Source organism: Amycolatopsis sp. NPDC049868 (genome assembly GCF_044461365.1).
Classification (GTDB): Bacteria; Actinomycetota; Actinomycetes; order Mycobacteriales; family Pseudonocardiaceae; genus Amycolatopsis.
In genome coordinates this window covers 1-55517 of record NZ_JBITKV010000021.1, presented here as the reverse complement: position 1 = coordinate 55517, position 55517 = coordinate 1, and the positions used below count along the sequence as shown (strand labels likewise).

At 69.1% G+C, this 55517-nt stretch carries 52 protein-coding genes (1 of these 52 running past the window's edge); 27 read left to right on the top strand and 25 right to left on the bottom strand.

The genetic code is table 11. The features are described from left to right. A protein-coding gene (locus ACIBTM_RS43950) for an ABC transporter ATP-binding protein (protein ID WP_395883063.1) crosses the window boundary here: on the bottom strand, positions 1–813 show its 5' portion. The gene continues 93 nt to the left of window position 1, outside the view; the window shows 813 of its 906 coding nt (coding positions 1–813); its start codon is at positions 811–813; the stop codon falls past the left edge of the window. A 156-nt stretch (positions 814–969) separates the two neighbouring features. On the opposite strand from ACIBTM_RS43950, the gene ACIBTM_RS43945 reads away from it, so the two are divergent. Continuing rightward, positions 970–1428, top strand: coding sequence for a hypothetical protein (locus tag ACIBTM_RS43945; RefSeq protein WP_395883062.1), 459 nt, complete (start codon positions 970–972; stop codon positions 1426–1428). A 12-nt stretch (positions 1429–1440) separates the two neighbouring features. On the opposite strand, the gene ACIBTM_RS43940 is transcribed toward ACIBTM_RS43945, so the two are convergent. Together ACIBTM_RS43940 and ACIBTM_RS43935 are read right to left on the bottom strand one after the other, a co-directional pair. Next, a complete protein-coding gene (locus ACIBTM_RS43940) occupies positions 1441–1773 on the bottom strand; it encodes a hypothetical protein (protein ID WP_395883061.1) in 333 nt (110 codons plus the stop codon). Next, on the bottom strand, positions 1727–2323 hold the full coding sequence (locus ACIBTM_RS43935) for a hypothetical protein (RefSeq protein ID WP_395883060.1): 597 nt from the start codon (positions 2321–2323) through the stop codon (positions 1727–1729). The genes ACIBTM_RS43940 and ACIBTM_RS43935 overlap by 47 nt, the downstream gene beginning before the upstream one ends. Positions 2324–2953: 630 nt before the next feature. On the opposite strand from ACIBTM_RS43935, the gene ACIBTM_RS43930 reads away from it, so the two are divergent. From ACIBTM_RS43930 to ACIBTM_RS43915, 4 genes are all read left to right on the top strand, one after another. Beyond that, on the top strand, positions 2954–5566 hold the full coding sequence (locus ACIBTM_RS43930; RefSeq protein ID WP_395883059.1) for a CHAT domain-containing protein: 2613 nt from the start codon (positions 2954–2956) through the stop codon (positions 5564–5566). Positions 5567–5803: 237 nt separating this feature from the next. Continuing rightward, positions 5804–6319, top strand: coding sequence for a lytic polysaccharide monooxygenase auxiliary activity family 9 protein (locus ACIBTM_RS43925; RefSeq protein ID WP_360097590.1), 516 nt, complete (start codon positions 5804–5806; stop codon positions 6317–6319). Between the two features lie 76 nt (positions 6320–6395). After that, positions 6396–7337 carry a DNA polymerase domain-containing protein gene (locus ACIBTM_RS43920; protein WP_395883058.1) on the top strand — a complete coding sequence of 314 codons (942 nt, stop codon included), beginning with the start codon at positions 6396–6398 and terminating at the stop codon, positions 7335–7337. Between the two features lie 72 nt (positions 7338–7409). After that, entirely contained in the window at positions 7410–8564 is a 1155-nt protein-coding gene (locus ACIBTM_RS43915; protein ID WP_395883057.1) for a 4-hydroxybenzoate 3-monooxygenase, read from the top strand. A 147-nt stretch (positions 8565–8711) separates the two neighbouring features. On the opposite strand, the gene ACIBTM_RS43910 is transcribed toward ACIBTM_RS43915, so the two are convergent. The 3 genes from ACIBTM_RS43910 to ACIBTM_RS43900 form a co-directional block, all read right to left on the bottom strand. Further along, positions 8712–9338, bottom strand: a complete 627-nt coding sequence (locus ACIBTM_RS43910; RefSeq protein WP_395883056.1) for an AAA family ATPase — start codon at positions 9336–9338, stop codon at positions 8712–8714. A 55-nt stretch (positions 9339–9393) separates the two neighbouring features. Continuing rightward, positions 9394–10059: a DUF998 domain-containing protein gene (locus ACIBTM_RS43905; RefSeq protein ID WP_395883055.1), complete on the bottom strand. Its 666-nt coding sequence runs from the start codon at positions 10057–10059 to the stop codon at positions 9394–9396. A 108-nt stretch (positions 10060–10167) separates the two neighbouring features. After that, positions 10168–11319, bottom strand: coding sequence for a beta-ketoacyl synthase N-terminal-like domain-containing protein (locus tag ACIBTM_RS43900; protein ID WP_395883054.1), 1152 nt, complete (start codon positions 11317–11319; stop codon positions 10168–10170). Positions 11320–11708: 389 nt separating this feature from the next. Here ACIBTM_RS43900 and ACIBTM_RS43895 point away from each other — a divergent pair, with 389 nt between their 5' ends. The 4 genes from ACIBTM_RS43895 (at position 11709) to ACIBTM_RS43880 (ending at position 16010) form a co-directional block, all read left to right on the top strand. Continuing rightward, positions 11709–14030, top strand: a complete 2322-nt coding sequence (locus tag ACIBTM_RS43895) for an EAL domain-containing protein (RefSeq protein ID WP_395883053.1) — start codon at positions 11709–11711, stop codon at positions 14028–14030. Between the two features lie 110 nt (positions 14031–14140). Continuing rightward, entirely contained in the window at positions 14141–14722 is a 582-nt protein-coding gene (locus ACIBTM_RS43890; RefSeq protein WP_395883052.1) for a hypothetical protein, read from the top strand. Positions 14723–15082: 360 nt separating this feature from the next. Continuing rightward, a complete protein-coding gene (locus tag ACIBTM_RS43885; protein WP_395883051.1) occupies positions 15083–15646 on the top strand; it encodes a TetR/AcrR family transcriptional regulator in 564 nt (187 codons plus the stop codon). Position 15647: 1 nt separating this feature from the next. Then, the gene (locus tag ACIBTM_RS43880) at positions 15648–16010 is read left to right on the top strand and encodes a tautomerase family protein (RefSeq protein WP_395883050.1); all 363 of its coding nucleotides are present in this window, start codon (positions 15648–15650) and stop codon (positions 16008–16010) included. Here the strand turns inward: ACIBTM_RS43880 and ACIBTM_RS43875 are convergent, their stop codons facing one another. Next, positions 16011–16706 (bottom strand): CDP-alcohol phosphatidyltransferase family protein, encoded by a 696-nt coding sequence (locus tag ACIBTM_RS43875; protein ID WP_395883049.1) that lies wholly within the window; start codon positions 16704–16706, stop codon positions 16011–16013. A 60-nt stretch (positions 16707–16766) separates the two neighbouring features. On the opposite strand from ACIBTM_RS43875, the gene ACIBTM_RS43870 reads away from it, so the two are divergent. From ACIBTM_RS43870 to ribA, 5 genes are read left to right on the top strand one after another with little or no spacing between them, the layout of a single operon-like run. Then, on the top strand, positions 16767–17747 hold the full coding sequence (locus tag ACIBTM_RS43870) for a zinc-binding alcohol dehydrogenase (RefSeq protein ID WP_395883048.1): 981 nt from the start codon (positions 16767–16769) through the stop codon (positions 17745–17747). A 21-nt stretch (positions 17748–17768) separates the two neighbouring features. Then, positions 17769–18167, top strand: coding sequence for a 6-carboxytetrahydropterin synthase (locus ACIBTM_RS43865; RefSeq protein ID WP_038518637.1), 399 nt, complete (start codon positions 17769–17771; stop codon positions 18165–18167). Continuing rightward, on the top strand, positions 18164–19231 hold the full coding sequence (locus ACIBTM_RS43860) for a glycosyltransferase family 4 protein (RefSeq protein WP_395883047.1): 1068 nt from the start codon (positions 18164–18166) through the stop codon (positions 19229–19231). The genes ACIBTM_RS43865 and ACIBTM_RS43860 overlap by 4 nt, the downstream gene beginning before the upstream one ends. After that, positions 19228–20046 carry a methyltransferase domain-containing protein gene (locus tag ACIBTM_RS43855; protein ID WP_395883046.1) on the top strand — a complete coding sequence of 273 codons (819 nt, stop codon included), beginning with the start codon at positions 19228–19230 and terminating at the stop codon, positions 20044–20046. Before ACIBTM_RS43860 ends, ACIBTM_RS43855 begins: the two co-directional genes overlap by 4 nt. Next, the gene (ribA, locus tag ACIBTM_RS43850; protein ID WP_395883045.1) at positions 20043–21635 is read left to right on the top strand and encodes a GTP cyclohydrolase II; all 1593 of its coding nucleotides are present in this window, start codon (positions 20043–20045) and stop codon (positions 21633–21635) included. Before ACIBTM_RS43855 ends, ribA begins: the two co-directional genes overlap by 4 nt. On the opposite strand, the gene ACIBTM_RS43845 is transcribed toward ribA, so the two are convergent. Continuing rightward, positions 21591–22286 (bottom strand): creatininase family protein, encoded by a 696-nt coding sequence (locus tag ACIBTM_RS43845; RefSeq protein WP_395883044.1) that lies wholly within the window; start codon positions 22284–22286, stop codon positions 21591–21593. The genes ribA and ACIBTM_RS43845 overlap by 45 nt on opposite strands. An 18-nt stretch (positions 22287–22304) precedes the next feature. Between ACIBTM_RS43845 and ACIBTM_RS43840 the strand changes: the two genes are divergently transcribed. The 3 genes from ACIBTM_RS43840 (at position 22305) to ACIBTM_RS43830 (ending at position 25059) form a co-directional block, all read left to right on the top strand. Further along, positions 22305–23093 carry an inositol monophosphatase family protein gene (locus ACIBTM_RS43840; protein WP_395883043.1) on the top strand — a complete coding sequence of 263 codons (789 nt, stop codon included), beginning with the start codon at positions 22305–22307 and terminating at the stop codon, positions 23091–23093. Positions 23094–23171: 78 nt separating this feature from the next. Then, a complete protein-coding gene (locus ACIBTM_RS43835) occupies positions 23172–24266 on the top strand; it encodes a glycosyltransferase family 4 protein (RefSeq protein ID WP_395883042.1) in 1095 nt (364 codons plus the stop codon). 55 nt (positions 24267–24321) lie between these two features. Beyond that, entirely contained in the window at positions 24322–25059 is a 738-nt protein-coding gene (locus tag ACIBTM_RS43830) for a GNAT family N-acetyltransferase (protein ID WP_395883041.1), read from the top strand. A 5-nt stretch (positions 25060–25064) separates the two neighbouring features. On the opposite strand, the gene ACIBTM_RS43825 is transcribed toward ACIBTM_RS43830, so the two are convergent. After that, entirely contained in the window at positions 25065–25358 is a 294-nt protein-coding gene (locus ACIBTM_RS43825; protein ID WP_395883040.1) for a hypothetical protein, read from the bottom strand. Between ACIBTM_RS43825 and ACIBTM_RS43820 the strand changes: the two genes are divergently transcribed. Then, on the top strand, positions 25336–26418 hold the full coding sequence (locus tag ACIBTM_RS43820) for an NAD(P)-dependent oxidoreductase (protein WP_395883039.1): 1083 nt from the start codon (positions 25336–25338) through the stop codon (positions 26416–26418). The two genes, ACIBTM_RS43825 and ACIBTM_RS43820, sit on opposite strands and share 23 nt — an antisense overlap. Here the strand turns inward: ACIBTM_RS43820 and ACIBTM_RS43815 are convergent. The 10 genes from ACIBTM_RS43815 to ACIBTM_RS43770 form a co-directional block, all read right to left on the bottom strand. Continuing rightward, entirely contained in the window at positions 26336–27298 is a 963-nt protein-coding gene (locus ACIBTM_RS43815; protein WP_395883038.1) for an LLM class flavin-dependent oxidoreductase, read from the bottom strand. The two genes, ACIBTM_RS43820 and ACIBTM_RS43815, sit on opposite strands and share 83 nt — an antisense overlap. 16 nt (positions 27299–27314) lie before the next feature. Further along, positions 27315–29225, bottom strand: coding sequence for a GTP-binding protein (locus ACIBTM_RS43810; RefSeq protein ID WP_395883037.1), 1911 nt, complete (start codon positions 29223–29225; stop codon positions 27315–27317). A gap of 193 nt (positions 29226–29418) precedes the next feature. After that, a complete protein-coding gene (locus ACIBTM_RS43805; RefSeq protein ID WP_395883036.1) occupies positions 29419–30861 on the bottom strand; it encodes a glycoside hydrolase family 3 protein in 1443 nt (480 codons plus the stop codon). A 3-nt stretch (positions 30862–30864) separates the two neighbouring features. Further along, on the bottom strand, positions 30865–31695 hold the full coding sequence (locus ACIBTM_RS43800) for a carbohydrate ABC transporter permease (protein ID WP_016331724.1): 831 nt from the start codon (positions 31693–31695) through the stop codon (positions 30865–30867). Further along, the gene (locus tag ACIBTM_RS43795) at positions 31692–32678 is read right to left on the bottom strand and encodes a carbohydrate ABC transporter permease (RefSeq protein WP_395883035.1); all 987 of its coding nucleotides are present in this window, start codon (positions 32676–32678) and stop codon (positions 31692–31694) included. Before ACIBTM_RS43795 ends, ACIBTM_RS43800 begins: the two co-directional genes overlap by 4 nt. After that, the gene (locus ACIBTM_RS43790) at positions 32675–33967 is read right to left on the bottom strand and encodes an extracellular solute-binding protein (RefSeq protein WP_395883034.1); all 1293 of its coding nucleotides are present in this window, start codon (positions 33965–33967) and stop codon (positions 32675–32677) included. The genes ACIBTM_RS43795 and ACIBTM_RS43790 overlap by 4 nt, the downstream gene beginning before the upstream one ends. Before the next feature lie 299 nt (positions 33968–34266). Continuing rightward, positions 34267–34689, bottom strand: a complete 423-nt coding sequence (locus ACIBTM_RS43785) for a DoxX family protein (RefSeq protein ID WP_395883033.1) — start codon at positions 34687–34689, stop codon at positions 34267–34269. Between the two features lie 148 nt (positions 34690–34837). Continuing rightward, positions 34838–36034, bottom strand: coding sequence for a ricin-type beta-trefoil lectin domain protein (locus tag ACIBTM_RS43780; protein WP_395883032.1), 1197 nt, complete (start codon positions 36032–36034; stop codon positions 34838–34840). A gap of 116 nt (positions 36035–36150) precedes the next feature. Beyond that, positions 36151–38214 (bottom strand): hypothetical protein, encoded by a 2064-nt coding sequence (locus ACIBTM_RS43775; protein ID WP_395883031.1) that lies wholly within the window; start codon positions 38212–38214, stop codon positions 36151–36153. 78 nt (positions 38215–38292) lie between these two features. Beyond that, positions 38293–39093: a thioesterase family protein gene (locus tag ACIBTM_RS43770; protein WP_395883030.1), complete on the bottom strand. Its 801-nt coding sequence runs from the start codon at positions 39091–39093 to the stop codon at positions 38293–38295. A gap of 58 nt (positions 39094–39151) precedes the next feature. Here ACIBTM_RS43770 and ACIBTM_RS43765 point away from each other — a divergent pair, with 58 nt between their 5' ends. Then, entirely contained in the window at positions 39152–39847 is a 696-nt protein-coding gene (locus tag ACIBTM_RS43765) for a TetR/AcrR family transcriptional regulator (protein ID WP_395883029.1), read from the top strand. Between the two features lie 10 nt (positions 39848–39857). Continuing rightward, entirely contained in the window at positions 39858–41063 is a 1206-nt protein-coding gene (locus tag ACIBTM_RS43760; protein ID WP_395883028.1) for a PP2C family protein-serine/threonine phosphatase, read from the top strand. A gap of 1 nt (position 41064) precedes the next feature. Here the strand turns inward: ACIBTM_RS43760 and ACIBTM_RS43755 are convergent, their stop codons facing one another. After that, positions 41065–41634, bottom strand: coding sequence for a YdeI family protein (locus tag ACIBTM_RS43755; RefSeq protein ID WP_395883027.1), 570 nt, complete (start codon positions 41632–41634; stop codon positions 41065–41067). A gap of 90 nt (positions 41635–41724) precedes the next feature. Between ACIBTM_RS43755 and ACIBTM_RS43750 the strand changes: the two genes are divergently transcribed. Next, positions 41725–42084, top strand: coding sequence for an arsenate reductase family protein (locus ACIBTM_RS43750; protein ID WP_395883026.1), 360 nt, complete (start codon positions 41725–41727; stop codon positions 42082–42084). Positions 42085–42145: 61 nt separating this feature from the next. Here the strand turns inward: ACIBTM_RS43750 and ACIBTM_RS43745 are convergent, their stop codons facing one another. Next, complete coding sequence (locus ACIBTM_RS43745) at positions 42146–43324, bottom strand: MFS transporter (RefSeq protein ID WP_395883025.1); 1179 nt, start codon at positions 43322–43324, stop codon at positions 42146–42148. Between the two features lie 75 nt (positions 43325–43399). Here ACIBTM_RS43745 and ACIBTM_RS43740 point away from each other — a divergent pair, with 75 nt between their 5' ends. Further along, positions 43400–43942: an ArsR/SmtB family transcription factor gene (locus ACIBTM_RS43740; RefSeq protein WP_395883024.1), complete on the top strand. Its 543-nt coding sequence runs from the start codon at positions 43400–43402 to the stop codon at positions 43940–43942. A gap of 4 nt (positions 43943–43946) precedes the next feature. On the opposite strand, the gene ACIBTM_RS43735 is transcribed toward ACIBTM_RS43740, so the two are convergent. Continuing rightward, on the bottom strand, positions 43947–45296 hold the full coding sequence (locus ACIBTM_RS43735) for a PLP-dependent aminotransferase family protein (protein ID WP_395883023.1): 1350 nt from the start codon (positions 45294–45296) through the stop codon (positions 43947–43949). Between the two features lie 47 nt (positions 45297–45343). Between ACIBTM_RS43735 and ACIBTM_RS43730 the strand changes: the two genes are divergently transcribed. Continuing rightward, entirely contained in the window at positions 45344–46348 is a 1005-nt protein-coding gene (locus ACIBTM_RS43730) for an aldo/keto reductase (protein ID WP_395883022.1), read from the top strand. 49 nt (positions 46349–46397) lie between these two features. Here the strand turns inward: ACIBTM_RS43730 and ACIBTM_RS43725 are convergent, their stop codons facing one another. Next, positions 46398–47555 (bottom strand): epoxide hydrolase family protein, encoded by a 1158-nt coding sequence (locus ACIBTM_RS43725; RefSeq protein ID WP_395883021.1) that lies wholly within the window; start codon positions 47553–47555, stop codon positions 46398–46400. A 61-nt stretch (positions 47556–47616) separates the two neighbouring features. Between ACIBTM_RS43725 and ACIBTM_RS43720 the strand changes: the two genes are divergently transcribed. After that, a complete protein-coding gene (locus tag ACIBTM_RS43720; protein WP_395883020.1) occupies positions 47617–48576 on the top strand; it encodes a helix-turn-helix transcriptional regulator in 960 nt (319 codons plus the stop codon). Between the two features lie 17 nt (positions 48577–48593). Here the strand turns inward: ACIBTM_RS43720 and ACIBTM_RS43715 are convergent, their stop codons facing one another. Further along, complete coding sequence (locus ACIBTM_RS43715; protein WP_395883019.1) at positions 48594–50255, bottom strand: sulfatase; 1662 nt, start codon at positions 50253–50255, stop codon at positions 48594–48596. Positions 50256–50317: 62 nt separating this feature from the next. Further along, a complete protein-coding gene (locus tag ACIBTM_RS43710) occupies positions 50318–51457 on the bottom strand; it encodes a PucR family transcriptional regulator (RefSeq protein WP_395883018.1) in 1140 nt (379 codons plus the stop codon). Positions 51458–51601: 144 nt separating this feature from the next. On the opposite strand from ACIBTM_RS43710, the gene ACIBTM_RS43705 reads away from it, so the two are divergent. From ACIBTM_RS43705 to htpG, 3 genes are read left to right on the top strand one after another with little or no spacing between them, the layout of a single operon-like run. Continuing rightward, positions 51602–52837, top strand: coding sequence for a YncE family protein (locus ACIBTM_RS43705; protein ID WP_395883017.1), 1236 nt, complete (start codon positions 51602–51604; stop codon positions 52835–52837). A gap of 10 nt (positions 52838–52847) precedes the next feature. After that, positions 52848–53375 (top strand): GNAT family N-acetyltransferase, encoded by a 528-nt coding sequence (locus ACIBTM_RS43700; protein ID WP_395883016.1) that lies wholly within the window; start codon positions 52848–52850, stop codon positions 53373–53375. Between the two features lie 31 nt (positions 53376–53406). Then, entirely contained in the window at positions 53407–55272 is a 1866-nt protein-coding gene (gene htpG, locus ACIBTM_RS43695) for a molecular chaperone HtpG (RefSeq protein WP_395883015.1), read from the top strand. Positions 55273–55517: the final 245 nt, after the last annotated feature.

The window sequence follows — 55517 nt, the reverse complement described above, 5'->3', positions numbered from 1 at the left end:
TTCCGTGACGAGTTCGCGGTTCAGCCACGAGGCGCGTTCCGGGTCGACGGTCAGATCGAGCCCGGTCCCGCTCTCGCGCACGTTCTCCGCGCCGATCCAGCGCCGCACCAGGCCGGCGGCGCGCGCGATCTCGTCGGATTCGATGTGCAGCACCGTGCCGCCGCGGAGTTCGGCCACCGTGTTCTCCGCGACCAGCCGCCCGTGCGAGACGACGCCGACGCGGTCGCAGATCTGCTGGACCTCGCCGAGCAGATGGCTCGACAGCAGCACGGTGCAGCCCTCCGCGCCGAGCCTCCGGATCAGCACGCGCATATCGGCCATCCCGGCCGGGTCGAGCCCGTTCGTCGGCTCGTCGAGGATCAGCAGCCGCGGGTCCTTCAGCAGCGCCGCCGCGACACCGAGCCGCTGCTTCATGCCGAGGGAATAGGTGGAGTAGCGGTCCTTGCCACGGTCGGCGAGGTCGACCATCGCGAGCACCTCGCCGACGCGGAGCGGATCCGTTCCGCTGTAGCGGGCCAGTATCTTGAGATTGTCCGAGCCGGACAGGTACGGGTAGAACCCCGGCGATTCGATCAGCGCGCCGACCCCGTCGAGGTCACCGCGGTCGCCGGGCGGCCTGCCGAACAACCGGACGCTGCCGGAAGTCGGCCGGACGAGGCCCAGCAGCATCCGCAACGTCGTCGTCTTGCCCGCGCCGTTCGGGCCGAGGAAACCGTAGATCTCGCCGGGCAGCACGGTCAGTTTCATCCGGTCGACGGCGAGCTGCTCGCCGTACCGTTTCGTGAGTTCGTCTGTGTCCACGGGAAGGTTCATGGTGACGAATGGTGTCCCGGGAGAGGCCTTCACCACATCCGTTCACGAGCGGCACTACGCGTACGTCGTCGGACGTAGCCGGATGGCCGGAATCCTGCGATATCCGTCGAAAACACCGGTACCGGACACCGCGGTGACGATCATAGGCTCGGTGGCGTGTCGAAAATCCTCTTGATCCTCCACGTACTCGCCGCCGTCATCGCGGTCGGCCCGGTCACCGTCGCGGCGAGCATGTTCCCCGCCGCGGCACGGAAGGCCTTCGCCGAACCGGGCTCCGGCCTGTCCGTGCCGCGCGCGCTCAACCGGATCTGCCACGTCTACGCGATCTTCGGTATCGCGGTGCCGTTCTTCGGGCTGGCGACGGCGGGGAGCATGCGAGTTTTCGGTGACGCGTGGGTGATCGTGTCGATCGTGCTCACCGCCGCGGCCGCCGGTGTGCTGGCGTTGCTGGTGCTACCGGGGCAGAACGCGATCCTCGCCGCGCTGGCCGCGGAGCCGCCGTCGGCGCCGGTCACCGCCGGCCGGGTGGCGATGTACACCGGGATGTTCAATCTGCTGTGGGCCGTGGTGACGGTGCTGATGATCGTGCGGCCCGGATCGACCACCGGTGCCTGAAAGCCTCGTGAGTCACGCGCTCAGCAACTGGTCGAAGAACGACCGGTAGCGGCGAAAGGCGATCCGGAGGTCCTCGGTGGCCGGTTCGCCTTGGCTCCAGGCGGATTCCAGTTCCTTCTTGTGGTCCGCGAAGGTCGTGGCCAGGTTCTGGATCACCATCGCGACGAGCTCGTCGGCCTCCTCGACCGCCCGCCGCGGATCGTCCACAAAGGCCGTCTGGATACCTTGCCAGCTGTCGCGGAACCTTGCGGCGTCGACGTTTCCGAACAACGTCCGCGCCTCGGCTTCGGTTCCGCCGTCAGTGGTCCGATCCTCGTCGAGCCGTTCCGTTCCCTCGGTTTCCATGGCTTTCCGCTCCTTCGCCGGCATCGGTCAACAGATCTTCGAACACTTCGCGGTAGTGCTTCATCGCTTCCCGCATGTCCTCTGTGGACATTTCGGATTCCCGGTGGCGCACCAGCGTGTCGTGCCCGGCGCGGTAGTGCCGTAACGCGTTCGCGTGCCGGACGGACAGATCGGCGAGCTGCTGGTCGTACCCTTCGGTCGGGTAGCCGCGTTCGGCCATCAACGAGACCAGTACCCGGTCCGCCTCGACGACGGCGCCGGACGGGCGGTCGACGAACTGTTCCTGGATCAGCGCCCATTCCTGCGCGTACCGGTCCTTTGTGGTCTCCGGCAACGGCCGGATGTCGAGATCCGAATGTCGTTTCACTCGCGACGAAAGCTCACGTTCGGCTTCTCGCGGACTTTCGTGTTCCTTGACGGCCTGGTCGTATTCGGGCCCGAACGTCTCTCGCAATCGCCGCCTGCGCCGGCCTTCGATGACGAACCAAGCGGCCGCTCCCGCCGCCAGGATCGCGGCGATGACGATGATGATGACCAACCATGTGGGCATCGTTATCTCCTCCGGATATTCGCCGGTCAACCCCCGACAGGCGGCGAGTTCCCCGCCTTTTCGGCCGGAAACCCTTGTGCCGCAAGAAGTTTTGGATCTTAGGCTGGATGGCGCAGTGAAATGATCTTTCCTGGGCCGCTTCACGGACGTCGATACGACCATTGAGTGGAGATCGTGAGGTTTGCTAACCAGGCGTCGCCCTTTTGGGTGCCGCCGATAACTCAGTGTAGGTAAAAGCTCCCGATCACTGCTCCGTTGTGGCACTATTACCCCGTTCGCAGGAAGAGGGCCTGTGAACAGAGGGGGCGGCCGTAATGGGGCTGCCTGATACGACAAAAAAGATCATCAGGGGAGGAGATCGTCAAATGTCGACGCCTACGGACGTCAAGGACCCCATCGGCGAGGAGGAGCCGACCGACCCGGCTCAGCCCATGCCCGACCAGGGAGAACACCGGCACAGTCCCGATTGTGAGCACCAGAACGAACGGGTCCGGGACTGCCCTGGTGGATGCGCTCAAACACCGCCGCCCACTCCCTGAGCAATGCTCCTGGCTGAAGAAGTTCGCCCGTCACCCGGTTTCGAACCGGTGGCGGGCGACTCTCGGCTACGGAGTGTGCTGTCATAGATCAGTGGCGGTAACACAGCTCGATCAAATCGAGGTCATTCGCAAGGCGCGCGAACTCCAGCGCGCCGGTATCGATGCCGCGTGTTCGGCCCGTCAGCGCGAAGGAATCCTCCTGCTCCGCCGGGGTATGGCGTTGCTCGATTCCATCCATCCGGTCGCCGAACAGATGCGGCACGACTGGCTCGCCACCCGGATCCGGCTGGCTTCCAGTATCGCGACCGTGGGGTCGGAGACCAGCGGGGGCGTCGCTTCCGGTCTCGCCGGTCTGGACGACGTACGACTTTTGCTGAAAGCGGTGGACGAGCCCCGGCTCTACGCGGAATTACGCGGCCAGCTCGACCACAATTACGGACTCCTGCTCATGGCGGTCGGGCGGAACGAGGAAAGCACGGCGTATTTCGACTCGTCCCTGGCGCACAAAGAGGCCGCGCTCGCCATGGCGAAGGATCCCTCGACCTCGCTCGACCCTTACCTGGGCACGTTGACCACCCGGGGGCTCGCCTACACCAGGCTCGGCGACGTTCGCCGGGCGAGGCGAGATCTCGTCAGCGCCGTGGAACTCGCGGAACGGAACGGCCTGCGGGCGCAGGCCGCGGACGTCCGCCGCCCGCTGGGCACGCTCGAACTCCGGGTCGGGAACGTGCCCGCCGCGCTGCGGCTCTACGAGGAAAGCGAGCGGATCTATCGCTCGCTCGAGCTGGACATCCCGCCCCTGCTGAGGTGGGAGCGGGCCGAAGCGTTGTTGACCGCGGGCCTGGCCGAAGAGGCCGGAGCCCATCTCGACGAGATCCTGCCGGTGATGCTGGAACAGCGGAGTATCACCAGGGATCTGGGCGGGGTGGAGTTGTTCCGCGCGTCCGCGGCGCTGATGACCGATGATCTGGAGCTCGCGCGAACGTACGCCGCTTCGGCCCGGCGTCGTACGCTGCGCTGGGGCTGCCAGACCTGTGTCGCCAACGCGACCATCGTCGGCCTCCGAGCCGACGTGCAGGAAGCCTTGCGCACCAACGAAATCCCGTCCACCCTGACGTCGCGTGCGCTGCGCGCGGCGAACGGGATGCCGATGCCGCGGCTCGCCGATCAGGCCGCGCTGGCGCGGATGCTGGCCATCCGGGTCGAGCTGCGGAAGGGTAAACGCAAGCGCGCCGCCGAGCTGCTCACGCGGATTCCGCAGCCAGGGCGGTTGACTTCCGTCGATTATCGGATGTTGCGCAGGCTTTGCCGCGCGGAACTCGCGGTGGCCGAGGGGAACAAGACCAAGGCGCTGGCGGAGATCCGGGCCGGGCTCACCGAACTCGACCGCGTCCGCGACCGGATGGGCGGCATCGAGCTGGTGTCCGGCACGGCGCTGCACGGCAGGGAGCTGGCGGATCTGGCCGTCAAAATCGTGCTGGAGCGGGCTGACGCGGCCCGGTTGTTCGGCTGGACGGAGCGGACCCGGGCGCAAAGTTACCGGTACGAACCAGTTGTCGCGGCCGATCCGGAGCTCGCCGAGCGGGTCGGGGAGGTCCGAGGGCTCGATCAGGCGATCCACCAGGCGCAGCACGAGGGACATTCGACGGCGGCCTTGCGGGCGAAGCACGCCGAGCGGTTGCGCGAGGCGCATCGGCTCGGGTGGCATACGGGTCGCTGGGGCAGGCCACGGCCGGTCGCGCGGCTCGCGGAGGTCGCCGAAGAGCTGGGCGAACGCGCGCTGGTGAGTTTCGCGTCGTCGGGGGACGACCTGGTGGCGATGGTCGTCGTCGACGGGCGGTGCGAGCTGGTGCGGCTCGGTTCGGCCGCACGGGCGGCGGAGTCCGCGCGGATGCTGAACGTCGACCTCGACGCGCTCGCCCCGGATCAGCTGCCGGCGCCCCTGGTCCAATCGGTGCTCGGTTCGGCGCGGAAACAGGCCGAACGGCTGGACGCCCAGCTGATCCGGCCGCTCGAAGCGCTGCTCGGGGATCGTGGCCTGATCGTCGTGCCGACCGGCCCGTTGTTCGCGGTCCCGTGGGGAGTGCTGCCGGCGCTGCGGTCGCGGCCGATCGTCGTCGCCCCGTCGGCGACGGCCTGGCTGGGGGCGGCGCGGTCGACGGTGTCCTCCGCGCGGAAGGTCGTTCTCGTCCGTGGCCCCGGCCTCGTCGGGACCCGCGGCGAGCTGGACAAACTCGCCGTGCACTACCGGACCGCGCATACGCTGGCCGGCGCCGAGGCGACCGTGTCGTCGGTTTTGCGGGCGCTGGACGGGGCGAAGCTCGCGCATATCGCCGCGCACGGCGCGCACGAGCCCGAGAACGCCTTGTTCTCCCGGCTGGAATTGGCCGACGGCGCGCTTTTCGCGCACGAGATGGCCGGGCTGGCGCAGCCGCCGTCACAGGTCGTCTTCGCGGCGTGCGAACTGGCGCTGAACCGGATCCGGCCCGGGGACGAGGTACTCGGTTTCGCCAGCGCGTTGCTCGCGAGCGGTTCGCGCACGGTGATCGCGCCGTTGAGCCGAGTCGGTGACGAGGCCGCGGCGGCCGCGATGGACGATTACCACCGCGGACTCGCGGGCGGAGCCGGACCGGCGACCGCCTTGGCGGACACCATCGCCGTTGATCCGTTCCGGCGACCGTTCGTCTGTTTGGGTGCGGGCTGATCGTCCGGCTTGACAACCCCTGTTCGATCTTCACGACTCCAAGTGCCCGGTTGGTTACTCTTGACCGAGTCGTCTGAACCAATTATGGTCTAGACCACATTCGCCCGCTCGGCGCTTCGGCGGATGAGTCCCAACCTTCAGTGGTTTTCGCCCGCCACGACCCAGGAACCCCTCGACTCGACGGACGGGTTCGCCGATCGGGCCGTCGGCGGGTGCAGAGATGGGAAAGGGGTAGGCATGAGCTTCAAACGACGGCTTTTGACCCTGGCGGCCGGTGCGGCCATGGTGCCGGCGGCCCTGGTCGCGATCCCGGCGGGCACGGCCAGCGCGCACGGCTACGTTTCCTCGCCCGCGAGCAGGCAGGCGCAATGCGCCCAGAACACCGTTTCCTGTGGCTCCATCAAATGGGAGCCGCAAAGTGTCGAAGGCCCCAAGGGTCTCATGAGCTGCAACGGCGGTGTCGGCCGTTTCGCGGACCTCAACGATGACAGCAAGGGCTGGAAGGTGCATTCCCTCGGCCGTACCACCACGTTCCGGTGGACGCTGACGGCTCGCCACCGCACCAGCACTTGGGAGTACTTCGTCGATGGCGCCAAGGTCGCCAGCTTCAACGACGGCGGCGCGCAGCCGGGCGCCACGGTCACCCACAGCGTCAACCTGCAGCAGAGCGGGCGGCACAAGATCCTCGCCCGCTGGAACGTTTACGACACGGCGAACGCGTTCTACGCCTGCATCGACGCCAACATCGGTTAATGGCCGGGCTCGTGAGTGGTAATGACGGTTCCCGCGGTCATTACCACTCACGAGGCTTTTGTGTCAGGCTCGTCCCATGTGCGAACGGGACGGCGTCAAGCTGACCAATCTCGACCAGCCCTTGTTCGAGGGCGCGACCAAACGCGATCTGGTGGACTATCTGGACGCCGTCGCGGACCGTTTCGTACCGGTGCTGGCGAACAGGCCGCTTTCGGTGATCCGCATCCTGCGCGGCCAAGACCCGTTCATGCAGAAGAATCTGCCCAAGTACACGCCCGACTGGGTGAAGCGATACGGCATCTGGGCGGAGACGTCGAAGCGGCAGGTGTCGTACGCGCTCTGCGACGACCGGCGCACGCTGCTGTGGTTCGCGAACCAGCGCGCCGTCGAATATCACCCGACGTTGATGACCACGGACGCCGACGCGGGGCCGACCCATCTCGTGCTGGATCTGGATCCGCCCGCCGGCGACGATTTCGCGCATGTCGTGAAGGCCGCGGTGCTGGTGCGCCAGGCGCTCGCCGAGTCCGGGCTCGCCGGGACGGTGAAGACCAGCGGTTCCAAGGGAGTGCACATCTTCGTCCCGCTGGTGCCGGGACAAGGCTTCGAAGACGTCGCGGCGGCGACCCGCGCGCTCGCCGCCCGCGCGGAGCGGCTCGATCCGTCGGTCGCGACCACCGCGTACATCGTGGAAGACCGCGAGGGCAGGGTGTACCTCGATTCGACGCGGGCGGGCGGCAACACGGTCGCGGCGGCGTACAGCCCGCGGCTGCGGCCGGGGCTGACGGTGTCCTTCCCCGTGGCCTGGGACGACCTCGAAAACGTGGTTCCGGCCGATTTCACCGTGTACACGGCGCCCGATCTGCTGGGCGGCAAGGATCCGTGGGCCGACTCGATGCCGGAGCCGCAGACCTTGCCTGCCGACCTCGTCGAACAGGGGCACACGATCCCGATCGCGCGGGTCGTGGCGATGCACGAAGGGAAACGCCGGGCGAGGGCGCGCGACCGGAAGGACTGAACGCCCACGGCGTCACGGCGTTTTGTGTACCTTGGACCGCGCTGGGGGCGGGCGAAGGTACTGGGGGCTTTCGTGGGAAAGATCGATGCCGACGTGGTGATCGTGGGGGCCGGTCCGGCGGGGCTCGTGCTGGGGAACCTGTTGCGGGCCGCCGGGATCGACTGCTTGATCCTCGAACGGCAAAGCCGTGAGCATGTCGAAAACCGGGCGAGGGCGGGTTTTCTCGCCGCGAACAGTGTCCGCGTGCTCACCGAGAACGGGCTCGCCGCCGGGTTGATCGAGAAGGGCGCGAGGCACGACACCTGCGCCTTCCGCAATGATCAGGCCGAATTCGAGCTCGACTACAGCGAACTCGGGAACGGTGAAGTGCACACCGTTTACCCGCAACAATTCCTGGTCACCGACCTGATCGCGGAATTCCTCGCCCGCGGCGGGGAGATCAGGTTCGGCACCGAGGTCTCGTCGGTGTCGGGGATGGACGCGACGGTCATCGCCGATGATCTTCTGTTGCGTGCCAAGTACATCGCCGGCTGCGACGGCAGGCGCGGGGTGTCACTGAGATCCGTCCCCGCGCGGGTCTTCCGGCGGGACCACGACATCTCGTGGCTCGCGATCCTCGCCGAGGCGCCACCGAGCATGTCCGCGATCGGCTACGCGATCCACGAACGGGGATTCGCCGGGCATATGGCGAGAACGCCGACGGTGACGCGCTATTACCTCGAAGTCCCGCGGGGTGAGGATCCGGAGAGCTGGGGAGACGACCGGATCTGGGACGAACTGCACGTGCGGATGCGCTCCGACCGCTACGGCGAACTCAAACGCGGCGCCATCATCGAGCGCCGGATCGTGGACATGGCCTCGCGCGTGATGGACACGATCCAGCGGGGGAATCTGTACCTCGCGGGCGACGCGGCGAGCCTCATCAGTCCCGCCGCGGCGAAGGGCGCGAATCTCGCGCTGATGGAGGCCGAGATCCTCGCGCACGCGTTGATCGAAGCCCATACCGAGAGCGACACGACGGCGCTCGATCGCTACTCCGCCGACTGCCTGCCGCGGATCTGGCGTGCGCAGGAATTCTCGCTCTGGATGATCAATCTTCTGCACGGCCCGGCCGGATACGACGACGAGGCCGTCTTCCAGCGGGCGCTGCGGGACGCGCGGCTGGAGAGCCTGCGGGTTTCCCGTGCGCACCAAGACTTCTTCGCCGAAAACTACGTGGGTATCTGAACCGGATGCTCGTCGCTTCCGTATTCCGATGGAGAGGACTTCGCGGAGTGGAAAGGACGAACGACGATGCCGGTACGCATCCGCTGGACGCCGTTGAACCCGCACCCGAACCGTCCCGGCCCCGCGGACGAACCCGAGCCGGAACCGCTAGCCCGCGCGGACTGTGTGTGTTGCGGGGCGCTCGACGCGGAGGAGCCGGACGTCGCCTGAGCGGTGTCTCCCCGGCTCCTCCTCGGTGACGAAACGCAGCGCCCCGGTGACCTCGCGGGTCACCATCCGCGCGCTGTGCCAGCCCGCCGGGACCCAGCCTTCACGCAGGGCACGGCGTACCTTCTCGGCCCTTTTGACGTGGCGGGCGAACGAATGCCGCCGGATGACACGCCCGCGCGCGACTTGGCCCGCGCGGGCGTCCTCCGGGGTCGCGTCGAGCCACAGCAACCGGACCGGGCGGCGGCTGAGCAGGCCGAGCAGGGCCAGCAGGCCGCGGGTCGTGGCCCGGGTCGACGGTTCGTGCACGACGAGCGGGCCGCCGTCCGCCAGCGCGGACCGGACGACCCGCGCGCGATGCCATCCGTGGACCAGCGGCCGGTAGAACCGGTACGGCAGCGCGGGCGGCAGCCGTTCACGCAGCCGCGCACGGACCTGGTCGGAATCGAGCACCGGTAGCGCGCCGGTCGCCGCCCGGGACAGCAGGGTGGTCTTGCCCGCCCCGGGAATCCCCGCCACCACCAGCAGGTCGCGGTGGCCGAGCCGAAATGCGATGCGATCGGTCATACGGCCTCAACGACCCGGCCGATGACAAAGGTTCCTTTACCTTGATCGGCACAGGTCAGGCCGTCACACGCGTTCCCGGCAGCGCGGTCTTGTCCGGCAGGAGCGTCCCGCCCTTGGTGAGCCATGCGACACCGAACGCGAGGATCGCGATCGACTCCAGCCACAGCGCCGGATACAGGTCCTTGGTCAGGTCGTCGAACACCAGGCCGCAGAGCACGATCAACGCCAGGCAGACCAGCATGAGCACGCCCGACGCGACGTACAGGCGGTTCCGTTCGGGTTTGCGGGCGCCGGGGATCTCCTTGTCCGACTTGGTGAACAGCACGATGCAGAAGAACGCCAAGGTGAGGAAGAAGACCGCGGCGAAGCCGAGGTGCAGCAGCCCGATGATCTCGTCCGCGCGGTCGCCGTTCGCCGGGGTCGTGGGGAAGAGCGCCACCCCGACGGCGGCCACCGCCGCGATATTCCCGGCGATGTCGTCGACCCGGCCGTAACCCCGATAGGACAACAGGAAGACGCCGATGGCGCACATCACGCCGACCCAGACGTCACGCATTCCCGAGTAGTAGTAACCGCTGATCGAGTTGAGCAGGCCGCCACCGTCGACGACCATCTTCCCGAAGACCAGCACGAAGGGCAGTCCGATCCCGAGAAAACCGATGGCGCGCCGCAAGAACAGGTAGTTGTGGACGAGATTGTCGGATGCCGTTCGCGGGCTCATGGTCGCCTCCGTGCTCAGTGCTTTCCGCTACTGGGAAGTATCGACCATCCGAGCACGGGAAATGACAGCTCGTGACGACGTTGAGACCGTGTGTTATCGAATTGCTCGCTAGGCGGTTTCCAGCACGACAGCCGCGACGTAACCGCCCATCCCGATCGACGTCTTGACGGTGAGCCCGCCTTCCGGCCGGGACGGTCCGTCCATCAGCTGCGGATGCCCGTCCGCCACCGGTTTCGGCGCCGGGACCAGATCCCGCTCGGCCGCGAGGCAGATCGTCGCGATCTCGGTCAGCGCGCTGCCCGACTGGCTGTGCCCGGTCAGCGGTTTGATCGAGTAGATCTCGGTCTCCCGCGGGAAGACCGCTTCGAGGATCTGGGATTCCGTGCGGTGGCAGAGTTTCGTGCCCGTCCCGTGCGCGTTGAGGTAGCGGACGTCCGGCGGTGTGGCGGCCGCGTTCTCCAGTGCGCTGGTCACCGCCTCCATCGCGTTCGTCGAATCGGGGTCGAGCGCCATCGCGTTGTGCGCTTCGTGCGTCATCGCGCCGCCTCGCAGCGTCGCGTACGAGTCGGTCTTCCGCTGGGTCAGCACCACCGCGACCGCGGCCTCGGAGAAGGTGAAACCCTTTGTGCCCTCTTGGAAAGGACGGCAGGCCTCAAGCGGGGGCACGTCGGTGATCGCCACCCCGCAGTGCACGAAGTTGCGCACCATCGGCCTGGTCGCGGACAGGTCGGTGGTGACCACGACGACGTCGTCGGCCATGTCCGCGTCCAGCCACATCTTCGCGGTGAGCACGGCGGCGCTGCCGGTCGCGCACATCGCGGACGTGGCCATCGAGGGGCCGTGGAAGCCGAACTCCGACATCAGCGTGGCGATCGGGGTCGAGGGCATCATGCCGATGAACTCGCGCCGGTACATGAGCTGCTCGCCGAGTTCGGTGAGCCGGTCCCAGGTGCGCAGGTCCTCGCGGACGCCGCCGGAGATGACCCCGACCCGGCGTCCCGGCGTCCAGCCCCGCGCGCCGGCGTCTTCGATCGCCTCCCGTGCCGCGGCGAGCAGGGCGCGGGCGTGCAGGCTGCCGTCCCTCGCGCTGCCGCCCTCGGGGACGTGCGCGACCCAGCCGGGCAGATCCGGGGTCTCGCCGAAGCCTTCGGTGAATTGGGCGCAGGGGACGCCGCTCGCCAGGCCCTGCCACAGTGATTCGCGCCCCCAGCCGTAGGCGGTTACGGCGCCGATGCCGCAGATGTCTGTTTTGCTCCGCACGTGTTTCCCTTCAACTACATTCAGTCAACGCTGGGGTGGAATAGCCGCACCGATCAGCTGTCCGGGGAGGACGGCTACGTCGATTTAGTGATCTAATCGGAAGCTACATCAGTCGAGTAGGGGGTTTGGATCAGATGGATCCTGACGATCTCGACGGTGGGACTCCCGACACCCACCGGCCCTCGGATCAGGATTCCTCGCCAGCGAACGGCACCGCGACCCGCACGGTGGGAAAACCCGACCGGCACGCGTCGCTCGTCCGTCTGTTGACCGAGTTGTCCACCGAGAGGGATCGGCGCGGCGAACCCGCGCTCGCCTTTCTCGGTCAGGGGTACCGCCTTTTGGAGCAACATTCCGACAGCGGGACTTTGGGAACGCAATATCTCACGATGGTGGAGGCGAGTCCGTACGGGATCTGCGTCCATCAGCGGGGCAAAGTCGTGTTCGTGAACTCGGCCACCATGCGGTTCGTCGGCGCGAAGGTGTCGACCGAGATCATCGGGATGCACATCACGGATCTGGTCGACGAGGGCTCGCAGGACGCGCTGCTGGCGCGGATCGGTTCGCTGGACTCGCCCGGCTCGTTCAGTGAACCGACCGAGATGACCCTGCGGACCCTCCAGGGCCGCGGTGTCGCCGTCGAATCCCAGGCGGTGCTCACCACCTGGGAGGGCAAACCCGCGTACCAGGTGATCATGCGCGACCTGACCACGCAGAAGGCGGCCGAGGCGGGCCTGCGGTTCCAGGCGGCGCTGGTCGGCCACGCGAGCGACGCGATCATCGCGACCTCGCCCGACGGGCTGGTGACGAGCTGGAACCCGGCGGCCGAGGCGGTCTACGGGCACGACCTCGACCACGTCATCGGCGCCCCGGTGGCCGAGGTCGTCGGCGCGCCGATGAGCCCGCGGCAGGTCGTCGCGGCGGGCGGTGTCGTGCAGGCGACGCATTACAGCGCCGACGGCACGGCGCTGGCGGTGCGGGTCTCCGCGGCCGAGATGTTCGACGGGTACGTGCTGCTGTGCGCCGACGAGACCGCGCAACGCCGGGCCGAGGCCGAATTCGCCACCGTCGTCGAGACGCTCGACGAAGGAGTTCTGCTGGTCGGCCCCAGTGGACGGATCGAGCTGGCGAACTCCGCGGCGCACCGGATCGCCGGGGTGCCTCCGGGTTCCCTGGTCGGCCTGGAGAGCCGGACGATGCGGCTGCACGACGAGCAAGGCGTCCCGATACCCGTCGACGATCTGCCCTCCGCGCGCGTGCGCCGGTCCGGGAAGGTCGAGACCGGGCGGGTCGTGCAGGTGCGGCGGCGCGACGGCGCGCACCGGTGGCTTTCGCTGACCTCCGGTCCGCTGATGGCGCCCGGCCAGAGCGTGCCCTCGGTGCTGACGTCCTTCGCCGACATCACCGAACGCCGGGCGATCAGCGAGCGGCTGGCCTACGAGGCCACCCACGATCCGCTGACCAGGCTCGCGAACCGCACGTACGCGCTGAACCACCTGCGCCGGACGATCGCCGACCCGGCGCGGACGGCCACCGTGATGTTCATCGACCTCGACAAGTTCAAGATCATCAACGATTCGCTCGGTCATACCGTCGGTGACCAGGTGCTGCGCATCATCGGCGACCGGCTGCGGGCCGCCGCCGGGCCTTCGGACCTGGTCGGACGGCTCGGCGGGGACGAGTTCCTGGTCATCACCACCGGTTATACCGAAGCCGCCGAGGTACGCGCGCTGGCCGACCATCTCCAGCGCCGGCTCGCCGAATCGCTCACCGTGCACGGCCGAGAACTGCATATCAATACGAGCATTGGAATAGTGATCGCCGAACCGGGCGATACGCGCGTTGCCGACGAATTGCTGGAAGACGCCGATTTGGCGATGTATCAGGCGAAAACGTTCGGCCCCGGCCGTTACGCGTTCTATGCGCCGATCATGCGGAAACGCGTGCGGGACCGTTTCGCGCTGGAACAGGATCTGCGGAACGCCGTCGCGGAAGGGCTGGTCAAGACCGTTTATCAGCCCGTCGTCGATTTGCGGACCGGCGACATGGTCGCGGTGAAGGCGAAGTCCTGTTGGGACCATCCCGTCCGTGGGCCGATCGATCCGGCGGAATTGGCCGAGCTCGCCGACGACGGCGATCTTTTGACGGTCATCGGGGCGGAGGTTCTCGCCAAGGCCGCCCGCGAGATCTCTCGATGGCGTGCCGATCATGGTGTGCACTGTAATGTGAATGTGAGCCTTTCGGTCCGCCAACTGGGCGATCCCACGTTGCTGCAAGTGGTTCAGACAACGCTGGAGGGAGCGGGCCTCGGGCCGCAGGATCTGAGCCTCGACGTCGACGAGACGGCGCTGAAGGACGCGGCCGACGCCGTCGACGCGCTGCGGAAGACCGGGGTGCGGGTGACCGCGGAACGATTCGGCGCCGGGTACTCCTCGCTCGCCCAGCTGTGCAGGCTCGATCTGAACGTGATCGAGATCGACCGGTCGTTCGTGGCCGACCTCGGGAAGTCGAGCGACGCCGAACCGATCGTCGCCGGGATCATGGCGATGGCGCACGCCGTCGACCTCGTGGTCGTCGCGGAAGGGGTCGAGACCGCGCGGCAGCTGGAGGTCCTCCACGACCTCGGCTGCGATTGGGCGAAGGGGCCGTTGGTGGCGCCTCCGGGCCGGGTCGAAGACCTGAAGTCCGCATACGAACACGTTGTGCGGTGAACCGGGCGCTCGCCGCGTACGTGGTCCCGGGTGAGAGCCGCTGACGGGACCAAAGCCTCCTGTTCATCCGGTTCTTCCCGGCGCAGGCTTACCGGTGAAGGAGGTCCGTCGTGTCGCTTGTGTACTTGTGGCGCCGGATCCACCTCGGCCGGAATCCGCTCGCTCGCGGCTCGGACCGGGTCGAGGCGGTGATCCTCGTCTTCTGCGTCCTGATCGCGCTGCTCGGTGTGCCGCTGGCCGCGGCGGCCGGCTCGGAGGCCTACGCGACCATGATGGCGCGGTCGGCTGTCGAGATGGCTTCGCGTCACTCGACGACCGCCTTCCTGCTCGAAGACGCGCCGCCGGCGCGCGTCGGCGTCGATGGGACGCCTTCCGCGGAGACCGCTCAGGTGGCGGCTCGCTGGGTACTGCCGGACGGGGGCCTTCAGGAGGCGCCCGTCACCGCCGATCTCGGCGCTTCGGCGGGGGACGCGGTGACCGTGTGGCTGGACGAGTCCGGCGCCGTCGTCGGGCCGCCGGTGATGCCGATGGACGCGACCAGTACGGGGATCGGTGTCGGCGTGGGCGTGTGGCTGAGCGCGGTGACACTGCTGGTGGCGGGGTATCTGCTCGCTCGGCAGCTGCTGAACCGGGCGCGGTGGGCGGCTTGGGACCGGGAGTGGGAGCGGTTCGGGCAGGACTCGCGTTCTTGAGGTTTTGGCGCGTTTAGTCGGCTAAGTGCGGCATTGGGTGCCAGGGAAGGCGTGAAGGTCGAGTTTCCTCGGCTGAGCCGAGTGATGGAGGCCTTCACGCGCGCTGGCTGTGAGATCTGAGGTCACTGAGGTGCATGTGGCGATCTTGCGGTCCGTGAAGGCCTCCTTCCCTACTTTGAGGGTAGGGAAGGAGGCCTTCACGGACTGGTGGTCATCGTGGAGCGCGGGCGGTGGGCGTTTAGTTGGCTAAGTGCGGCATTGGGTGCCTGACCTGCGGGGAAGCGCCAAAGTGGTAGCAAAGGTCCCTTGCTCCCACGGGCGTGGCTTGTCTCTGTACCTACTAGTATGTACGGTCAGGACGTGGACAAGAGGGAACAGCTCATCGAGAGCACTCGCGAGCTCCTGTGGGAACGCGGCTACGTCGGTACCAGCCCGAAGGCGATCCAGGAGCGCTCCGGCGCCGGCCAGGGCAGCATGTACCACCACTTCCAGGGCAAGTCCGAACTCGCGCTCGCCGCGATCGCCCGCAGCGCCGACGATCTGCGCGCCAGGGCGGAGGCCGAGTTCTCCGGGCCCGGCTCGGTCGTCGAGCGCGTCACCGTCTACCTGCGCCGCGAACGCGCGGTGCTCAAGGGCTGCCCGGTCGGCAGGCTCGCCCAGGATCCCGACGTGATGGCCGACGCGGATCTGCGAAAGCCGGTCGAGGAGTTCTTCGGCTGGCTCACCGGCCGTCTCGCCGAGCTGCTCGACGAGGGCCGCGCGGCCGGTGAACTCGACGCCGCGCTGGACCCGCTCGCCACGGCGACCGCGCTGGTCGCCGTGCTGCAGGGCGGGTACATCCTCGCCCGCGCCGCCGGCTCCCCGGACGTGTTCGCGAAAGCCGTCGACGGCGCTCTCGGCCTGCTTGCCACCAAGGAGAACTGACATGCCCTTCGTCCGTATCGACACCGTCGGGACCGACAAGCTCGAAGCCCTCGGCAACGCCGTCCACGACGCGCTGGTCGAGACGCTCGGCATCCCGGCCGACGACCGCTTCCAGGTCCTCAACGGCCAGAGCACCCTGAAATACGACGACTACCTGGGGATCCATCGCGACGAGGGGGTCGTGTTCATCGGGATCACCATGCGGCAGGGGCGCACCGACGAGCAGAAGAAGTCGCTGTACCGGCGGATCGCGGAGCTCACCGAGGAGTACGCGGGGACCGAGCCGAGGAACGTGCTCGTCACGATCACCGAGAACAACCCCGTCGACTGGTCGATCGGGAACGGCGAAGCGCAGTACGCGTGATCACGCGGGAGCGGCGGCGAAGGCGTGCTGCTCCAGCAGCCACCACGTGTCGCGCCCGAACGACCAGGTCAGCAGTGCCAGCGCGCCCAACGTGACCATGAAACCCGCCCAGAGCGGCAGGACCGTCGAGGCCACCACGACCAGCGCGATGCCCTGGACCGCCGCGACCGTCTTGCGCGCCATGCTCGGCGGAAGCGGCGCGTTCAGCCATGGCCACAGCCTGCCCGCCACGACGAAGACGTAGCGCATCGCGCCGATCGTGAGCACCCACGGGCCCAGCGACTGCGCGACGACCACGCTCAGGATCAGGATCAGATACGCGTCGACCTCCATGTCGAACCGCGCGCCCAGCGGTGACGCCGTTCCGGTGCGGCGGGCGACCTGGCCGTCGACGGCGTCCAGGGCGAGCGCGACCGACGCGATGACGACCATCGCGACGATCTCCCGGCCCGCGGTGTCGACGACGAGCGCGGTCACGCAGCCGACCAGCCCGGACCGGGCGAGCGTGACGGCGTCGGCGGGGCCGAGGGAGCGCGCGGTGCTCCGGTTCAGGCCGTAGGTCAGGAATCCGCCCACGGCGAGGCCGTAGGCCGCTCCGGCGAGCCAGCCCAGCGGGCCCAGTCCGGTGAGGGCGTCCAGTGTCCCCAGCAACGCCAGCTGGACGAGGACCCCCAGGAAAACTCCGGGGTTGATCACGAGGCCTCCTCGTTATGGTGGCGGTGACCCCGCTTCCAGGGTCCGGCATGAGAGGACACGATGGAACGCGCCTTCTGGTTCAGTGGTTCCGGCGACGGTGAGCTCAGGCCCGTCACGCTCCCTCCGGTCGGCGACGACGAAGTGCTGGTCCGCACCCTGTACACGGGCGTGAGCCGCGGCACCGAGACACTCGTCTTCCGCGGCGAGGTCCCATCGAGTCAACGTGCGGCCATGCGCGCGCCGTTCCAGGAAGGCGACTTCCCGGGTCCCGTGAAATACGGATACCTCAATGTCGGCTTGGTCGAACGCGGCCCGGACGACCTCGTCGGGCAGGTCGTCTTCTGCCTCTATCCCCATCAGACGCGCTATGTCGTCCCGGCGTCCGCCGTCACGCCGGTGCCGCGCGAAGTGCCGCCGGAGCGCGCGATCCTCGCGGGGACGATCGAGACCGCGGCCAACGCCGTCTGGGACGCGTCGCCGAAACTCGGCGACCGGATCGCCGTGGTCGGTGCCGGGATGGTCGGCAGCAGCGTCGCGAAACTGCTGGCCGGTTTCCCCGGTGCCAGGGTGCAGCTGATCGACGTCGACCCGGAGCGCGCGAAGATCGCCGAAGCGCTCGGTGTCGATTTCTCGACACCGGAGGACGCGTTGGGCGACTGCGACCTCGTCGTGCACGCCAGCGCGAGCGAAGCGGGGCTCGCCCGGTCGCTGGAGCTGCTCGCGCCGGAGGGCGAGGTCATCGAGCTGAGCTGGTACGGCGATCGCCGGGTCAGCGTCCCGCTCGGCGAGAACTTCCATTCGCGACGGCTGACGATCCGCAGCAGCCAGGTCGGCATGGTCTCGCCGTCCCGTCGCCTCAACCGGACCTACGCCGACCGCTTGGCGCTCGCTTTGCGTCTTCTGGCCGATCCGGGATTCGAAGTGCTGGTCAGCGGGGAATGTCAGTTCCGTGAACTACCGGACGTCTTGCCGCGTCTGGCCGCGAATGAACCAGGAACGCTCTGCCTCCGTGTCACCTATCAGATGGAGGACACGCGTTAAGGGTTCGACCCGGGAGGTCCGTTGTTCAGTATCACCGTCCGCGACCACGTCATGGTGGCCCACAGCTTCCGCGGCGAGGTCTTCGGCCCAGCGCAGCGGCTGCACGGCGCGACCTTCCTGGTGGACGCGACGTTCCGCCGGTCCGAACTGGACGCCGACAACATCGTCGTCGACATCGGCAAGGCGACCGAAGAGCTCAAAGCGGTGCTCGCCGACCTGAACTACCGCAACCTCGACGACGTGCCCGAGTTCGCCGGGATCAACACCTCGACCGAGTTTCTCGCCAAGGTCATCGCGGACCGGCTCGCCGGCCGCGTCCACGCGGGAGCGCTCGGCGAAGGCGCGCGGGGCCTCGAAGGGCTCACCGTCTCGCTGCACGAATCCCACGTCGCGTGGGCGAGCTACGAGCGTGCCCTGTGAGCGGCCTCCACGTCGTCCTGCCCAACGACATCGACGACTTGAGCGCGCCCAGCGGCGGCAACGTCTACGACAGGCGGTTGTGCGACGGCCTCGCCGACGAAGGGGTGGCGGTCCACGAGATCCCCGTGCGCGGGAACTGGCCGTGCCCCGACAGTGAGGCGCGCAAGGTGCTGGCGCGCAAACTCGCCGAACTGCCCGACGGTGCCACGGTCCTGCTCGACGGGCTGGTCGCCTGCGGGGTGCCGGAGGTGGTCGTCCCGGCGGCTCAGCGGCTCGCGATCGCGGTTTTGGTGCATCTGCCGCTGGCCGACGAAACGGGGCTTTCGCCTTCGCTCGCCGCCGAACTGGACCGGCTGGAGCGGGAGACGCTCGGCGCGGTCGACGCCGTGGTCGCGACCAGCGACTGGGCGGCGCGACGGCTGATCGGGCACCACGGGCTCGCCCCGCACCGCGTGCACGTGGTGCCGCCCGGGGTCGACAGGGCCGAAGTCGCGTCCGGGAGCCTAGGCGGGACGCATCTGGTCTGCGTCGCCAACGTGACGCCGCGCAAGGGACAAGGCCTGCTCGCGGACGCCTTGAAGTCGCTCAAGGATCTCCCGTGGAGCTGTGAGTGCGTCGGCGCGATCCGACGCGAAACCCGCTACGTCGAACGCCTGCGGCGACACACACTCGGCGACCGGTTCGCCCTCACCGGCCCCCGGTCCGGCGAAGCGCTCGAAGCGACGTACGCGGCGGCAGACCTTCTCGTGCTCCCTTCGCGCGCGGAGACCTACGGCATGGTCGTCACCGAGGCGCTCGCGCATGGCATCCCGGTGCTCGCGACCGCCGTCGACGCCCTGCCGGACACGCTCGGCCAGGCGCCCGACGGCAGTGTGCCCGGGCTGCTCGTCCCCGGTGAGGACGTCAACGCGCTGGCCGCGGCCCTCCGCCGCTGGCTCACCGAACCCGAACTGCGTGACCGCCTTCGCGCCTCGGCACGCCTGCGCCGCGAGACGCTGACCGGCTGGGACGAGACGGCCCGCGGCGTCGCCGCCGTACTGCTGAGCGAACGGACGGCGGCATGACCAAGTACGCCCCCAGCTGGCTCCAGCTGCGTGAAGACGCCGACGCCGCCGCTCGCGCGACCGAGCTGATCGAGCCGGTACGCGCGTTCCTGCACGGGCGGGACGAGGTCGTCATCCGGGATCTCGGCTGTGGCACCGGCTCGCTCGGCCGCTGGCTGGCCAGGCGGCTGCCCGGCCGCCAGCGCTGGATCCTGCACGACCGCGACCCGGACCTGCTCACCCACGCGCTGGCCCGCACGAGCCGTCCGGACCACGCTTTGGACGGAGGCGAAGTCACCGTCGTCACCGAACAGCGTGACATCACCGAGTTACGCGTGGCGGACCTCGCCGGGACCTCGCTCGTGGCGGCGTCGGCGCTGCTCGACCTGCTCACCGCCGAGGAGATGTCCCGGCTGGCGGAGGCGTGCGTCGAGGCGCGCTGCGCGGTCCTGTTCACGCTGAGCGTTTCGGGCCGGGTCGTGCTGTCGCCCAAGGACAAGTTCGACATCGAGATCTCCGACGCCTTCAACGCGCACCAGCGCCGGGTGACCGACGGCCGGTGGCTGCTCGGACCGGACGCGGTGGACGTCGCCTTCGGGGTTTTCGAACGCCTCGGCGCCACCGTGCGGCGCGCCCCGAGCCCCTGGCGGCTCGGGGCGGACCAGGCCGCGCTGACCGCGGAATGGCTCACCGGCTGGGTCGGCGCCGCTTGCGAACAGCGCCCGGAACTCGCGCCGGACGGCGAGGCCTACCTGCGGTGGCGGCTCGCGCAATGCGCGGCAGGCGAGCTGAACGCGGTGATCCAGCACGAAGATCTCCTGGTGGTGCCCGCGTGAAGCGGTTCTGGCCGTGGCTTCGGATCCTCGGCGCGCTCGCCATCCTCGGGGTGCTCGTCCGGCAGCTGGGCACCGGCGCGTTCCTCGAAGGCCTGCGCGAGGTCGACGCGGGCGGGATCGCCGCCGCGCTCGGGATCGGTTTCGCCACCACGGTTTTGAGTGCCTGCCGCTGGCGCCTGGTCGCGCGGCGGCTGAGTCTCAAGCTCTCGCTGGGGAGCGCCGTCGGCGAGTACTACCGCGCGTTGTTCCTCAACGGTGTCCTGCCGGCAGGTGTCCTCGGCGACGTCAACCGCGCCGTGCAGCACGGGCGCGAAGCCGGTGACGTCCCGCGCGGCGTCCGCGCGGTGGTGCTGGAGCGCACGGCCGGGCAGATCGTGGTGATCGGCGCTTCGGTCGCCGTCGTGCTCGGCGCGCCTTCCGTGGTGCCGCCGCCGATCGATCGCGTGGTGACGGTCGCCGGGATCGCGGTGGTCGTGCTCGCGCTCGCGGCCGTCGTCACCGGGATGACGGCCGGGAAGCGGTGGATCCACAGTGGATCGAAATGGCGCCGCGGGTTCGCCGTCTCCCTCGCCGACGTCCGGCTCGGCCTGCTGACCAAGGAGACCTGGCCCGCGGTCGGCCTGCTTTCGGTCGCCACCCTGGCCGGGCATCTCGCCCTGTTCGTCGTCGCCGCGCGCGCCGCGGGTGTCACCGCGCCGGTCGGTGACCTGCTGCCGCTGATGATCCTCGCCCTGCTCGCGATGGGGCTGCCGCTGAACATCGGCGGATGGGGCCCGCGCGAAGGCGTTTGCGCGCTGCTCTTCGGCGCGGCGGGCCTCGGCTCGGCGCAGGGCGTCACCGTGGCCGTCGTCTACGGCGTGCTCGCGCTCGTTTCCAGCCTTCCCGGTGCGGGTGTCCTGCTCGCGCGTTCTGTCAAGAGTCACCGAACAGACAGGAGTAGCCCGATGTCCGTCGAGAGGGTCGTGGAGACCAGACTGCCCACCCGTTACGGCGTTTTCCGCGCGTATGGGTATCTGGACGCCGACGGCACCGAACAGATGGCGTTGGTGCACGGCGACGTCGCGACCTCCGGCACGCTGGCGCGGGTCCATTCGGAATGTCTCACCGGCGACGTGTTCAGCTCGATGCACTGCGAATGCGGCGACCAGCTGGCCGCCGCGCTGCGGGCGATCGTCGACGAGGGCGCCGGAGTCCTCGTGTACGCCCAGGGACACGAAGGACGCGGAATCGGCCTGCTCGCGAAGCTGAAGGCGATGCGGCTGCAGGACGAAGGACTCGACACCGTCGAGGCGAACATCGCGCTCGGGCTACCGGTGGACGCCCGCGACTACCGCGCCGCGGCGGAGATCCTGAACGATCTCGGCGTGCGGTCGGTGCGGCTGCTGTCCAACAACCCGGCGAAGGTCGACCAGCTGGAACGGCACGGCGTGCGGATCAGCGAGCGCGTGCCACTGCTGGTCACGCCGAACGACGAGAACCTGCGGTACCTGCGGACCAAACAGGAACGGATGCACCACTTCCTGCCGCATCTGGACCTGATCGAGTCAGCCGAGCGCGGCCAGAGTGTCCCCGAAGCTCTCCACCAGTGACGCCAGCACCAGCCGTCCCTTCTCCGCCGTCGCCAGCGAAGGCCGCCCGACCACCCCGGATTCCGCATACGGGCGCAGGCCCACCGTCAGCAGGTGCCGCCGGTCGTCGGCGAGGTGGTCCGCCTCCGTGAAACCGGGCCGGACCAGCGAAGGATGCGCGTGCAGCAACAGGGAGGTCTCCAGCTCACCGGCGTGCATGTCGCTGTCCAGCGACGTCTCGAGCCCGGCCGCGTCGTGTGCGGCCTGCCAGCCTTCGACGCCGGGGAAGAGCGCCATCGGTGACGTCGACTCCTGGACCACGTTCGACAGCACGTAGTTGCCGCCGTGCGCGTTCACCAGTACCAGTTTCGGGACGCCGGAACGGCGCAGCGAGGCGGCGACGTCGTTCACCACGGCGTACAGCGTCGCGGCGGAGATGCTGACCGTGCCCGCCCAATCCGCGTGCTCGTGGGAGCAGCCGATCGTGATCGGCGGGAGCCGCAGGACCGGATACGCCGCGGCGATGGCGTCCGCGATCGTCGTCGCGATCACCGCGTCGGTGGCGAGCGGGAGATGCGCGCCGTGCTGTTCGAAACTGCCGACGGGCAGCACCGCGACCTCGGCGCCGCGGGCGCTTTCGTCGGCCGTCGTGGCCGTCGGGAACAGGTTCACCCGGGCTACGGTACCCATATGACCGACCACGCCGCATTGCTGTCCGTGGCCCGCGAGGCCGTCGCCAAGGCCACCGGGATCATCCGCTCGATGACGTCGTTTTCCGTTGCCGCCAAAGGCGATCGCGACATGGTGACGGACGTCGACCTCGCCGTCGAGGACGCCGTCCGCGAGTTCCTGGCGCGCGAGACGCCGGAGATCGGCATCCTCGGCGAGGAGCGCGGGCATGAGGGGAACGAAGACCTGTGGTGGGCGCTCGACCCCGTCGACGGCACGGCGAACTTCGCGCGCGGAATCCCGCTGTGCGGTGTTTCGCTCGGGCTCGTCGACGGTCTGAAGAGCACGGTCGCGGCGATCTCCCTGCCGTTCCTCGACGTCACCTACACCGCTGTGGAGGGGCAGGGCGCGTACGCGGGCGAAGAGCGTCTTGCGGCATCGAAAGCGACAGAACTGTCCGACGCGATCGTGAGTATCGGCGACTTCGCGGTCGGGGAGGGCGCCGAGGTCAAGAACCAAGTTCGGATGGCGTTGCTGGCGGAGCTCGGCGGACGTGTGCAGCGGGTCCGCTTCCTCGGTTCCGCGGCGATCGACCTGGCCTGGGTCGCGGACGGCAAACTCGACGCGAGCGTCATCCTTTCCAACAAACCGTGGGACACGATGGCGGGTGTCCTGCTGGTGCGCGAGGCCGGGGGAGTGGTCGTCGACACCGACGGCGGCGATCACACGGTGCGTTCGGAGGCCACCATCGCGGTCGGGGCCGGGCTGCGTGACGAGCTCGTCGCCGCGATCGCGCGCGTGCACCGCTGAAGTTTGTCGCCCCGGAAATGAACCGGACGGGCCTCGTATCCGTGTCTCCTGATAAGGCGCCCGCATCTGGAGGTAACCGTGTTCACCTCGAATGTCCGCGTGACCGAACCGGTCGTCTTCGTCCTGCCGGGCGAAACCGAGGACATCAGCGGTGAATACGACCGCCGGATGTGCCAGAACCTCCCGGCCACCGGCCTCCCGCTGCTGGAACTGCCGATCGCCGGGGAATGGCCGATGCCGGGGCCGCTGTCGCGGTCGAGACTGGCCCGTTCGCTCGCCGCGCTGCCCGACGACACCGTCGTCCTGATCGACGGCACGGTCGCCTGCGGGGTCCCGGAGATCGTCGTCCCGCACGCGCGGCGGCTCCGGCTGGCGGTACTGGTCCACCGGCCGCTCGCCGACGATCCCGCGCTCGACCCGGCGCAGGCCGCCGAACTCGACGCCTGCGAACGGGAGACCCTGCGGCTGACGGGGATGATCGTCGCGACCGGGCCGTGGCTCGCGCGGCAGCTGATCGACCGGCACGACCTCGACCCGGCCCGCGTCTACGTCGCGACACCCGGTACGGACGCGGCGCCGCTCGCCGCCGGGGCCGACGGCGTCTCGCGGCTGCTGTGTCTCGCGCCCATGACCGCGCGCCACGGCCAGGACGTGCTCATCCGGGCGCTCTCTCTGGTCGACGAACTGGCGTTCAAATGCGTGTTCGCCGGCGCGACGCACCACGATCCCGCGTACGTCGACGAACTGCGCTGGACGGTCGAGCGGCTCGGGCTCGGTTCGCGGATCAGCCTCATCCAGCCGCCGGACGACCTCGACCTGGTCTACGACGGCGCGGACCTGCTCGTCCTGCCCGCCCGAGGCGGCACGTCCGGACTGGTCGTCGCCGAGGCGCTGGCTCGCGGGATCCCCGTGGTGACAACGGAAACCGCGGGCGCACACGACGCGCTCGGCACCGCGCCCGGTGGCGGCGTCCCCGGGATGCTGGTGCCGCCGAACAACCCTTCGGCGCTCGCGGCGGCGTTGCTGCGCTGGTCGCTCGACGCGGAACTCCGTCATTCCCTGCGGACGTCGGCGCTCGCGCGCAGCAGCGTCCTCGAAGAATGGGACGTCGCCGCGGGCAGGCTCACCGACGTCCTCTCCCGGTTGCAAGCGGCGCCGCGTCAGCCTGTTTGAGCATCGCCCGGAAGCAGCTATCGGGAAAGATCACCGGCTCGGTTGACTGGGCGGCATGCGAATCGTCGATCTTGCGTCCCGTCCCGATCTCCTCGATGCCGCGCTGAATCTCGGCGATGTCGGCGGTGAGTTCATCTACGCCGGGTTCAGCGGCAAGATGATCACTCCGGAGCGCTTCCTGCGCCACTGGTCCCGGTACTTCCTGATCGCGCTGGACGACGACGGCGAGCCGATCGCGCGCGCCTTGTCGGTCCCGCTGACCTATCCGGCCGAAGACCGCCACGAGCTGCCGTCGCACGGCTGGGACGAGGCGATCCAGTGGGCCGCGCAAGACCTCATGGACGGTCGCGCGCCGGACACCCTCTGCGCCCTCGAAGTCGTTGTGGCGCCACGAATGCGCGGGACCGGTCTGTCCACGCCGATGCTCAAGGCACTGAAGGCGCGCGCGGCCGAGACGGGGCTGAAGCGGCTGATCGTCTCCGTGCGCCCGATCGGCAAGGAGGACGAACCCGACGTCCTCATGGCGGACTACGCCGTCCGGCGGCGTGAGGACGGGCTGCTCGCCGACCGCTGGCTGCGCACCCACGAACGGCTCGGCGCGCGGATGATCAAGGTGTGCCCGTTCGCGGTGACCGTTTCGGGCTCGATCGCGGACTGGAAGGAGTGGAGCGGCGTCGACCTCGTCGACGGCGACAACGTGATCCCCGGCGGGATCGCGCCGGTGCATGCGAACGTCGAGCGGGACTGCGGGGTTTACGTGGAGGCGAACGTTTGGATGGAGCACCCGTTCTGATCGGCTCAGTCCTCGCGGCGGCGGAAGTGCTCGCCGTCGAAGACCATTTCGAGTGGCGGGAGCCGGGTGCCGGGACGCCAGCCGGCGCGGAAGGCGTCACGAATGGCGCGGCGGACCTGCGTCTGCGTCGGCAGGAAGGCGTGGTGGTACGGGTCGAGGACGAGAATCTGCCCGTCGGTGCCGTCTTCCTTGACGCGGATCACGCGCGTTGTTCTTTCCCAGTCGGCGTCGAGGTGCCAGAGGAACGACTGGCCGTTGCGCAGCGAGACTCGACGGGTGTCCTTCTCCGGCCAGGCCATCGTGCTCGCTCCTCAGCTCGCATCGCGGGGCATTCCTCGCGATTTCCGCCGCAATCGTCGCACCGGGTACGGCGTCGCCCGCCGGTGCCGCAGAGTGGAGCCCATGGACCTCGAACGAGTCGGTTTCGCCGGACTGGGCAGTATGGGCCTGCCGATGGCACGGAACCTGGAGCGGGCGGGGATCCCGGTGCTCCGGTGGAACCGCACGCCGGGCAAGGCCGACCAGGTGGCCGACGTCGCCGAACTCTTCGCGCGGTGCGACGTCGTGATCTTGATGCTCAAGGACGAGGCCGCCGTCGACGCCGTGCTCGGCCGCGGCGGGCCCGGGTTCGCCGACCGGGTGGCGGGCCGCACGATCGTCCACATGGGAACGACGGCACCGGGTCATTCCCGCGCGCTGGAGTCGGACCTCGTCGCGGCGGGGGCGAAGTACGTGGAGGCGCCGGTTTCGGGTTCGCGTGTCCCGGCGGAGGCGGGGGAACTGGTCGCGATGCTCGCGGGTGACCCCGGCGCGGTCGAGGAGGTCCGGGAGCTGTTCGGGCCGATGTGCCGGGAAACCGTGTACTGCGGGCCGGTTCCCAACGGGCTCCTGATGAAGCTGGCGGTCAACGTGCACTTGACCGCGGTCGTGACTTCGCTGGCCGAGACGGTGCATTTCGCCCGGGCGCACGGGCTGGATCTCGGTCTGCTCGCCGACGTGCTCGGCGCGGGCCAGCTCGCCAGTCCGATCCTGCGGGTCAAGGCGCCCAAGCTGGTCGAAGAGGACTTCGCGCCGCAGGCCTCGATCGCGAACGTGCTGGCCAATGTCGAGCTGATCGCGGCGGCGGCCGGGGAAGCGGGCCTGGAGTTACCGCTGATCGAGGCGTCCCGTGCCCTCTACGCCGAGACCGCGCGGCTCGGTCTCGGCGAGGAGGACATGGTCGCCGTCGTCAAGGCGCTCGACACCCGCCCGCATTCAGAGGACGAAATGCGGGAGGTCAGCCGCGCAGGGCCGAGGCGATCCGGCCCGCGGCGGCGAAGGACTCCTCCTCCGGCTCGCCGAGCAGGGGGAGCAGGATGACGGACTCGGTCCCGGCCGCGTACAGCGCGCGGATCTGCTCGACGCACCGGTCGAGCGGACCGCTGATGCTCAGCCTGTCGATCCACTCGGGCCGCAACCGCCGGGCCAGGTCCTCGCGGTCGGTAGCGGCCTTGACCTCGGCCAGCAGTTCCGCGCCGAAATCCAGCGGCTCCAGCGCCGGACCGGAGTTCGGCCCGATCGCGGACGCGACGTCGGACCGGGCGCGCTCACGGGCCCGCTCGGGATCGGCGTCGAGGGCCAGCCAGTTGTAGGTGGCGATCGAATGGCCTTCCACGCCGATGAGGTCCCGCGTCGCGCGGACGTACTCCGGGGTCGCCGGTTCGGCCAGGAGCGTCCCGTCGGCGACCCGGCCCGCCGCAGCGAGCGACTTCGGGCCGCGGACGCCGGCGACGAGCTTCGGCGGCAGCGCGGGCGGGAACTCCAGTTCGACCTCGTCGAGCCGGACGTGCTTGCCCTCGAAGGAAACCCGCTCACCCGCCAGCAGCCGCCGGATGACCGTCAGCGTCTCTTCGAACGCGGCGAGCGCAGACTTCGGCCACGCGTCGATCTGCCGCATCCAGCTCGGCACCCCGTGCCCGAACCCGGCGATCAGCCGTCCCGGGTACAGCTCCGCCAGCGCCGCGATCTCCATCGCCGCGATAGCCGGGTTCCTCGCCACGGCCGGCATGATGCCGATGCCGAGCGTGATCTTCTCGGTCGCCGCCAGCACCGCCGACGCCGTCGCGATCCCGCCCGCGTAGAAGCAGTCCTCGACGATCCAGACCTCGTCCAAGCCCTCCCGCTCCGCGCGCTGGGCCAGACTCTTCAGCCGGGCGGCGGGCAGCTCGCGCGGGATCCTGACCCCGAGCCGTGAAACCATGACGTTCTCCGTTCCTTCAGACGCGCCGCAGCACGCGTAGCAGATATTCCTTGCGTTCCAACGGATTGTGATCGGTCCTCGATCGCGACGGGGCCGCTCCCCGGACGGGCCGGTAGCCGTGGAAGGCCGTCTCCAGCGTGCCTTCCCCTCGGGTCGCCGAGGGCAGGAGCTGGTGTACCTCATGGGTTTTCGCCGCCGGGATCTCGCCTTCGAGCTCGGCCGTCCCGCCTTTCGTGATCGTCGTCCGCGGGACGGCGCGAGCCTGCGCCAGCAGCGCGGTCACCGGGCCGAGCGTGTCGGCCGGGGCTTGGAGGGTGAACCGGTGCAGGGGTTCGTGCACGGTCGTCCCGGCCTCGCGCAGCGCCGCCATCAGCACCAACGGCGTCAGACAGCGGAAGTCGCCCGCGGTGCTGGACATGCTCTTGTCGAAGGTGCCGTGGGCGTGGCTTTGCCTGGCGTAGTAGCCGGAATGCGTCATCGTCACCACGCAGTCGAGCACCTCCCAGCCGTGGATGCCTTCGCGCAGCGTCTCCTTCACCGTGTCCTCCACGGCTTTGACGAAGGAATACGGCATCGAGCCGAGTTCGACCTCCAGACGGAACGAGATCCCGCTCCCAGGTTCGACGCGCAGTCCGACCGTGGCCAGAAAGGGATTCGACGCCGCGCCGATGAGTTCGGCGGCCGATCCGGTGCCGGAGACGCGTTCGACGCAGATCGTGGTCGTTTCGCTGAACGTGACGTCGATGCCGTACTCGTCCGCGAGCGTCGCCTGTATGACCTCCTTCTGCACTTCTCCGTACAGCGAAACGGAAGTCTCCTGGCGGACCTCGTCGTGCCGAAGGCCGATCAGCGGATCCTGTTCGGTCAGCCGGGTGAGCGCCTGGTGCAGCGGCCCGCGATCGGCCGGGCGCACCGGCGAAACGACGGTTTCCAGCGTCGGCGGCGAGAACAGCGCTTCCCGCACCCGTGCCCGAGCGCCGAGCACGTCTCCGATCCGGACATCGAGCCCGGAAAGCTTCGCGATCCGCCCGGCTTCGGCCGATGCCGACGGTACCGCCGAGCCGTTCTCGAAAACGCTGATCGCGGTGACCTTGCCTTCGCCGTCACCGAGCGGGACCTTGTCGCGCACGGCGACGCTGCCGGAGAACAGCCGCACGTAGGCGATCTTCTCGCCACCCGGCGCGCGCTCGACCTTGAACACCGTGCCGGACAGCGGCGCGTGGACGTCGGCTTCCTTGGCGGGCAACAGGTTCTCGATGCCATCGCGGAGCGCGTCGATCCCGGCGCCGGTGATCGCGGATCCGAAGTAGACCGGATGAGCGAGACCCTCGGCGACTTTCGCGGTGAGCTCGGCGCGGAGCCGCGACGGCGTGAACGTGTCCGGGTCGGTGAGGTACTCGGTGAGGAAGTCCTCGTCGAGCGTCGCCAGCAGATCGACCACCCGATCGGGTTCCATGGGATCCATCGCGATCGCCGACGGCGTGAGTTTCCCGGCGACCTCCCGGAACACGCGCTCCGGGTCGGCGCCGCGGCGATCCAGTTTGTTCACGAACAGCAACACCGGGATGCCCAGCCGTCGCAAGGTCCGCATCAGGACACGGGTCTGGGCTTGGACGCCTTCGACCGCCGACAGAACCAGGACGGCACCGTCGAGCACGCCGAGCGCGCGTTCGACCTCGGCGATGAAATCGGGGTGGCCCGGGGTGTCGATCAGGTTGACGGTGACGTCGCCGAGGACGAACGACACCACGGCCGCCTTGATGGTGATGCCGCGGGCACGTTCGAGCGCCAGTGTGTCGGTCTGCGTGCTGCCGTCGTCGACGCTGCCCAGCTCGCCGATGACCCCGGCGGTGTGCAACAGCCGTTCGGTCAGGCTCGTCTTCCCGGCGTCAACATGCGCCAGAATCCCCAGATTGAGGGTTTTCACGAGTGGTCTTGTCCTTGAGGTAGGCGGAAATTACCTGATGGAAGGACGTGGACACTCGCAAGACGATCATCTCCTAGGCCGGGAACCGATCCCCAGGACTACAACACCCCCGCTCCGGCCCCGCAACCGAATAACGCGCGTGAAGGCCCCCTTCACTCGGCTGAGCCGAGTGAAGGGGGCCTTCACGCGCAAATCAGGCCAGGTACTCCGCAGCGGCGCGGAGGCTGACGTAGGACCCGCTGAACGTGTCGATCCGCGGCCCGTCGGTCTCCGGTCCCGGCACGCCGGTCTCGACGCGGATGTAGTCCACGCCCGCCTCCCGCAGCCAGCTCAGGAACTCCCGGACCTCGGGGTGCCGGTGTGCCTCGCGCGTCACCACCACGAGGTCGCGGGTGCCGTGGACGGCCTCGATCGCGGTCGCGATCCCGTCCGCACCGACCTTGAGCGTACGAGTGCCGGGCACGAGCCCGGTCAGATGCGAGCCGAGCCCCCACGGCATCGGGCCCGCCGCGATGATCGGCTCGGTCTCGATGTCGATCACCAGCGGCGGGCCGTCCAGCTTCGGCGAACCCTGGATCCGCAGCGCCTTGCGCGCCGCTTCCAGGCCGAGGTGGTGGTCGACCGGCGAGATCGGCGTCGAGACCGGCGGGGTGCCGAGCGCGGCGACCCGTTCCGACGCCTCGGCCAGCCGCTCCAGCGGCAGCTCACCGGACTCGACGGCGGCCGCGATGACCGACGCGATCCGGTTCAGCTCGTCCTCTTCGAACGACACGCCGCCGAGGCACAGCGCGTCGGCACCGGCGATCAGCGCCCGCACCGACGCCCGTCCGACGCCTTCGGTCTTGCCGAGTTCGCCCGCGACGGCGCCCATGTCCAGCGCGTCGGTGATGACCGCGCCGGTGAAGCCGAGTTCGCCGCGCAGGACGTCGGTGAGCGCCTTCGGGTTGAGCGTCGCGGGCAGCTCACCCCAAGCGGGCACGACGAGGTGCCCGGTCATCACGGCGCGCACTCCCGCCGCGATCGCCGCCTTGAACGGGACGAGTTCGATCTCGTGCAGTTCCGCCTCGGTCCGGGGCAGCACCGGCAGCGCGTGGTGCGAATCGTCCGTCGCCGCCCCGTGTCCGGGGAAATGCTTGGCCGACGCGGCCACGCCGTACTTCTGCAGGCCGGTGATGTACGCCGCGACATGCGGCGACGCCTTCACCGGATCCGAACCGAACGCCCGGACGCCGATCGAAGGATCCTCCGCCGCCAGCGTGAGATCCGCGCACGGGGCGAAGTTGATCGTCACCCCGCACGCGGCGAGCCGTTCGCCGAGCGCCGCCGCGACCGACGTCGTCAGCTCGACGTCGTCCGCGGCGCCGAGTGCGAGCGGCCCCGGCACGAACGAGCCGGTGGCGACGTCGAGCCGCGTGACGTCACCGCCCTCCTCGTCGATGCCGACGAGCACGTCGGGCCGTTCCGCCCGCAGCTGCGCGCTCAGCGCGGCCACCTGCTCGTCGTCGACCACGTTGCGGCCGAACAGGATCGCGCCGCCGAGACCGTCCGCCACCTTGCGGCGCAGCCAATCCGGGGCGGTGGTGCCGTCGAAGCCCGAAACGAGAACGGATGCGGCGAGCTTTTCCGGTGAAGACAAGGATTACCCCTTCACTGCGCCTGCGGTCAGGTTGGACACGAGCTTGCGCTGGACGATGATGAAGAACACCAGCGCGGGCACGGCGTAGATGACCGACGCCGCCATGATGCCGCCCCAGTCCACGGAGAACGCCGTCCGGAACGACGAGAGCCACACCGGCAGCGTCTGCTTGTTCTGGTCGCGCATGAACACGAACGCGAACAGGAACTCGTTCCACGCGGTGATGAAGCTGAACACCGAGGTGGTCACCAGTCCCGGCGCGAGCAACGGCAGCGTCACCCGGCGGAAGGCACCCGCCCGGCTGCACCCGTCGATCATCGCGGCCTCTTCGAGGTCGTACGGGATGCCGTTGACGAAGCCGTAGAGCATCCAGCACGTGAAGGGCAGCGTCGCCGCGAAGTACACCAGCAGCAACGAAGGCAGCTGGTTCAGCAGCCCGGCGTCACGCATCAGCAGGTACATCGGGATCAGCAGCGCTTCGAACGGCGCCAGCTGAGCGACGAGCACCAGCAGCAGGAAACCCTTGCGCCCGCGGAAACGCATCCGGGACAAGGGGACCGCGGCCAGCACACCCGCGACGAGCGAGCACAGGACCGCGCCGAGCGTGACGATCAGGCTGTTGGCGAGATACGTGGTGAACCCGGGCTTCGTCAGCGCCGAGACGAAGTTTTCGAACGTCACCGAGAGCGGGACGAGGTCGTAGTCCGGGGACAGGACCTGGCCCGGGGTCTTCAGCGAGGAGGTGAACATCCAGTACGTCGGGAAGACGAACAGGAGCGCCACCACCACGCCGAGCGTGCCGAGGCCGATCCGCTGGGTCAGGGACTTCCTCATGACAGGTCGGCCTCCTTCGTGCGCACCAGCAGCTGGACGTACCGGGCGGTGAGCAGGATCAGCACGAGCATCATCAGCAGGGCGGCGGTGGCCGCCAGTCCGAAGTGGTTGCCCGCGAGGCCCTTGAGGTACATGTAGACCGGCAGCGTCGTGCTGGCGCCGTCCGGCCCGCCTTGGCGGATCGCCCACACCTGGGCGAACAACTTGAAGTCCCACAGCACCGACAGGAACGTGACCATGGTCAGGATCGGCCGGATCGCCGGCCAGCTGACCGCCCAGAACGCCTGCCAGGCGTTCGCGCCGTCGATACCCGCGGCCTCGTACTGCTCCTTCGGGACACCGAGCAGCCCGGCGTAGAGCGTGAACGCCACGAACGGCACCGCCTGCCAGACGACCAGGATCCCGATGACGGTGAGCGTGCTCGGGCCGGTGGAGAACCAGGAATGCCCGATGAAGCTCTCGAAACCGAGTTTCGCGAGCGTCTTGTTCAAGATGCCGTACTGCTGGTCGAAGATCCACTGGAACACCGTGGTCGTCGCGACCACCGGCGTCGCCCACGCGAGGATCAGCGCGACCTGCACGATCACCCGGACCACCGGGTTGAGATGCCGCATCAGCACCGCCATGAGCAGCGCGAGCAGCAGAGTGAGGATCACGACCGACGCGGTGAACACCAGCGTCCGGACGGTGATCTCCCAGAACTCCGAATCGGACAGGATCTCGGAGAAGTTCTCGAATCCGACCCAGACCATCTCCCCGGAGACCAGCTCACGGAGGTCGAGCTTGCGGAGGCTGATCCCGATCAGCTGCAGCGTCGGCCAGCCCAGCAGGACCAGGATCGCGACCAGTGCGGGAAGGATCAGCAGGTACGGCGCCGTCCGCTCGCCGAGGCGGAGGCGCCGGTTGGACTTCGGGCGTTTGATGCGCGGCGATGCCGGCGGGGTGGCCCCCGCCGGCATCGTCACATCTTTCGTCGTGGTCATCCGCCGATGAGCTTGTCGAGCGCTGCGTTGGCGTCGGCGGTCGCCTGGTCGAGCGTCTTCGTTCCGGTCAGGTAGGCGGTCAGCATGTCCTTGATCGGGTTCTGACCGGACTCGACGTCACCCCACTTGGGGCTGGTCGGCACGGCGCGGCCGTTCTTGGAAGCCTCGGCCATGACCTTGGTGAGCGGGTTCGCGTCGAGCGCGGACACGTCGGTCGAGGTACCGGGGACGTAACCGGCCTTGGCCAGCTCGGTCTGGTACTTCGGGGTGGAGAACAGCTTGACGTAGTCCTTCGCCGCGGCCGCGTTCTTGCTGTTGGCCGGGATGACCAGGTTCGAGCCGCCGAGGAAGACCGGGGCCGACTTGTCGGCGGCCTTGCCCGGGATCGGGAAGGCGCCCGACTTCTCCTTGATCTTCGGGTCGGTCTTCGCCGCGGTGTCGGCCTCACCCGGGACACCGATCATCATCGCGACCTTGCCCGCACCGTAGATGCCCGCCTGCTGCGGGGTGGCCTCGTCGGCGTCCTTCGGGGCCTTGGTGCCCGAAGCGTCGGTGAGCTGCTTGTAGAACTCCAGCCCGGCCTTCGCCTGCGGGGTGTTCAGGGTCGACTTGAAGGACTTCCCGTTGGCCTGCGCGATGTCGCCGCCCTCGTCCCAGATGTAGGACAGGAGCTCGTACCAGTTCTGGCCGGGGTGGTAGAGGGCCTGGAACTCGGGGTCGCTGCCGAACTTGGCCTTGAGCTTGGTGATCGCGTCGAGCCACTCCGCGCGCGTCTTCGGCGTCGCGGTGATGCCGGCCTGCTCGAACATGTCCTTGCGGTAGATGACCTCGCGGTTGGCCGCGTAGAACGGGACGCCGTAGGTCTTGCCGTCGAACTCGCCCGAAGCCTTGAGGCCCTGCAGCCACTGTGCGCCGTTGAAGTCGTTCACGCTCGACGTGAGGTCGGCGAGCACGCCCTGGTTCGCGAACGCGGGGGTCTGGGTGTTGCCCAGCTCGATCACGTCCGGCGGGTTGTCACTGGCCAGCGCGGTGGTCAGCTTCTGCTGGATGCCGTTCCACTGCTGGATCTCGTACTTGACCTTGACGCCGGGGTGCGCGTCTTCGAATTCCTTGTGGAGCGAGTTCGTCAGTGCTTCCGGGGCGGTCCCCGTCATGAGCCAGACCGTGAGCGAGCCGTTCGAGGCCGCAGCGCTCGAATTCGTGCTGTCGCCACTGCCGGAACCGGCGCAGCCCGCCGTCGCGAGGGTGATGGCGGCGGCGCCCGCAGCCATCTTGAGCCAGCGCTTCACTCGTGCCGTCCTTTCGATGCCCGGCCACCATGCCGGGCTCCCACAGAATGGTGTAGACCAATGCGGGCAGCGTGGTACGTACCACTCCGACTGTCAAGCAGGTGGCCGGTTCGTTGTAAACGAGCCGCAATCTTTAACCTTGAGTGAGCGGATGATCACGCTGATGATCGGATTTCGGCGCGCTCGTCAGGGCCTCGCAAGGCAGGCTGACATGCGGTTTTTCTTTGCCTGTTCCGATGATCGGTGCATTCGGCGGGCGAGGCTTTGCGCCGTTCGGTGGAAGAGTGACGCGCGTTCGCCTAGCGCTGATCCTCGTCGTCTTCGGGAGGCTTGATCCCGAGCAGCGCCCGCGTCTGATCCTGGAGGAACCAGGCCAGCGTCGCGCAGACGATCAGCAGGATCAGCGGGAGAACCGGGCCGCCGTTGGTGAGGATGAACAGTTCCGTGACACTCGCGCCCACCATGACCCCCGCCAGCAGCAGCGCCGACGGCCCGCCGAAGCGGGGGACGAGCAGCCCGATCGCGCCGGCGACTTCGAGCACGCCGGTGACGTACCGGAGCCATTGTCCGAGCCCGATCTCGGCGAAGACCTGTTCGGTGTGGCCACCCGAGAACAGCAGGTAGCCGCTGTAGAGGAACTCGGCGGCGAGCGCGACGCGCACGACCCACAGCACGATCGAGCCGATGGGCAGGCTTCGGGTACCGCTGGCTCCTCCGGACATGTCAGGGATCTTTCTCCTGGTGAGCGGGGCTGGCAAGGAGCCCGGGCCATGTCGCGAAAGCCACTTTCGAGACATCAGACGTCCCGAAAGTGGCTTTCGCGACACGCTCGCCCGCATCGCGAGCCGCATCCAGAGGACTAAACGCGGCTCAAGCCGGGATCTGCCAGGACTGGCCGGCGGCGCCGTCACAGGTCCGGATCACCAGCCGGGTGCCCTCGCCGGTGGCGCCGCCCTCGACATCGAGGCATTTGCCGGACTGCGGGTTGACCAGCGTCGAACCCTGCCGCCGCCAGGTCTGCGCCCCGCTCGTGTTGCAGTCCCACAGCTGCACCCGCGTCCCGTCCGCCGTACCGCTGTTGTCGACGTCCAAGCATTTCCCGAGCGCGCGCAGCGTCCCGTTCTGCACGGCCCACGTCTGCGCGGGGGTGCCGTTGCAGTTCCACAGCCGCACCGCCGTGCCGTTCGTGATCTGCGAATGGTCGACGTCGGCGCATTTCCCGGTCACGCCGGTGATCCGCCCGGCGGGATACGGGGTGCCGCTTCGGATCAGGTATTCGCTGTTCGCCACGTTCCAGTGGGTGGCGAGATAGCTGCCGGGCGCGGGATTGGTGTGGAAGTAGTCGTCGCCGAGGCAGTCGATCTGGTTCTCCGGCGCGCCGGGGCACACCTTCTTCAGTCCGCCGGGCGGGAGGCCGCCGTCGTCGTAACACATGATGTCTTCGTCGTCCCAGCAATGGCCGTACGGCGTCGCGTTCGGCGCGCTGCCCTGGACGGCCCCGAGGTTGTGCAGGAGTTCGTGCCCGGTGGCCTGCCAGCTCCAGCAGCCCGTGCCGACCGTGGCGTAGTGCGGGCCGCCGTTGTACGGGTTGCTCGCGCCGGGGCTGTCGTTGCCGCCGTTGCCGAACGCGAGCCCGCAGCCGCCCGCGTCGTACCAGACGATGTACTTGCGATCGGCGCGGTTGTAGCCCTGCGCCTTGATGGCGTTGGTGATCGTGTCCACGTTGGCCATCGCCGATTGGGCGATGACGACGTTCGCGATCGTCGCCCGGCAGCTCGCGTCGTGCACGTACCTGACGTGCCGGACGCCGCCGCCGAGCCGGGCCGCGGCTTCGACGAAGATGTCGTCGATCTGGCTCGTGAAGGTCTGGAATTGGCCGGCGAACTGCCCGTACCGATCCGCTTGCGTATTCCCGCGGACATAAAGCGCTTGAACGCGTTTTCCGCTGACGCCGTCACCGTCGCAGACCGCCGAGGCGGGAGCCGCGGCCGCCGCGGGAGCGGGCAGGGACAGGACGCCGAGCGCCAGCGCGGCGCCTGCCAGGAGTCTGGAGAATCTTCCGGTCATGCCGAACCGCCTTTACCTCGCAGGGATGAGGCATCCGGATGCGTCAAAGAGGTCTAGACCGCCAGGAATCATAAGCACCGGAAGGTGGGCATGTCACTGACAGAACAGGACACACGTCACTTCTGTTCGCCGAGGAGTATCTGTTCGAGCAACAGGTCGACGTCACGGGCGGATTCGGCTTCGCCTATCCGGTGGAACGTTTCGGCGGCACGGAGCGCGCGGCGGGCGGCCTCGTGGACGCGGCCCGCGGCACTGAGCACGTGGGCGGCGACATGGTCGAGCTGCGCGACGAGATGGTCCCTGGCGGGCGCCGTTTCGGTTTCCACGGCGTGCACGGCGGTTTCCGCGGCGTCGAGCGCGCTCAGCGCCGCGTCGACGTCGCCGGACCGCAGGCGGGAAAGTGTCGCGGCGTTACGGCAAGTGGCGGCCACGTAGCCGCCGCCGATCGCCAAGGCCGCGTCGGCGGCCCGCGCGTAGAAGTCGGCGGCGTTCGCGCCGTAGCCGAGCAGGTCGAGTTGTTCGGCGGCGGCCATGCTCACCGAGATGTAGGAGTGCCCGGTGTCGCCCGAGTCGTGGAGGATTTCGGCGAGGACGGCGTATTCGTTGAAGGCGCGTGACGATTCGCCGAGCGCGCGATAGCTGTCGGCGTACATCCACCGGCAGCGGTGACCCCAGTCCGGCGACGCGTCGAGCAGGGCGATGGCACGCGGCGCGACGTCGAGCACCTCGTCGTAGCGGCCGGCGCCGTGCAGCGCGGTGACGAGGACGTACCAATGTTCCGCGGTGTCCTTGCCTTTCGAAGCGGAGACACCGAGAGACGCGTAGGCGTCGTCGACGGCTTCGGCGAACCTGCCGGTGCCGATCAGCGACAGCGCCCGGAGGTGTCGGAGATGCCCGCGCAACCGTTCCGGGCCGCCCACGGGCAGCGTCGCCAGCATGTGCTCCACGAAGACGTCCAATTCGTCGAGCGATCCTGTTCGTTCGTAAGCGATCCGGACCTGTTCGACGGCCTCGACGGCCTTCTCGCCGACGTTCCCGACGATGAAGGCGTCCGTCGCCGCCCGCGCGAGTTCCAATGTGGTCACCGGATCCTCGCCGTCGCCGTTCCGCAACGACGCTTCGAGACACAGAAGTGTCCCGAGGAGCAAGGGATCCCCCGCGGAGCGGGCCCGCTCGGTGCCCCGTCGCAAGGCCTCGTACGCCTCGGAAGCGCGGCCCTGCCCGGAAAGCACGTGCGCCAGCCAGTATTCGCCCCAGCAGGCGGCGCGCTCGTCCGTCCCGGCGCGCAACCGGGCCGCGGCCACCGTCGTCAGCGCGACCCCGGTCTCGGCCTGATCGTCGAAGACGAGCCACAGGCCGAGCCAGCACTGGTTGAGCAGGAACCGGATTTCGTCGCCCTGACGCCGGAATCCGGCGGCCGCGTCGCGCAGCCGCTCCTCGGTGTCCTCGCCCTGGAAGAAGATCGCGCGCAGTTCGCTCAGCCGAGGGGCGATTTCGTCCGGGACGCTTTCGATCGCGTCGAGACAGGCTCGCGCCTCCTCCGGTTCGCACCGGTGATTGTGGATCTCCGCCCGGACGACGAGTTCCTCCGCGGACAGTCCGGGCGGCGGCAGGATCGGGACCCGGGGGAGTGCCGACGGCAGGAGCGCGACGAATTCCGCGACCGGTTTCGCGGCCATCTTCCGTTCGGCGTAGACGGTGAAGTATCCGGTGTGCTCGCGTCCGTCGAGTTCCTCGGCTTCGACGAAGGCCGCCGCCCGCATCCGCTCGTGCAGCCTGCTCAGCGGGACACCGTCGTACGGGCCGTTGAGAACGAACGGGATCTCGCCGTATCCGGTTTCCGTCAACCGGCGGGTGAGCAGCGCCGCCGAGGCGAAGAACTCAAGCCTGCCGACGGCGTCCGAATGGTCGCCGACACCGTCCAAAAGCGACAGGAGATCGAGACCGGTGTGCTCGTTGCCGGTGAGGGCGCAGAATTCCAGCCGCAACGCGTGATCGCCGTACCGAAGCGGGTCTCCGGACGAAGCCCTGGTCACCCAGCGATAGGTCGACGCGGCCTCGGCGTACTTGCCGGCGGCGGCCAGCGGCACCAGGGTCCGGCAGAGCCGGGTGATCTCGGCTTCGCCGGAGTCGGAGCCGGCGGAGTCGTTCTCGCCCGCGCGACGTGGTTCCACTTCCATGGTCCTGCCCCCAGAACAATGACGTCGAAGCCGGATCTTAACTCCCGGCGCCGCGTCATGAACCCGCTTTCGGGTGGTTCAGGGGAGACGTACGGCGGCGATCTGGGTCGCTTGCCCGATCAGCCTGTTCTTTTCGTCCCAAAGCTCCGCGACCTCGTCCATCCGGTCGCCGCCGAGTTCGCCCGCGCGCATCCGCACCCGTACCGGACCCGGCGCCGGGAGCCCGCGCAGATACGCGGTGAACTGGACGGTCGGCGCCCAGCCCGCGATGCCGAGGTCGTAGGAGATCGGCGGTACCGGGTCGAGCGCGACGAGCAGGCTCGCCGGGTCCCAGTCGGTGCCGTCGGCGAGCCGCAGCCAGGACGAGATGACGCCCTTTCGCGAAGGCTGTCCCACCGCGAAACCCGCCGCGGCCGGATCGAGCCGCTGCTCGACGACGTCCATCAGGCCGATGCGGAAGCCGCCGCCGCCGCCGTCGGCGGGGACGGGCAGGCAGTCCTGCTCCGGCGGGATCTCGACCGGGTCCACTCCGGACCACCACGCGTCGCCGTCGGTCAGGACGCCTTGGGTGATCAGCGCTTCGGTGCAGGGCGCGCCGTGCTGGCTCAGCCGCGCGCGCAGCTGGGTGAGGCCGCGGCCTTCGCGCAGCACCTCGACCTCGACGACCGCGGGGCCGGGTTCGGGGGCCACCGAGAACGAGCCGCTGATCGCGGTCAGATGCGGATGCGGCGAGACCTCGGCGGCGGCCTTGGCGAGCACGGCGAGGAGATAGCCGCCGTGCAGCTTCGCCCCGATCGTCCACTGTGGATCGAGTTCGGTGTCGAAGACCGGTTCGCCGCCTCGGCGACGGAGGGCGGTCGCGGTCCGGAAGTGCGCCATGCCTCAAGCTGACATCGTCAAGTTGACGGTGTCAAGTCAATGCTGGCAGCATCACGGCATGGGCGCGAAGCGGACGAAGGCGCGGCCGGGTGAAGGGGACAAGCTGCGCGGCGAGATCTTGTCGGCCGCCGACGCCCTGCTCGGCGAGGCGGGGACCGACGAGGCGCTGACGCTGCGCGCCGTCGCGCGCCGCACCGGCGTCTCCACGCCGTCGGTCTACGCGCATTTCCCGAGCCGGGACGCCTTGCTGGAGGCGGTCTGCCTGCGGGTGTGGGACGAACTCGCGCGCCGCATGCGCGAGTACGCCGTCGAGGTCGCCGATCCGATGCGCGCGCTCAGCCGCTGCGCGCGGGTGTACGCCCGGTTCGCCCTCGACCATCCGGTGCAGTACCGCGTGCTCCTGATGCGTCCTTCCGGCGGTTCCTCGCCCGGCGCGGTCGCCTGTTTCCGATATCTCGCCGACGCGACCGCCGCTTGCGTGCGGGCGGGGATCCTGCGCGGCGAACCGGAGGTCCTCGCGATGGGCCTCTGGTCGGCGATGCACGGCTGCGTGAGCCTGCTGATCGCCCAGCCGGGATTCGACTGGCCGGAGGAGCCGGAGGCGTTGATCGACACCGTCATCCGGATGGCTGGACTCGGCACGGCGCTCGCCTGCCGTGTCCCGCGGGACGCCATTCCGCCGAGTGCCGTAGTGGCGGCTGACCTCGACGGACTGGCGGCGGGCTGGGCGGTGGCCGCCGACCGGGCTGGCTAGGCTTCCGCATATGCCCGAGATCCCGACCGCCGACGATCGGCTCCAGGTGCTCGAAGCCATCACCGACACGGAGCTGGGTCACCTCGGTCAGAACAAGGTGATGGCCACGATCCTGGCGCGGGTGCGCGAGGTTCTCGGCGTCGACACCGCCACGGTGCTGCGGTACGACCCGTCGGCCCAGCAGTTGCAGGCGATCGCCGCTTCCGGGATCGAGGAAGAGGTCTACCAGGACGTCCGGGTGCCCGTCGGCGCCGGCTTCGCGGGCCGGGTGGCCGCGCAACGCCGTCCGGTGATCATCGACCACGTCGACGAGACCACGGTGGTGAACGCGCTCCTGTGGGAACGAGGCTTGCATACGCTGCTCGGCGTCCCGATGCTCGCGGGCGACGAACTGATCGGTGTCCTCCACGTCGGGTCTCTGACGCCGAGGGAGTTCTCCGAGACCGACATCGAGCTGCTGCAGCTGGTGGCCGCGCGGCTCGCACTGGCGGCGCAGATCGAACTCTCGTCGACCGATCGCGCGGCCGCGACCGCGCTGCAACGGAGCCTGGTACCCGCGCGGCTGCCCGCCGTTCCGGGAATCCAGTTCTCCGCGCGGTACGTGCCGGGTACCGAACCCGGGGTCGGCGGTGACTGGTACGACCTGTTCTCGCTGCCGGGCGACCGGCTGGGCATCGTGATGGGCGACGTCGCCGGGCACGGCCTCAACGCCGCCGTGATCATGGGACGGCTGCGCAGCGCGCTTCGCGCCTACGCGCTCGAATCGGACGATCCGGCGGAAGTACTGTCCAAACTGGACCGGAAGGTGCAGCATTTCGAGCCGGGTTCGCTGGCCACCGTCGCGTACGGCTTGCTGCCGGCTTCACGCGACAGCATGGCGATCTCGCTGGCCGGGCATCTGCCGCCGGTGCTCGCGCCGCCCGGCGGGCCGTCGGTGTTCGTCGACGCGCCGGTCGATCCGCCCATCGGGGTCACCGGGCCGCGGCGCCGAAGAACCGTCGTCGGACTGCCGCCCGGTGCCGTGCTCGCCTTCTACACCGACGGTCTCGTCGAGCGCCGGGATCAGCTGATCGACGTCGGCCTGCAGCGGCTCGCGGACGTGGTCTCCGCGGACCAGCCCGCCGTGGTGTGCGCGCGCGTGATGGCCGCGCTCGTCGGCACTACACCGGCACAGGACGACATCGCCCTCCTCGTGGCCCGGTGCGAACCGAACTGAGTCACCGGACCGGGTGATTCGCGCGGACGTTCACGGCCGCGAGTTCGACGGTCCTGGCGATCCGCCGTTCCCGGGTCTCCGGCTTCTTCGCCGTCAGAATCCATTCCAGGATCAGCCTTTTCGACGACGGCGGGAATTTCTCGAAATGGGCGCGGGCGGCCTCGTCGGCGTCGAGCCGGGCACGCAGGTCACCCGGGACGCCGTCGCCGTCCGGCACGACCTGCCAGCGGCCCTTCGCCTTGGCCAGGTCGATCATCGCCTGACCGCGTTCGGTCATCTGTCCTTCGGCGATCAGCCGGGCGGCCCGCTCGCGGTTGACCCGGCTCCACGTGCTCCGGGGGTTGCGCGGGGTGAACCGCAGCCGCGAGCTGGTGGCGTCGTTCTTGCGGTGCAGCCCGTCGATCCAGCCGAAGCACAATGCCTGCTCCATCGCCTCGTCGATCCGGACGCTGGGGACGCCGCTGTCCTTGTGCCGGATGACCAGCCAGACCTCTTTTTCGGTTCCGGTGTGCTCGGCCAGCCAAGCCCGCCACTCGGCGGGGGAGGCGGCGTTGAAGGTGGTCTCGTCCATGACCGGGTTCCTTTCGTCGTAACGTCTGTGACCATCATCGGAAGCAAAGTGCTCATCGAGTGAGCACTTTTCGAAGGGAGGTGGTCCCGGATGGAGATCTGGGTGAACCCGGCGTGCGCCAAATGCCGGTCCGCGGTGTCGATGCTGGACGAGGCGGGGGCCGAGTACACCGTGCGGAAGTACCTCGAACAGCCGCCGACGGTGAAGGAACTGAAGGCCGTCCTCAAGCGGCTCGGGCTCGAGCCGTGGGACATCACCCGCACCGCCGAGCCGATCGCGAAGGAACTCGAACTCAAGACCTGGGGGCGGACCCCCGCCGACCGTGACCGGTGGATCGAGGCACTGGCCACGCATCCGAAGCTGATCCAGCGGCCGATCATCACCGCCGACGACGGCACGACCGTGGTCGGGCGGACTCCGGAGGCCGTTCAGTCGGTACTGCCGGACTGACCACGCCTTGCCAAGTACATGAAGGCCCCCTTCCTTGCGCCAGGCGCAAGGAAGGGGGCCTTCATGTACTTGGGGTGAGCAGCGCCAGCGCCAGGATCACCGCCGCCGCGCCGGCGAACACCGGCCGCAGCCCGAAGACCTCCGCGAGCAGCCCGGCCGCCGCCGCGCCCAGCGGTTTGGTGCCCCACGCGACGAGCCGGTGGCCGCTGGTGGCCCGGCCCAGCAGGTGGTCCGGGATGATCCGCTGCCGCAGCGAAACGACGATCACGTTCCACACCACGACCCCGGCTCCGCCGAGGAAGAACACCGCCCCGATCACGTACGGATTCGTGGTCACCGCTGGGATCCCGGCGAACGCGGCGCCGGTGAGCAGGCTGAGCACCAGCGCGCGGGAGCGGCCGAGCGCGAGTTCGATCCGCTCGGCCGCGAACGATCCCGCGAGTCCGCCGAGGGCGATGACGGCGAGCAGGAATCCGTAGGCCTGCTCGGACAGTCCCATCGCCGACGACGGGCCGACCGCGTACAGCACGAAGAGCGTGATCACGGCACTCGTGGCGAGGTTGAAACCGCCGACCATGATCGCCAGGATCCGGAGAAGTCGGTTCTCCCAAAGGAAACGCAGGCCTTCGACGAGATCTTCGCGCACGCTCGTGTCCCGCGTCCGTTCGGCGCGGAACGAACCGGGGACGAAGAAGAGCGCGACGAGCGCGATGATCCAGAGCGCCGAGGGGGCCGCGAACGCGGCGAAAGCACCCGCGGCGACGAGGAAACCGCCCAGTGGCGGCCCGGCGAATTCGTTGGCGGTGAGTTCGGCGGCGTAGAGGCGGCTGTTGGCCCGCGTGAGCCGCTCCCGGCCGACGATCTGCGGGAGGATCGCCTGCGCGGCCGTGTCGTGGACCGTTTCGGCGATCCCGAGCCCCAGCGCGACTACGTAGAGCAGCCAGATCGACCCGGATCCCAGCGCGATCGCCACCGCGAGCGCGGCGAGGAGTGCCGCGCGGACCAGGTTGGCGGCGAGCATCGCGCGGCGGCGGTCGACGCGGTCGGCGAGCACCCCGGCGTGCAGGGCGAACACCAGCCACGGCAAGGACGACACGGCCGCCAGCCCCGCGACCAGCGACGGCGACCGGGTGAACTGGACGGCCACCAGGCCGAGCGCGACCTTGACGATCCCGTCGGCCAGATTCGACAGCCCCGACGAACTCCACAGCCGCCAGTAGGCGGTCCCCAGTGACTTCATCGATCGAGGATCACACATCGATTGAGAAAACTCCATCGATGTCTCTCTTCTCCATCAGTCGGCTACGCTGCGGTCATGGACGAGCAAGTCGCCGCGAGGGTCGCGGACAGGCGGCGCGAAGCGACCGCGCGTGAGGCCAAGGCGCTCGGTCATCCCTTGCGGCTGCGCATCCTCCGGCTCTGCGGCGAGCGGGAGCTGACCAACAAGGAACTCGCCGACCGGCTCGGCAAGGATCCCGGCACGGTGCTCTATCACGTGCGGCAGCTCGTCGAGGCCGGTCTGCTGGAGCAGGCCCCGGTGCGCACCGGGGCCAGCGGGGCGCTCGAAAAGCCCTATCGCAACGCCGGCAAGACCTGGTGGCTGGACGGGCCGCTCAACGGCGAGGACGAAGACACCAGGTTCGGCCCGATCGAAGCCTTCCAGGACGAACTCCGCGAGGCAGGGCCCGGGTCGGTCCGGGTGGTCGAGCGGTTCGCGCTGCATCTCTCGCCGGAAGAGGTCACCGAACTCGACAACCGCATCCTCGACATCCTCGACGAGTATGTGGCGACCGACGGGCAGCGGCTCGACCGGCCGCTGCTGAACGGGATCTTCCTGGTGCACCGCATGGCCGAGTGACTCTTCACCGCGCGATGGCTTCCCGTAACAGGCGGGCGGCGGTGCCCACGGAACCGTCGGCGAGGTTGCCGTAGCCGAGCACGAGGCCGGGAGCGCCGGGTGCCACGCGGTAGTCGTCGAGATCGGCCACGCGCAGTCCCTTGGCCGCCGCCCGTTTCACCACCGCGGCGGCGGATCCGCCGGGCAGCTCCAGTACCAGGTGCAGACCGGCGGCGACGCCGGAAAGCGGCACCGGGCCGAGCGCGTCGACCAGGGCGTCGCGCCGGGCGCGGTAGCGGCGCCTCGCCGCGCGCAGATGCCGGTCGTACGAGCCGCGTTCGAGGAAGGTCGCGAACGCCAGCTGGTCCAGTGCGGGCGGAGTGGGCGAGGGTTCGACCCGATCCGTCCACTGTGGAGGGACCGTGTACCAGCCGAGGCCGAGCGCGGGACTGAGTGTCTTGCTGACCGATCCGAGCAGCGCGACCCTCACCGGATCCATCCCCTGCACCGTCCCGACCGGACGCCGGTCGTAGCGGAACTCGGCGTCGTAATCGTCCTCGATGATCAGGCCGTCGGCCTCGCGTGCCCAGGCCAGCAGCCCGGCGCGGCGAGCGGGGGAGAGGACGGTGCCGGTGGGGAACTGGTGCGCCGGGGTCACGAGGACGGCGCGGACGCCGGGAGGGATCTCGTCGACGCGGAGCCCGTCTTCGTCGACCGGGACGCTGACGACTTCGAGTCCCACGCGCGTCGCGACGCGGCGCAGGGTGTGCCAGCCGGGGTCCTCGGCCGCGACGCGCGTGATCCCGGCCGCGAGCAGCGCGCGGCACAGGCGGCCGAACGCGTCGGTGACGCCGGACGCGATCCGCACGTCGTCGACGACCGCGCCCCGGCAGCGGCGGAGATGGTCGGCGAGCACGGCGCGGAGACGCGGATGCCCGCCGGGAACGGGATAGCCGAACTCGGCGTGGGGCGAGTTCGCGAGCACCTCCCGGACCGCTTCGGCCCAGCGCGTCCGGGGAAAGTGGCGCAGGTCGGGCAGGCCGGGCGCGAGGTCGATCTCCGGCGGCGCCACCTTGCGCGCGGCGGGTTTCGCGGGCTCGGCACCCGACGCCGACCAGCGCACGAAGGTGGCCGAGCCGGTGCGCGCGGCGAGATAGCCCTCCGCGATCAGTTGCTCGTACGCCTGCGTGATCACCCAGCGGGAGCAGCCCAGATCCGCGGCGAGGGTGCGGCTGGGTGGCAGCGCGGCGCCGGAGCCGAGCGTGCCTTCGCGGATCACGGTGCGCAGAGCCCTGGTGAGCCGCTCGTGCCTGGGGCCCGGCCCGGAGAGGTCGAGAAGCACGTCCCAAGCCAGATTGGTCTGGGATTCGGTCATGTGAACGGACTGTAGTACCGGACCGATCCACGCATAAGGTCCAGACCATGGAAAAGGTGGAACTCGGCCGGACCGGCCGGAAGGTCAGCCAGGTCTCGCTCGGGTGCATGACGATGGGCACCGCCACCGACGAGCGGACCTCGGCACGGATCCTGGACGCGTACCTCGACGACGGCGGCGACTTCCTCGACACCGCGAACTGTTACTCGTGGTGGGTGCCCGGCGCGTCGGGCGGGGAGAGCGAGGAACTGCTCGGGAAGCTGCTGAAAGGCAGGCGGGACAAGGTCTTCCTCGCGACGAAGGTGTCGGCCGCGGTCGCCGACGCCGACAGCGCGCGCAAGGGGTACCACGACGACGGCACCGCGGACTGGGACTACATCGGACGGCAGTTCGAGGGCGCGGGCGGCGACGTGATCCGGCGCGGCGTCGACGAAAGCCTGCGGCGGCTCGGCACCGACCACATCGACCTGTACTACATCCACGTCGACGACCGGGCGACCCCGCTGGAGGAGACGCTGGCCGCGCTCGACGAGATCGTCCGCGCGGGGAAGGTCCGGCAGATCGGCTGGAGCAACGTCCGCACCTGGCGGCTGGAACGGATCCGCGCGCTCGCGGAGCGGCACGGCTGGGCTTCGCCGGTGGCCGTCCAGTTGCAGCACTCGTATCTGCGGCCGGTGGCGGATTCGGCGTCGCTGGCCACCGGGGACATGCTCGACTTCCTGCGGGACAACGAAGACATCGCGCTCGCCGCGTATTCGTCGATCCTGCGCGGGATCTACGACGACTCCGCGCGACGGCTCGCGCATCCCGTCTGGCAGACCTACGCCGGCGCGGACGGCGAGGCGCGGATGGCCGCCGTCGAGGCCGTGGCGCGGGAGGTGGGGGCGACCGGGAACCAGGTCGTGCTGGCGTGGCTGCTGCGCCAGACGTCGCCGCGGGTGCTGCCGCTGATCGGGCCGAGGACCTGGGAACACTACGAGGCCATCCGGCCGGCCTTCACGCTGGAGTTGAGCGCGGAGGCCTTGGCGGTGCTGGACGGCGCGGGTAGCTGAAGGGAGCTTTCACCGCGTGTCATGCGGTGAAAGCTCCCTTCAGCCCCCGTCAGGACAGCCCGCGGAAGAACGCGCGGATGTCGCCCACCAGCAGGTCCGGCGCGTCCTGCGTCGCCCAGTGGCTGCCGCGGTCGAATTCCTGCCACGAAACGATATTCGCGTGATCCCGTTCGGCGAACCGCCGCAGCGGCCGGAAGTCGTAGGCGAAACTGGCCAGCCCGGTCGGCGCGGTCGTCGGCTCGGCCGGGTGCTCGCTGTGCTTGTCCTCGTAGTAGAACCGCGCCGCCGAAGCCGCGGTGTTGGTGAGCCAGTACAGCGTGGCGTTGGTGAGCACGTGGTCGTCGCTCGTGCCCGACAGCAGTTGCGCGCTCCAGGCCAGCTGCCCGGTCGGCGAGTCGGCCAGCGCGTGCGCGAGATTCTGCGGCGCGCTCTCCTGGAGCTTCGCGTAGCCGGACATGTCGTCGTTGAAGGCCTGGAGGAACTGCAGGTACTCCAGTTCCTTCTCGGTCATGCCCTCGAACTCCGCCGGATCGCCGCTGGGGAACGAGAACAGCTGCGTGACGTGCACACCGAGCACGTGCTCGGCGTCGACGCGGCCGACCTCGGGGGCGACGAACGAACCGGCGTCGTTCCCGTGGGTGCCGTAGCGCTCGTAGCCGAGGCGGCGCATCAGCTCGGCCCAGGCCTGAGCCGTGCGGTACCGGTTCCAGCCCTTCTCTCGCGTCGGGCCGGAGAAGCCGAACCCGGGCAGCGACGGGATGACCACGTGGAACGCGTCCGCGGGATCGCCCCCGTGCGAACGCGGATCGGTCAGCTGGTCGATCAGGTCGAGGTACTCGAAGACCGAGTTCGGCCAACCGTGGGTGAGGATCAGCGGCTTCGCGTCCGGCTCCGGCGAGCGGACGTGCAGGAAGTGGATGTTCTGCCCGTCGATCTCCGTGGTGAACTGCGGGTACTCGTTGAGCTTCGCCTCCCACTTCCGCCAGTCGTAGCCCTCGCGCCAGTACGCGACCAGCCGTCGCACGTACTCCAGCGGCACGCCGTACTCCCAGCCCGGCGTGACCGGTCCGCGCTGCACCCCGTCGGTCACCTGGTCGGCGGGCAGTTCGTTCGCCCAGCGGACCCGGGCCAGGCGGTCGGCGAGGTCGTCCAGCTCGGCCTGCGGGACCTCGACGCGGAAGGGCTTGATCTCCGTGTTTTCGCTCATGAGACCAAGGTAGAGTGCCATTAGGAACATCCCGTTCCTAATGGAGGAGCAGCCTGAAGAAATGTTGGAAACTTCGGCACGACTACTCCGTTTGCTCTCCCTGCTGCAGACTCCCCGTGACTGGACCGGCACCGAACTGGCGGAACGCCTCGAAGTCAGTGCCCGCACGATCCGTAACGACGTCGAGCGCCTGCGCGCGCTCGGCTATCCGGTGAACGCGACCCGCGGTTCCGTCGGCGGCTACCGGCTCGGCGCGGGTGCCGACCTGCCGCCGTTGCTGCTGGACGACGACGAGGCCGTCGCGGTCGCGATCGGCCTGCGCACCGCGGCCGGCGGCACCATCGCCGGCGTCGAGGAGACGTCGTTGCGCGCGCTCGCCAAGCTGGAGCAGGTGTTGCCGTCCCGGTTGCGCCGCCGCGTGAACGCCTTGCAGGCGTACACGATCCCGGTGCCGAGGGACGAGCCCGGCCCGCGCGTCGCCGCCGAAACGCTCACCGTGCTGACGGCGTGCTGCCGGGATCGCGAGGTGCTGCGCTTCGGCTACCGGACCCACGACGGTTCGGAAAGCGTCCGCAAGGTCGAGCCGTATCGCCTGGTGAACTGGGGGCGCCGCTGGTATCTGGTCGCTTGGGACCTCGACCGCGGCGACTGGCGCACCTTCCGGGTCGACAGGCTGACCCCGCGGATCCCGACCGGCCCGCGGTTCACCGCGCGCGAGCTGCCCGAAGACGTCACGGACCGCGTGCGGCGCGGGGTGTCCTCCGCCGCTTGGCGATACCGGGCCGACGTCACCGTGCACGCGTCCGCCGAAGAGGTGACCGCGCGGATCAACCCGGCCGTCGGGACGGTGGAGGCCGTCGACGCGAACACCTGCGTCCTGCACACCGGCGCGGACAGCATCGAGACGATGGCCGTCCACTTGGGACTGCTCAACGTCCCTTTCCGGGTGACCGAACCCCCGCAGTTAGTCGACTACTTGCGCGAGCTGGCCGACCGATATCGCGACGCCACCCGCATTTAGTCCTCCGAATGCGGGTTTCAGCGCGCGAAGGTGGTAAGGAACCGGTCCCGGAACGTGTCCATTCGCCACACCGGCGCGTTCCGGTCCGGGTGCAGGCCGTCTTGCCAATTCCAGCCCGCGACCTTGTCGAGCACGGCCTTGTCCCGCGTGACCACGGTGATCGGGACGTCGTGATCCGCGCCCGCACCGGCGACGATCGGGTTCGGCTGGTGGTCGCCGAGGAACACGAGCACGAGGTCGTCGTCGCCGTAGGTCTCCACGTACGAGATGAGCGAGTTCAGCGAATACGCGATCGAGTCGCCGTACGCGCCGCGCACCTTGGCGGGGTCGGTGAAGACCTCCTCGGGCGTCTGCCCTTGCGAGGGCATGGGGTTGTAGATCGATCCGTCGCCGACGGCGGCCCAGTCGACCATGCGGGGGAGCGGTGTCCACGGCCAGTGACTGGTGACGAGGTCGATCTCCGCCATCATCGGCGGGCGGTCCGGTCTCCCGCGTTCGGCGCGCTGGAACGCCGAAAGCGTGAACTGGTCCGGCATCGTGGCGTAGGAGAACGGCGGGCCGTGATAGCCGATGCTTCGTGAGTCGTAGTAGCGGTCGTAGCCGTAGACCTTGCCCTCCGGCCAGTCTTCGGTGTGCGCCGGGACGACACCGACGGTCTCCCAGCCCGCGCGTTTGAACGCGCCACCGAGGGTGAACCGGTCGGTCTTCACGAAGTCGTCGTAGCGGTGCTGGCTGTCGACCCACACCCCGGATTGGAACGTGGAGTGCGCCAGCCAGCTGCCCGCGCTCGTCGTCGGCGAGGTCAGGAACGCGCTGCGCGAGCCGTAGCCGGCGTTCTTCAGCCGCGCGGTCCCGGCGTCGAGGACCGCGCCGACCTTGGGCGCGATATCCGAGTCCTGGACGGCCACCCGGCCGTAGCTCTCGATGAAGGTGAACAGGACGTCCTTGCCGCGCAACGCGTTCAGCAGTCCGGAAGACGGCGTGTCACGGAAGGCGTCGACGGCGACTTCCTCGGCGAAGGCCTGCCTGTCCCGGATACCGGCCCGAACCTGGCGGAGATCGTCGTAGGCGAAGGCCACCGCGCTGCGCGAAGCGAGGGGCTGTCCCGGAGCGAGCTGCGCGCCGGAGACCGCGCACACCATCCAGACCACGCTGAGCACGGCCGTCACCCGGGTCGACGCCGTGCGCCGTCCGGCCACCACCCGGCTCAACCGCAGCACGGCCAGCGCCATCAGCACGATCACCACCACGGCCAGCAGCGTCAGCCCGGCGAACGACGCGATCGCGCCGGTCCGGCCGATCGACGTGCCGAGCAGGTCGACGCCGTTGCCGAGCACACCCCAGTCGAAAACCGGGTTGAACCGCCGGTTCAGCGCGAGCCCGAAGCCGATGTCGATGGCCTTGAACACGGTCAGGAGCCCGAGGACCGCGCCGGCCGACACCGCGACGATCCGCCGGGCCCCGTCGCGCAGCATGAGCACCACCGCCACCCCGAGCAACGCCTCCACCGGCAACCGCACGAACGCCTCGGGGGTCAGCGCGTCGAGATCGTTCGGCGCGAGCAGCGCGAACAGCACGAGAACGGCGGACAGGGTGGTCACCGCGCTGGACGCGATCTCGCGGGCGGCCGTCCGGTCGCCGGGCAGGCCCACGAGTGCGGGGCGCGTGAAAACCGACAAGGCGGGATCCTTCCGGGGTGGACAGCCTTCACCGGGTCACACGGACGGACGGCTCCGGCGGTTCAGTCCGACCGCCAGGTGCGCAGCGCCCACCACCAGCCGACGGTGTGCCGCACATGTGTACCGCCGTCGTCTTCCGGCGGATCGAGCGACGCCCCGGTGATCTCGCCGAGCCGGGCGAGCCGGTACCGCACGGTGTTCGCGTGGACGTGCAGCGCCGCGGCCGTCTGGTCGAGCCGCCGCCCGTGGTCGAGGTAGGCCAGCGCGGTCGAGACGAGTTGCTCGTGGAAAGGGTCGCCCGGCGTCAGCGCGCTCAACAGGGTGTCGCCGAGCAGCGCGGCGAGGCCCGGCTGGGCGGCGAGCGCGGTCTCGACGGCCAGATCGGCCACCGCGTGCAGACCGCGGGACCGCGCGGCCGTCGGCAGCGCCATCACGCACAGCGCGTGCATCCCGCGGACCTCAGCGAGCGGGACGGCGGGGGAGACCACCATGAGGACGTCGTCCCCGAGCGCCGACGCGGCGGGAAGCCGCGGCGCCAGCCCCGTCAGCCGCCCGTCGACCAGGCCGAAGACGCCACCTGTCGCGCCGAGCCGTCGTTCGACGACCCGCGCCTGGTACGGGTCGCCGACGTCGGAGAGCAGGCAGTGGTAGCGCCCGCCCGGGTTCAGCCCGGCGTTCGCGACCTCCTCGGCCGAGGGCGCCGTCGTGTCGCCGCCCAGCAACCGCCGCAGCACCCGGGCGCGGCTGTCGTGCACCGTCCGGGAGAGTTCGAGTTCGGCATCGTGATACCCGGCGATGACCTGCCGTTCGAGCGCGCGCGTGTTCCGGTCGAAGTCGACCAGCGCCGCCAGCATGACGTCGTCCGGCACCCCGGCCGCCTTGCCGCGTTCGACGGCGATCTCGACCGCGCGGCTGCGGCCCGCCTGCACCCCGCGCAGCAGCGCGGCGAGCGGCACGCCCTGCGCGGCCCTGTCCGCGCCGAGGACGGCGGCCGCGGCGTAGTCCTGCTCCCCGGCTCCGCCCGGCCGGTCGAAGGAGGCGAGCCCGGCGGCGAGCACGATCGCGACGTGCCGCCGGTTCTCGCTCACCGGCAGGGTCGCGACCTCGGGCGACTCCGTGCGGGCGGCCCGGACCACTTCGTCGACGACGTCGGCGTCGGCGGCCATCTCGGCCAGCACGTCGTGGAGCGACCGGTGCGCCATCGCCACCGCCTTCCCGCGCGGATTGTGCCCGGTGCACAACGAAGCCGGCGGTCCTTGGCGACCGGCCCCTACCGAGGGTGTCCGGCCGGTTGGTTTCCTGTGAGCTACCGAAAGGTAACAGGCTCTCGCCGAAAGGTGCGCGTGATGCGGAAACGCAGGTTGCTGAACACCGTCCTCGTGACCTGCCTCGCCGCGGCGCTGGGCTCGGTACCCGCCGCCGCGGCGGAAGACGGTCTGCGGCAGGTGCTGTTCGTGGGCAACAACTGGGAGGGGACCGCGGACGTCATCGCGCCCTCCGGCGATTACGCGAAGATCGCGCGCGTCGACATGGTGCCGGACAAGGCGGAGCGGCTCACCGAGATCTATCTGAACCCGATCAAGCTCGCGTTCTTCCTCGGTATCCGCAACGGCGTCGGCGAGGGACACGACCAGCTGGTCGACGACCTCTACACGACTCCGGACGGCCGCGCGGTGGTCGCGTCCCGCCCGAGTTTCGCCGACGTCGTGTCGATCGACCTCGCCACTGGCCGCGTCAACTGGCGGTTCCCGGTGTCGGGTTTCCGGTCCGACCACATGGCCGTGTCGCCGGACGGCCGCAGCATCGCGGTGTCGGCCTCGACGTCGAACACCGTCCACGTGCTCGACATCGAGACCGGTCGGCAGCTCGGCTCGTTCAAGACCGGCGACAAACCGCACGAGAACACCTACACCGACGGCGGCCGGTACCTCTGGAACAGCTCGATCGGCGAGGTCAACACCGCGCTCGACGCGCCGTGGCAGGACTTCACCAAGGGGGACCGGCGGCTCACCGTCGTCGACGCGACCACCTTCGAGCAGGTGAAGGTGATCGACATGCGCGAGCGCTTGGACGCTTTCGGGCGTGGTGACCTCTCCGACGCCGTCCGGCCGGTGGCCTTCACCCCCGACGAGTCGAAGCTGTACTTCCAGGTGTCGTTCTTCAACGGCCTTCTCGAATACGACGTCGCCACCGACCGGATCACGCGGTCGAAGACGCTGCCCAAGAACCCGAAGACCAGCGAGGACCGCACGACGTGGGTCAACGACTCCCGTCACCACGGGCTTTCGATGAGCCCGGCGGGCGACAAGCTCTGCGTCGCCGGGACGATGGACGACTACGCGACCATCGTGGACCGCGCGACCTTGCGGGAGGCTCAGCTCGTGACGGCGGCGAAGCCGTACTGGGCGACCGTGAGCGGCGACGGAAGGCATTGCGTCATCTCGGAAAGCGGATCGGACCAGGTGACCGCGATCGACTTCGCGACCGGCGCGAAGGTGAAGTCCGTCCCGGTCGGCGACCATCCGCAGCGGATCCGGATCGGCCACGTGCCCGAGGGCTGGGCGGGGCACGCGGGCCGGTAGCTTGCCTGCCATGACTGAGCGCGGATCGGTTGCCTGGCCACCTGCCCCGATCAGAACCGACCGGCTGGTGCTCCGTGAGTCCGAGGCGCGGGACCGGGCGGCGTTCATCGAACTGTTCGCCTCGGCGGAGGTGGGCACCTATGTCGGCGGCCCTCGACCGCGTGACGAGCTCGAACGCGCGTTGCCTGAAGTGCCCGGGCGGCGCTTCGGCCTTTTCGTGATCGAGCTCGACGGGGCGATGATCGGCATGATCACGCTCGATCAGCGCGACGCGGAGCGTCCCGGCCACGTCCGCCCGGACGCCGGAGAGACGGAGCTCGGCTACATGTTCCTGCCGGAGGCGTGGGGACACGGGTATGCCGCGGAGGCGTGCGAGGCCGCACTCGGCTGGTTCGACGGCGCGCTTCCCGGCGAACCGGTGGTGCTCTGTTCCCAGGCCGGCAACGACCGTTCGATCCGCGTCGCGCGGAAGCTGGGGTTCACCGAAGTGGAGCGGTTCGAGGAGTACGGCGCGGAGCAGTGGTTCGGCGTCCGTTAGCAGGCGATCGCGCGCTGGGTAATATCGGCCCGTGACAACCTCTGCCGAAACACTCGAGTTCCAGTCGGAGGCACGTCAGCTGCTTCAGCTGATGATCCACTCGATCTACTCGAACAAGGACACCTTCCTGCGGGAACTGGTGTCCAACGCCTCCGACGCACTGGACAAACTCCGCCTTGAAGCGTTCCGCGACAAGGAACTCCAGGCGGATACCGACGATCTCCACATCGAGATCGCGACCGACCCCGAAAACCGCACCCTCACCGTGCGGGACAACGGAATCGGGATGAGCCGGGACGACGTCGTGGCGCTGATCGGCACGATCGCGAAGTCCGGCACCGCCGAATTCCTGAAGAAACTGAAGGAGACCAAGGATTCCGCGGCCTCGCAGGATCTGATCGGCCAATTCGGCATCGGCTTCTACGCCAGCTTCATGGTGGCCGACAAGGTCACGCTGCTGACCCGCCGCGCCGGATCGGACGAGGGCGTCCGCTGGGAGTCCGAGGGCGAAGGCACGTACACCATCGAGACGGTCCCGGACCTGCCGCAGGGCACGTCGGTCGTCCTGCACCTCAAGCCCGAGGACGCCGAAGACCAGCTCTTCGACTACACCTCGGCCACGAAGATCAAGCAGATCGTCAAGAAGTACTCGGACTTCATCACCTGGCCCATCCGGATGACCGAAGGCGAAGAGGTCGTCACGGTCAACTCGATGAAGGCGCTGTGGGCGCGCCCGTCGTCCGACGTCACCGAGGACGAGTACAACGAGTTCTACAAGCACGTCGCGCACGACTGGAACGACCCGCTGGAGACGATCCGGCTCCAGGCCGAGGGCACCTTCGAGTACCAGGCGCTGCTGTTCCTGCCGGGGCACGCGCCGCTCGACCTGTTCATGCGGGAGCGCAAACGCGGCGTCCAGCTGTACGTGAAGCGCGTCTTCATCATGGACGACTGCGAAGCGCTGATGCCGGAGTACCTGCGCTTCGTGAAGGGCGTCGTCGACGCGCAGGACCTTTCGCTCAACGTCTCGCGCGAGATCCTGCAGCAGGACCGGCAGATCCAGCTGATCCGCCGTCGCCTGGTCAAGAAGGTGCTGTCGACGGTCAAGACCCTGATGGCCGACGAGAACCGCTACAAGTACGACACCTTCTGGAAGGAGTTCGGCCGCGCCGTCAAGGAAGGCCTGCTGGACGACCACGAGAACCGCACCGCGATCCTCGACATCTGCTCGTTCGCCTCGACGAACGATCCGGAGAAGCTCACGTCGCTGCGTGAGTACGTCGAGCGGATGAAGGACGGCCAGGAGCACATCTACTACCTGACCGGTGAGTCGCGGCAGAGCATCGAGAACTCCCCGCATCTGGAAGCCTTCCAGGCCAAGGGGTACGAGGTGCTCGTGCTCACCGACCCGATCGACGAGATGTGGGTCGACGCCGTCGCCGGGTACGAGGAGAAGCAGTTCCAGTCGGTCGCGAAGGGCGAGGTCGAACTCGACTCCGACACCACCGACGAGCAGAAGGAAGAGTTCTCCGGGCTGCTGACCTGGCTGACGACGACGCTCGCGGACCAGGTCAAGGAGGTCCGGCTTTCGTCGCGGCTGACGACGTCGCCCGCCTGCATCGTCGGCGACACGAACGACGTCACCCCGACGCTGGAGAAGATGTACCGCGCGATGGGCCAGGAACTGCCGCAGATCAAGCGGATCCTGGAACTGAACCCGGGGCACCCGCTGGTGTCCGGGCTGCGGTCCTCGTTCACCGAGAAGGGCGAGTCCGAGGGGCTCGCGGAGACCGCGGAACTGTTGTACGGCATGGCTTTGCTCGCGGAAGGCGGCGAACTGGCCGACCCCGCGCGCTTCACGAAGCTGCTCGCCACACACCTCCAGAAGACCCTCTAACCCGAAGCCGGGCCGCTCACAAACATGTCGCGAAAGCCACTTTCGGGACATCAGACGTCGCGAAAGTGGCTTTCGCGACACGCCTCACGGCACCGCGGCCGCCTGCTCGGTGGCCAAGTACATGAAGGCCCCCTTCCTTGCGCCTAGGTAGGCGGGTTCTAGCGATCCCTGCAACACCCTGGATTTCAGGGGGTTGCGGGGATCGTGGGTTTTGAGGAGTTGAAGGCGAAGTTCTTTGTTGCTCT

What these genes read in the sequence shown, in the direction of transcription:
- ACIBTM_RS43940 (WP_395883061.1), bottom strand. Translation starts at nt 1,773, where the DNA reads ATGGAAACCGAGGGAACGGAACGGCTCGACGAGGATCGGACCACTGAC.
- ACIBTM_RS43935 (WP_395883060.1), bottom strand. Translation starts at nt 2,323, where the DNA reads ATGCCCACATGGTTGGTCATCATCATCGTCATCGCCGCGATCCTGGCG.
- ACIBTM_RS43925 (WP_360097590.1), top strand. Translation starts at nt 5,804, where the DNA reads ATGAGCTTCAAACGACGGCTTTTGACCCTGGCGGCCGGTGCGGCCATG.
- ACIBTM_RS43920 (WP_395883058.1), top strand. Translation starts at nt 6,396, where the DNA reads ATGTGCGAACGGGACGGCGTCAAGCTGACCAATCTCGACCAGCCCTTG.
- ACIBTM_RS43910 (WP_395883056.1), bottom strand. Translation starts at nt 9,338, where the DNA reads ATGACCGATCGCATCGCATTTCGGCTCGGCCACCGCGACCTGCTGGTG.
- ACIBTM_RS43905 (WP_395883055.1), bottom strand. Translation starts at nt 10,059, where the DNA reads ATGAGCCCGCGAACGGCATCCGACAATCTCGTCCACAACTACCTGTTC.
- ACIBTM_RS43895 (WP_395883053.1), top strand. Translation starts at nt 11,709, where the DNA reads ATGGTGGAGGCGAGTCCGTACGGGATCTGCGTCCATCAGCGGGGCAAA.
- ACIBTM_RS43880 (WP_395883050.1), top strand. Translation starts at nt 15,648, where the DNA reads ATGCCCTTCGTCCGTATCGACACCGTCGGGACCGACAAGCTCGAAGCC.
- ACIBTM_RS43870 (WP_395883048.1), top strand. Translation starts at nt 16,767, where the DNA reads ATGGAACGCGCCTTCTGGTTCAGTGGTTCCGGCGACGGTGAGCTCAGG.
- ACIBTM_RS43855 (WP_395883046.1), top strand. Translation starts at nt 19,228, where the DNA reads ATGACCAAGTACGCCCCCAGCTGGCTCCAGCTGCGTGAAGACGCCGAC.
- ACIBTM_RS43840 (WP_395883043.1), top strand. Translation starts at nt 22,305, where the DNA reads ATGACCGACCACGCCGCATTGCTGTCCGTGGCCCGCGAGGCCGTCGCC.
- ACIBTM_RS43830 (WP_395883041.1), top strand. Translation starts at nt 24,322, where the DNA reads ATGCGAATCGTCGATCTTGCGTCCCGTCCCGATCTCCTCGATGCCGCG.
- ACIBTM_RS43825 (WP_395883040.1), bottom strand. Translation starts at nt 25,358, where the DNA reads ATGGCCTGGCCGGAGAAGGACACCCGTCGAGTCTCGCTGCGCAACGGC.
- ACIBTM_RS43815 (WP_395883038.1), bottom strand. Translation starts at nt 27,298, where the DNA reads ATGGTTTCACGGCTCGGGGTCAGGATCCCGCGCGAGCTGCCCGCCGCC.
- ACIBTM_RS43800 (WP_016331724.1), bottom strand. Translation starts at nt 31,695, where the DNA reads ATGAGGAAGTCCCTGACCCAGCGGATCGGCCTCGGCACGCTCGGCGTG.
- ACIBTM_RS43795 (WP_395883035.1), bottom strand. Translation starts at nt 32,678, where the DNA reads ATGACCACGACGAAAGATGTGACGATGCCGGCGGGGGCCACCCCGCCG.
- ACIBTM_RS43785 (WP_395883033.1), bottom strand. Translation starts at nt 34,689, where the DNA reads ATGTCCGGAGGAGCCAGCGGTACCCGAAGCCTGCCCATCGGCTCGATC.
- ACIBTM_RS43780 (WP_395883032.1), bottom strand. Translation starts at nt 36,034, where the DNA reads ATGACCGGAAGATTCTCCAGACTCCTGGCAGGCGCCGCGCTGGCGCTC.
- ACIBTM_RS43775 (WP_395883031.1), bottom strand. Translation starts at nt 38,214, where the DNA reads ATGGAAGTGGAACCACGTCGCGCGGGCGAGAACGACTCCGCCGGCTCC.
- ACIBTM_RS43770 (WP_395883030.1), bottom strand. Translation starts at nt 39,093, where the DNA reads ATGGCGCACTTCCGGACCGCGACCGCCCTCCGTCGCCGAGGCGGCGAA.
- ACIBTM_RS43765 (WP_395883029.1), top strand. Translation starts at nt 39,152, where the DNA reads ATGGGCGCGAAGCGGACGAAGGCGCGGCCGGGTGAAGGGGACAAGCTG.
- ACIBTM_RS43760 (WP_395883028.1), top strand. Translation starts at nt 39,858, where the DNA reads ATGCCCGAGATCCCGACCGCCGACGATCGGCTCCAGGTGCTCGAAGCC.
- ACIBTM_RS43755 (WP_395883027.1), bottom strand. Translation starts at nt 41,634, where the DNA reads ATGGACGAGACCACCTTCAACGCCGCCTCCCCCGCCGAGTGGCGGGCT.
- ACIBTM_RS43750 (WP_395883026.1), top strand. Translation starts at nt 41,725, where the DNA reads ATGGAGATCTGGGTGAACCCGGCGTGCGCCAAATGCCGGTCCGCGGTG.
- ACIBTM_RS43745 (WP_395883025.1), bottom strand. Translation starts at nt 43,324, where the DNA reads ATGAAGTCACTGGGGACCGCCTACTGGCGGCTGTGGAGTTCGTCGGGG.
- ACIBTM_RS43740 (WP_395883024.1), top strand. Translation starts at nt 43,400, where the DNA reads ATGGACGAGCAAGTCGCCGCGAGGGTCGCGGACAGGCGGCGCGAAGCG.
- ACIBTM_RS43735 (WP_395883023.1), bottom strand. Translation starts at nt 45,296, where the DNA reads ATGACCGAATCCCAGACCAATCTGGCTTGGGACGTGCTTCTCGACCTC.
- ACIBTM_RS43730 (WP_395883022.1), top strand. Translation starts at nt 45,344, where the DNA reads ATGGAAAAGGTGGAACTCGGCCGGACCGGCCGGAAGGTCAGCCAGGTC.
- ACIBTM_RS43725 (WP_395883021.1), bottom strand. Translation starts at nt 47,555, where the DNA reads ATGAGCGAAAACACGGAGATCAAGCCCTTCCGCGTCGAGGTCCCGCAG.
- ACIBTM_RS43720 (WP_395883020.1), top strand. Translation starts at nt 47,617, where the DNA reads ATGTTGGAAACTTCGGCACGACTACTCCGTTTGCTCTCCCTGCTGCAG.
- ACIBTM_RS43710 (WP_395883018.1), bottom strand. Translation starts at nt 51,457, where the DNA reads ATGGCGCACCGGTCGCTCCACGACGTGCTGGCCGAGATGGCCGCCGAC.
- ACIBTM_RS43705 (WP_395883017.1), top strand. Translation starts at nt 51,602, where the DNA reads ATGCGGAAACGCAGGTTGCTGAACACCGTCCTCGTGACCTGCCTCGCC.
- ACIBTM_RS43700 (WP_395883016.1), top strand. Translation starts at nt 52,848, where the DNA reads ATGACTGAGCGCGGATCGGTTGCCTGGCCACCTGCCCCGATCAGAACC.